The sequence below is a fragment of the Clostridium algidicarnis genome, assembly GCF_000703125.1.
GTDB lineage: Bacteria > Bacillota > Clostridia > Clostridiales > Clostridiaceae > Clostridium_L > Clostridium_L algidicarnis.
Genome location: NZ_JNLN01000001.1, coordinates 2185012 through 2242682, shown reverse-complemented (window position 1 = coordinate 2242682; position 57671 = coordinate 2185012). Strand labels below are relative to the sequence as shown.

Annotated in this window: 45 protein-coding genes and 1 tRNA gene (2 of these 46 only partly in view); 10 read left to right on the top strand and 36 right to left on the bottom strand. The window is 28.4% G+C overall.

All coding sequences use genetic code 11. The features are described 5' to 3' along the window. On the bottom strand, positions 1-2415 hold the 5' portion of the coding sequence (locus tag BV55_RS0110615; protein ID WP_029452801.1) for a 5'-nucleotidase C-terminal domain-containing protein. Its footprint begins 1095 nt before the window's first position; only the first 2415 of its 3510 coding nucleotides appear in the window; its start codon is at positions 2413-2415; the stop codon falls past the left edge of the window. A 222-nt stretch (positions 2416-2637) separates the two neighbouring features. Between BV55_RS0110615 and BV55_RS0110610 the strand changes: the two genes are divergently transcribed. After that, positions 2638-2889: a GIY-YIG nuclease family protein gene (locus BV55_RS0110610; RefSeq protein ID WP_029452800.1), complete on the top strand. Its 252-nt coding sequence runs from the start codon at positions 2638-2640 to the stop codon at positions 2887-2889. A 191-nt stretch (positions 2890-3080) separates the two neighbouring features. Next, positions 3081-3896, top strand: coding sequence for a tetratricopeptide repeat protein (locus BV55_RS0110605; RefSeq protein ID WP_051652489.1), 816 nt, complete (start codon positions 3081-3083; stop codon positions 3894-3896). A 46-nt stretch (positions 3897-3942) separates the two neighbouring features. On the opposite strand, the gene BV55_RS0110600 is transcribed toward BV55_RS0110605, so the two are convergent. Then, on the bottom strand, positions 3943-6330 hold the full coding sequence (locus BV55_RS0110600; RefSeq protein ID WP_029452798.1) for a VIT and vWA domain-containing protein: 2388 nt from the start codon (positions 6328-6330) through the stop codon (positions 3943-3945). Positions 6331-6557: 227 nt separating this feature from the next. Between BV55_RS0110600 and BV55_RS0110595 the strand changes: the two genes are divergently transcribed. Further along, entirely contained in the window at positions 6558-6917 is a 360-nt protein-coding gene (locus tag BV55_RS0110595; RefSeq protein ID WP_029452797.1) for a CidA/LrgA family protein, read from the top strand. Between the two features lies 1 nt (position 6918). Further along, positions 6919-7626 (top strand): LrgB family protein, encoded by a 708-nt coding sequence (locus tag BV55_RS0110590; protein ID WP_029452796.1) that lies wholly within the window; start codon positions 6919-6921, stop codon positions 7624-7626. A gap of 112 nt (positions 7627-7738) precedes the next feature. Here BV55_RS0110590 and BV55_RS0110585 read toward each other — a convergent pair whose 3' ends face one another. From BV55_RS0110585 to BV55_RS0110575, 3 genes are all read right to left on the bottom strand, one after another. After that, complete coding sequence (locus BV55_RS0110585) at positions 7739-8890, bottom strand: amidohydrolase (protein ID WP_029452795.1); 1152 nt, start codon at positions 8888-8890, stop codon at positions 7739-7741. Positions 8891-9105: 215 nt separating this feature from the next. Beyond that, positions 9106-9606, bottom strand: a complete 501-nt coding sequence (locus BV55_RS0110580) for a TspO/MBR family protein (RefSeq protein ID WP_029452794.1) — start codon at positions 9604-9606, stop codon at positions 9106-9108. Between the two features lie 125 nt (positions 9607-9731). Further along, positions 9732-10670 (bottom strand): alpha/beta hydrolase, encoded by a 939-nt coding sequence (locus BV55_RS0110575; RefSeq protein ID WP_029452793.1) that lies wholly within the window; start codon positions 10668-10670, stop codon positions 9732-9734. Positions 10671-10805: 135 nt separating this feature from the next. Between BV55_RS0110575 and BV55_RS0110570 the strand changes: the two genes are divergently transcribed. Continuing rightward, positions 10806-11489, top strand: coding sequence for a response regulator transcription factor (locus BV55_RS0110570; RefSeq protein ID WP_029452792.1), 684 nt, complete (start codon positions 10806-10808; stop codon positions 11487-11489). Next, positions 11489-12952 (top strand): HAMP domain-containing sensor histidine kinase, encoded by a 1464-nt coding sequence (locus BV55_RS0110565; RefSeq protein ID WP_029452791.1) that lies wholly within the window; start codon positions 11489-11491, stop codon positions 12950-12952. Before BV55_RS0110570 ends, BV55_RS0110565 begins: the two co-directional genes overlap by 1 nt. Before the next feature lie 46 nt (positions 12953-12998). On the opposite strand, the gene BV55_RS0110560 is transcribed toward BV55_RS0110565, so the two are convergent. The 8 genes from BV55_RS0110560 to BV55_RS0110525 form a co-directional block, all read right to left on the bottom strand. Then, on the bottom strand, positions 12999-13790 hold the full coding sequence (locus BV55_RS0110560) for a rhomboid family intramembrane serine protease (RefSeq protein ID WP_029452790.1): 792 nt from the start codon (positions 13788-13790) through the stop codon (positions 12999-13001). A gap of 47 nt (positions 13791-13837) precedes the next feature. Continuing rightward, positions 13838-15640 (bottom strand): M3 family oligoendopeptidase, encoded by a 1803-nt coding sequence (locus BV55_RS0110555; protein ID WP_242850874.1) that lies wholly within the window; start codon positions 15638-15640, stop codon positions 13838-13840. Positions 15641-15797: 157 nt separating this feature from the next. After that, positions 15798-17252: an aminoacyl-histidine dipeptidase gene (locus tag BV55_RS0110550; protein ID WP_029452788.1), complete on the bottom strand. Its 1455-nt coding sequence runs from the start codon at positions 17250-17252 to the stop codon at positions 15798-15800. Positions 17253-17394: 142 nt separating this feature from the next. Further along, positions 17395-18252 carry a response regulator gene (locus BV55_RS0110545; protein WP_029452787.1) on the bottom strand — a complete coding sequence of 286 codons (858 nt, stop codon included), beginning with the start codon at positions 18250-18252 and terminating at the stop codon, positions 17395-17397. Positions 18253-18257: 5 nt separating this feature from the next. Next, positions 18258-18806, bottom strand: a complete 549-nt coding sequence (locus tag BV55_RS0110540; protein ID WP_029452786.1) for a tetratricopeptide repeat protein — start codon at positions 18804-18806, stop codon at positions 18258-18260. 155 nt (positions 18807-18961) lie between these two features. Next, on the bottom strand, positions 18962-20221 hold the full coding sequence (gene rpsA, locus BV55_RS0110535; RefSeq protein WP_084170542.1) for a 30S ribosomal protein S1: 1260 nt from the start codon (positions 20219-20221) through the stop codon (positions 18962-18964). Positions 20222-20340: 119 nt separating this feature from the next. Beyond that, positions 20341-21111 (bottom strand): peroxide stress protein YaaA, encoded by a 771-nt coding sequence (yaaA, locus tag BV55_RS0110530; protein ID WP_029452784.1) that lies wholly within the window; start codon positions 21109-21111, stop codon positions 20341-20343. Between the two features lie 78 nt (positions 21112-21189). After that, complete coding sequence (locus BV55_RS0110525) at positions 21190-21600, bottom strand: CBS domain-containing protein (protein ID WP_029452783.1); 411 nt, start codon at positions 21598-21600, stop codon at positions 21190-21192. Between the two features lie 391 nt (positions 21601-21991). On the opposite strand from BV55_RS0110525, the gene BV55_RS0110520 reads away from it, so the two are divergent. Together BV55_RS0110520 and BV55_RS0110515 are read left to right on the top strand one after the other, a co-directional pair. Further along, positions 21992-22462: a YtxH domain-containing protein gene (locus tag BV55_RS0110520; RefSeq protein WP_029452782.1), complete on the top strand. Its 471-nt coding sequence runs from the start codon at positions 21992-21994 to the stop codon at positions 22460-22462. Between the two features lie 17 nt (positions 22463-22479). Further along, a complete protein-coding gene (locus tag BV55_RS0110515; RefSeq protein ID WP_029452781.1) occupies positions 22480-22815 on the top strand; it encodes a hypothetical protein in 336 nt (111 codons plus the stop codon). Between the two features lie 145 nt (positions 22816-22960). Here BV55_RS0110515 and BV55_RS0110505 read toward each other — a convergent pair whose 3' ends face one another. Both BV55_RS0110505 and BV55_RS15155 read right to left on the bottom strand, forming a co-directional pair. After that, a complete protein-coding gene (locus BV55_RS0110505; RefSeq protein ID WP_029452780.1) occupies positions 22961-23839 on the bottom strand; it encodes a GGDEF domain-containing protein in 879 nt (292 codons plus the stop codon). A 188-nt stretch (positions 23840-24027) separates the two neighbouring features. Further along, a complete protein-coding gene (locus tag BV55_RS15155) occupies positions 24028-25407 on the bottom strand; it encodes a HEAT repeat domain-containing protein (protein ID WP_051652488.1) in 1380 nt (459 codons plus the stop codon). A gap of 266 nt (positions 25408-25673) precedes the next feature. Between BV55_RS15155 and pssA the strand changes: the two genes are divergently transcribed. After that, positions 25674-26192, top strand: coding sequence for a CDP-diacylglycerol--serine O-phosphatidyltransferase (gene pssA / locus BV55_RS0110495; RefSeq protein WP_029452778.1), 519 nt, complete (start codon positions 25674-25676; stop codon positions 26190-26192). 118 nt (positions 26193-26310) lie between these two features. Here pssA and BV55_RS0110490 read toward each other — a convergent pair whose 3' ends face one another. Beyond that, positions 26311-28035, bottom strand: a complete 1725-nt coding sequence (locus BV55_RS0110490; RefSeq protein ID WP_051652487.1) for a methyl-accepting chemotaxis protein — start codon at positions 28033-28035, stop codon at positions 26311-26313. Positions 28036-28281: 246 nt separating this feature from the next. Between BV55_RS0110490 and BV55_RS15150 the strand changes: the two genes are divergently transcribed. Beyond that, positions 28282-29688, top strand: a complete 1407-nt coding sequence (locus tag BV55_RS15150; RefSeq protein ID WP_207640794.1) for a sensor domain-containing diguanylate cyclase — start codon at positions 28282-28284, stop codon at positions 29686-29688. 195 nt (positions 29689-29883) lie between these two features. On the opposite strand, the gene BV55_RS0110480 is transcribed toward BV55_RS15150, so the two are convergent. The 20 genes from BV55_RS0110480 to BV55_RS0110385 all read right to left on the bottom strand — a co-directional run. Beyond that, positions 29884-31536 (bottom strand): glutamine--tRNA ligase/YqeY domain fusion protein, encoded by a 1653-nt coding sequence (locus tag BV55_RS0110480; RefSeq protein ID WP_029452775.1) that lies wholly within the window; start codon positions 31534-31536, stop codon positions 29884-29886. A 172-nt stretch (positions 31537-31708) separates the two neighbouring features. After that, positions 31709-31785 (bottom strand) — tRNA-Ala (locus tag BV55_RS0110475). A 163-nt stretch (positions 31786-31948) separates the two neighbouring features. Then, the gene (locus BV55_RS0110470; RefSeq protein WP_029452774.1) at positions 31949-34771 is read right to left on the bottom strand and encodes a VWA domain-containing protein; all 2823 of its coding nucleotides are present in this window, start codon (positions 34769-34771) and stop codon (positions 31949-31951) included. A gap of 80 nt (positions 34772-34851) precedes the next feature. Next, entirely contained in the window at positions 34852-36651 is a 1800-nt protein-coding gene (locus tag BV55_RS0110465) for a vWA domain-containing protein (protein WP_029452773.1), read from the bottom strand. A gap of 10 nt (positions 36652-36661) precedes the next feature. Beyond that, the gene (locus BV55_RS0110460) at positions 36662-37543 is read right to left on the bottom strand and encodes a DUF58 domain-containing protein (RefSeq protein WP_029452772.1); all 882 of its coding nucleotides are present in this window, start codon (positions 37541-37543) and stop codon (positions 36662-36664) included. A 3-nt stretch (positions 37544-37546) separates the two neighbouring features. Continuing rightward, positions 37547-38530, bottom strand: a complete 984-nt coding sequence (locus tag BV55_RS0110455) for an AAA family ATPase (protein ID WP_029452771.1) — start codon at positions 38528-38530, stop codon at positions 37547-37549. Between the two features lie 14 nt (positions 38531-38544). After that, positions 38545-40122, bottom strand: a complete 1578-nt coding sequence (locus BV55_RS0110450; protein ID WP_029452770.1) for a hypothetical protein — start codon at positions 40120-40122, stop codon at positions 38545-38547. Beyond that, positions 40119-41000 carry an ABC transporter permease gene (locus BV55_RS0110445; protein ID WP_051652485.1) on the bottom strand — a complete coding sequence of 294 codons (882 nt, stop codon included), beginning with the start codon at positions 40998-41000 and terminating at the stop codon, positions 40119-40121. Before BV55_RS0110445 ends, BV55_RS0110450 begins: the two co-directional genes overlap by 4 nt. Positions 41001-41011: 11 nt before the next feature. Further along, positions 41012-41938 carry an ABC transporter ATP-binding protein gene (locus BV55_RS0110440; protein WP_029452768.1) on the bottom strand — a complete coding sequence of 309 codons (927 nt, stop codon included), beginning with the start codon at positions 41936-41938 and terminating at the stop codon, positions 41012-41014. Next, positions 41938-44367: a tripartite tricarboxylate transporter TctB family protein gene (locus tag BV55_RS0110435; RefSeq protein ID WP_029452767.1), complete on the bottom strand. Its 2430-nt coding sequence runs from the start codon at positions 44365-44367 to the stop codon at positions 41938-41940. The genes BV55_RS0110440 and BV55_RS0110435 overlap by 1 nt, the downstream gene beginning before the upstream one ends. Positions 44368-44495: 128 nt before the next feature. Further along, on the bottom strand, positions 44496-45041 hold the full coding sequence (locus tag BV55_RS0110430) for a CD3072 family TudS-related putative desulfidase (RefSeq protein WP_029452766.1): 546 nt from the start codon (positions 45039-45041) through the stop codon (positions 44496-44498). 62 nt (positions 45042-45103) lie between these two features. Next, positions 45104-46432 (bottom strand): ABC transporter substrate-binding protein, encoded by a 1329-nt coding sequence (locus BV55_RS0110425; protein ID WP_029452765.1) that lies wholly within the window; start codon positions 46430-46432, stop codon positions 45104-45106. 124 nt (positions 46433-46556) lie between these two features. Beyond that, positions 46557-47381 carry a carbohydrate ABC transporter permease gene (locus BV55_RS0110420; protein ID WP_423752112.1) on the bottom strand — a complete coding sequence of 275 codons (825 nt, stop codon included), beginning with the start codon at positions 47379-47381 and terminating at the stop codon, positions 46557-46559. A gap of 13 nt (positions 47382-47394) precedes the next feature. Beyond that, positions 47395-48264, bottom strand: a complete 870-nt coding sequence (locus tag BV55_RS0110415; RefSeq protein ID WP_029452763.1) for a carbohydrate ABC transporter permease — start codon at positions 48262-48264, stop codon at positions 47395-47397. Then, positions 48261-49280, bottom strand: a complete 1020-nt coding sequence (locus BV55_RS0110410; protein WP_029452762.1) for an ABC transporter ATP-binding protein — start codon at positions 49278-49280, stop codon at positions 48261-48263. Before BV55_RS0110410 ends, BV55_RS0110415 begins: the two co-directional genes overlap by 4 nt. 282 nt (positions 49281-49562) lie before the next feature. Further along, positions 49563-51617 carry a methyl-accepting chemotaxis protein gene (locus BV55_RS0110405; protein WP_029452761.1) on the bottom strand — a complete coding sequence of 685 codons (2055 nt, stop codon included), beginning with the start codon at positions 51615-51617 and terminating at the stop codon, positions 49563-49565. A 265-nt stretch (positions 51618-51882) separates the two neighbouring features. Beyond that, on the bottom strand, positions 51883-53058 hold the full coding sequence (locus tag BV55_RS0110400; RefSeq protein WP_029452760.1) for a MalY/PatB family protein: 1176 nt from the start codon (positions 53056-53058) through the stop codon (positions 51883-51885). 266 nt (positions 53059-53324) lie between these two features. Further along, positions 53325-54494 carry a cation:proton antiporter gene (locus BV55_RS0110395; RefSeq protein ID WP_029452759.1) on the bottom strand — a complete coding sequence of 390 codons (1170 nt, stop codon included), beginning with the start codon at positions 54492-54494 and terminating at the stop codon, positions 53325-53327. Continuing rightward, positions 54495-54848 (bottom strand): hypothetical protein, encoded by a 354-nt coding sequence (locus BV55_RS0110390; protein ID WP_029452758.1) that lies wholly within the window; start codon positions 54846-54848, stop codon positions 54495-54497. Between the two features lie 107 nt (positions 54849-54955). Beyond that, positions 54956-57671, bottom strand: the 3' portion of a protein-coding gene (locus BV55_RS0110385; RefSeq protein WP_029452757.1) for an ATP-binding protein. Its footprint extends 89 nt past the window's final position; the window shows 2716 of its 2805 coding nt (coding positions 90-2805); the start codon falls outside the window, past its right edge; its stop codon occupies positions 54956-54958.

Here is a 57671-nt window from a genome sequence, read left to right as displayed (position 1 = left end):
TTTTGTCTTAGAATCTTGTGAAGCTCCTAAGTGAGTAAGTGCTATAATCGCATCTACCTTTTCAGTTTCTCTTATTTTTTGAGCCCAAATATTCACACTTTCTACTGGATCTTTAAATTCAAGATTTTTAACATTTTCAGGTTTTGTCTTGTAAGCTGTTTCTGGAGTGGCAATTCCTATAAATGCTATTTTCTTTCCATCCTTTTCAATGATTTTATAAGGCTTAGCCCATTGTACTGGCTCTCCTGTGGACTTATCATAAATATTAGTTGCTAGAAAATCAAATTCTCCTGTTTTTGACCATACAGGTATTAAATTTTGTCCCCAATCAAATTCGTGGTTACCTACTGCTGAAACTTCAAGTCCTATTAATTTTAAGAATTTTGCTACTGGTTCCCCCTTCTTTAAATTAGACATTGGACTACCTTGGAATAAGTCACCTGCTGCTACCACTATTGTGTTAGGATTTTCAGCTTTCAATCTACTTATTTCTCCTGCAAGCTTTGCAGCTCCTATATTTTTACCTTCTGATTTTAATGCTCCATGAAAGTCATTAAAGGATAAAACATCTACGATATCATTATCTAGCATCAATAAATCTCTAGTAGTTATAGATCTTACGTTTGGAGTTCTTCCATCTGCTGATCTTGGTATGCTTAATTTGCCTTCATTAATTAATTTAATTGCTAAAGCTCTATCAGAAGCATCCCACTTATATCCTGTTAAAGCCCAGTTTTCATCTTTTTCTGGAGTTATAACGCCCTTCTTTTCCTCTACTATATATTTCTTTATTAAGTCTCTGATTCTTCCATCATCACCCATAGATTTAAAAGAGTCATAAATAACTTCTACATTTTCACCTTTAAATAGCCCTGTTTGGTCATTTAGTAATGTGGTGTTAGCTCTATAGTCATTTACTGCAAGCTTTATTATCTCATCATCTTTAATAGGTGTTCCATCCATATGAGTTAAGTCTACTATTCTACTTCCTGCTTCTTTTGATATGTCTATATTATACTTAACTCCTCTGAACATATCATAATTGTAATTTCTTACATTTTGATTAAAAGATACGGTTAAATCTCCTGGCTTAAATGTATTATAATAGCTAGCAGACCATTCCATATATTTTTTTAGTTGTTTTCCGTTAACTTTTAATACCCTTAAAGTATTATCAAACTTATATATTGAAGTAGTACCTGATTTAGTTATTGGCCCTTCTTTCATATTGGCATCATCTCTAAATAAAGCTGCAGATGACACATCAGCATTTCCATAAAACATTTGAACTTTATTTATAAGATCCATCATAGCTGTAGGCTCAAGTTGAGCTTGTGGTATATCTTTTATTTCTGATTTTGGTGCTAAATCTCCACCCTTTAATTCCCCTATAACTGTTTTTGCATCAGCTATAGCTCTATCATGTTGAGGTTTTAGTTTAGCTGCTAAATCTTGATCTACTAAGGCTGGTTTACCACCTTTAGGTGAAACTGAAACAACCTTTGATTTTACATCATCTTTTCTGTTTTCTATAACCTTTTTGCCATCTTTTTCAGTAACTTTAATATCTATAACTGAAAGTGCATTAGCTTGTCTATATGGTTCTGTTATAATAACGTCCCCTTCTCTTTCCCCTTGTATAGTTGAATGAGCATGTCCTGCTACTATAGCTGCAAGATCTGGAACTGCTTTAGCAAGCTCTCTCGCAGAGTCTCCATTTCCATATTCCTCATCAATTCCTGCATGAATTAATCCTATCATAATATCAACTTGACCTCTTAATTCATCTGCTACCTTTTTTGCTTCTTCTGCAGGGTTTGTTGCAGTGTATCCTTTTAAATTTTCTGAATCCCATTTCATTATATGTGGAGTTACCATTCCAATTATCCCTATCTTTACTCCACCTTTTTCTACTATTGTATAAGACTTTTCTATTGGCTTTTTAGCGGAATCAAATACGTTACCACATAAAACTTCTCCATTAAATTTAGAACTTACAGTTTTTAGTGTGTTCATACCATAATTAAATTCATGATTTCCAAGATTCCAAACATCATAACCCATTTCATTCATAGCTAGAACCATTGGATGAATCTCATCTTTTAAAAATAATGATGATGAGTTATCTTGTATTGTATCTCCGTTATCAACTAACAGAACATTTTCATTTTTAATTCTTAACTCTTTCACCATTGTTGATATTTGAGCCATGCTTCCATTTAAGTCTTCTGAACCTGTGGCATAATCATAAGGCATAAACCTACCATGCATGTCAGAGGTAGCAACAATTTGGATATTTGTCACATCTTTTTCACTTGCAAAAACCTTTAAGTCCATTGGCGTAATAAAACTTAAAATCATTATTAAAGATACAAAAGAAGCTATGTACCTTTTCGACCTTAACTTTTTGAACAAAGACCTCTCCCCCTTATAATATTATATTTTTCCTCAATGTAAAACCGTTTACATGTTTTTCATTAAAGATTCGTAATTACATTATAGATTCATTATAATATTTTGTAAATACCATTTCCTAAAATGCCATATTTTATTTCATTATCTAAATATAAAGTGTTTTTAAATGATCTATAGTGCATAAAAACACTTTATGCACTATAATATTTATTGGTGATAAATATGTGTTATGTATATATACTTAAATGCTCCGACAACACTTTATATACTGGTTGGACAGTAAACATTGAAAAAAGGTTAGCTACTCATTCTAGTGGTAAAGGTGCCAAGTATACGCGATGTAGACTTCCTGTAAGGCTTGTATACTTTGAAAAACACCCTGATAAGATTTCTGCTCAAAAAAGAGAATATGCAATAAAACAACTATCAAGAACTGAAAAGTTAAAGCTTATAAAAAACTCCTTTTGCATATAATGATTTCAATCTCTTATTACCACATAAATAAGTTCTTCTAGAATATCTTGAAAATAGTATCTTTCTAATTTTAAATTCTATTTTCAAGATAAATAGTTAAATTAAAATAACGCTACATTAACTTTCACTATATCTGAAATCATAGTATAATTGATATATTGTCTAAATTTATTTTATTTGGAGGAGTTTCGATGGGTAAAATCACTTTAAAGTTAGTACTAGAATTATTGTTTATATTTATAGGTTCTTCAGTTGCTTTTAATTACAGTAAAGTCATGGGTAATATATTTATTATAGGATATTTTGCTTCTAAATTGTTTGTAAAAAGATATCTTATATATACTATGATTGCAAATAAGTATTTCAAAAAAGACAATTTAAATAAGACTATATCATATTACGACAAAGCTATAAAAATAAAATCTTGTAAAGCAAGAGTTATAATTAATTATGCCTATATACTTCTTCGCGATAGTAATGTTGATAAGGCAAATAAAGTAATTAGTCTTATAGATGAAAGAAAGCTTCCACTAGAATTAAATGATGAAATGAATTATAAGATGGTAACTTCGCTAATAGAATGGAAAAACGGCAACTTAGATAAGTGTATTAATATTTTAAAAAGCACATATGAAAAATATAAAAATACTACGCTTTATGAAAGCCTTGGTTACTTACTTGTTGTAAGTGGGGATTATGAAGATGCTTTAAACTTTAATCTAGAAGCTATAAAATATGATGAAAATAATAGCGTTATAATGGACAATCTCGGTGAAACATATTATTACTTAGGTGAATATGATAAGGCTTTAGATATATATACAAGATTATGTGTTAAAGACGTTACCTTCCCTGAAGCTTATTATTATTACGGCCTAGTACTAAAAAATACAGGTGATTCAGAAAAAGCATTAGAAATGTTCAAAAAGTCATTAACTTTAAAAGAATCTTTCCTAAGTAATTTTAAAAAGGAATCTATAGAAAAAGAAATAGAGCTTTTAAAATAAAGCTCTATTTTTTTAGTTATATAAAGTTATATAAGTCTATGCTGTGTTATAAAGTCTTTTGTATAGCAAGCTTTGCAATATCTAAAATCTTTTGTGTACCTTTAGAAGTTATTAAAGATTCTTCGTTGATTTTTTCTTCTTTATTTAAAGATATCATAGATGATGTAGCATTTTTAAGTTCTGAATTTTTGCCCATTGTTAGAATATCTTCTATATGCATATATTTATTTTCTTTAATCTTATCTTTTAATATTTCTATATAATCTTCAATCATTGTTCTACTAGGTTGCCTTACTAATCTTTTTTCTATAGATGACTTAAGCGCTAATACAACAATATATATTAACCTTTCATCTAATGAATTTTCATTTTCTTTTGTAGTCTTTATAACATATCTTAATGCTTTATTTATTTGATTCATATAAATCTTTACATCTTCTTTTCCAAGTGTAAATGCCAATACACTTACAGCTGTACTCTCAATTTTTTGTTGAAGATTTCCTTCTTTTTTATTGCAAAAAGCTCCATCTGCTAATTGGTTTTTTGCAATTATTCTTAATAGATTTTCTCTATCGTAAACTATTGCTTTTTTAGCCTTTTCTTTATCCAAACCTTCTTCTATCATTTTTTCTCTTATATCTACCTTATAAAAAAAGCTTGGTGAATCAAGGAAATAGCCTTCAGCTATATTTTCCATAGCTTCTTCTGATATTTGTATTGGTATAATATTGTTCATAGACATACCAAGAACTGGATCTTCCATTTGTTCTAGCATAACAAAAGAGGTTTCCTTACTTATTATACCGTATTCTTTAGATAATTCTATTATAGTTTCTCTCATAGAATCTTTCAGAGGGCCTCTTTCTCCACGGATCTTTTCTGTAAGAGATTCTATCCTTTTTCTACTCCATACTTTTTCTATGAGATCTGCATTTACATCTAAATCTAACTTATCTAGATCAATAGTCTTTATATATTCTTCTTCTCCTACTTTTCCTTTTATAGTAACCTTACCTCCTATTTCGCCACTAACTTTTGCGAATATAGAAATAGGCTCTCTATCATAGAGGTAATCTATAGTTGTAGGATATGTTCTTTGAACCTTCATTGCACCCCAGTCAATAGATAACACATCCACCTGTGGATTAGTTATTCTATTAAACTGCCTTAATACCATATCATCAATTCTTTCTCCTGCATATATAAACTCAGGTCTTCCATAACCTATTTCAGCCATTTTGTTTATAAAATAACTATTGACTACAGTATCTACTCCAAAGGTAAATATTCTATTATCGCCTATATTCTCTTTTACATAATCAATTATTTCATCTTCGTCTTCTACCATATCATCTGTAAATAATAATATTGTACTATTACCATCTATATTTTTCTCTTGAAGAGCATATTTTAAGCTTTCAAAAACATCTGCACCTGGTTCTACCTTTATTTCATCTATCCATTCTGAAGCCTTTTGTAAATTTTCATCATTATAAGGTACCTTACCATTTTTAGAAAATACCTTCAGATCTTTACTAAAGGCTATTATATTAAAATCATCACCTTCATCAAGATTTCTAAGACAAAGATGAAGTGCATTTTTTGTTTCTTCAAGTTTTTCCCCTTCCATAGAGTCAGAGATATCCATTAAAAAATCATAATTTTGTCCTTCATGAGACTCTTCATAATCAAGTTTTGGATAAAGTCTAAGGTATAATATACCCTCTTCTTCATCTATACCATCATAATTGTATAGCATACCACTATACTCTTCATTTTCAACTTCTTTCATCATTAAAACAAAGTCCTTATGAAGCATTTGGCCCTCTTTAAATGTTACTTTGCATAGGGTGTCATCTTCTCTATGAATATGAATTCCATGTGTAGGTGAATATATATCTAGCTTATTAAAGGATTCTACTAATAAGTTCATATTTAACTTATATTGAGGCTTTTCTTTATTTAATTCTTCATCCTCCATAGGTTGAGGTGCTATTATACTCGGAATCATTAACTTAAAACTATTATCTTCATATAAAAGCTGATCCATATAAGTTATATTAATCTTAACAGTTTCATTAGGTAAAATATTTCCTATGGATATAGTAAATACATTATCTTCATCTTGGTCTATGCTTATGATATTTATTCCACTTTCTAATGCACTTTCATATATTTTATATGAGTCTTCTTTGTCTTCTACTATAGCGGTTAAAGTTTTTCCTCCTAAAATTGCCTCAAAGCCACTTAGTACTGCAGTATCTGGTAGTGGAAATATATATACAGCATCTATATTACTGTCTGTGTTATTCTCATATACCTGAGACATAGAAAATTCAACGAATTCTCCGCATATATTTCCGCTTATACTTACCTTTTTTAATTCTACCTCATCTTCTGAAAATCTTTTGTCTCTTAAACCATACTTACTCAAGGTTTTCTCTCCTTCCTAAATATCCTAATAATATTATAGGATATGATATGTCTTTATTATACTACGAATTACCTGATATTTGCCTTAGTATTTAAAACAAATTTTATCATAATTATTGACTTGCTTCAATAATCTAATTGTTTTATATATTTTTTCTTTTCAGTCAAAGGTTTATTTCTTTGAAAAAGATGATAAAGTGTATATGAAACAAAAAGTGAGGTGTATAAATGAAAATTCTGAAAGAACTTATGATTATTTTGTCTTTTTATCTTTTAGGTGAACTTATCCATAATATATTTAAGGTACCTGTACCAGGAAATATTATTGCTATGATTATATTATTGCTTTCTTTAATGTTTAATATTATAAAATTAGAACAAATAAATAATGTAAGCAAGTTTTTCTTAGATAATTTAGCCTTTTTCTTTATCCCAGCTGGCGTAGGTCTTATAACTTCAATAAGTTTACTTAAAAATAATTTCCACAAAATATTATTTGTATGTTTTATAAGTACAATCATTGTAATGTTAGTTTCGGCTAAGACCACAAGTTTTCTTATAAATCGTAAAAGAAAGAGAGGTATCTAAATTGGCTGAAATAATTAATTCTCCTTTATTTGGAGTCCTAATATCTTTAGTATGTTTTGAAATAAGTATTGCTTTATATAATAAATTTAAAGCTCCTTTATTAAACCCTTTGCTCATAAGTACTATCTTAATAATTTCTACATTACTTATGTTTAACATAAGCTTTGAACAATACAATTCTGGAGGTAAATTTATTTCATTTTTTCTAGGACCTGCAACCGTTGTTCTTGCAGTACCATTATATAATAAGCTAGAACTATTAAAGAAAAATCTTATACCACTTTTATCAGGAATATTAGTAGGTAGCATTGCTGGAATAGTATCAATAATATTTTTATCTTATGTTTTAAACTTAGATTTAAGCATAATAAAATCCTTGATACCTAAATCTACTACAGTTCCTATAGGTATAGAAATATCTAAAGGTTTAGGTGGCATACCTTCCCTTACCGTGTTTGCAATAATTGTTTCTGGAATAATAGGTTCCATAATTGGGCCTTTATTATTTAAAGTATTTAAAATTGACAATAGCTTATCAAAGGGTATTGCTTTTGGTACTGCTTCTCATGCATTAGGCACTGCTAAGGCCTTTGAAATTGGTGAAACCGAAGGTGCTATAAGTAGTATTTGTATAGCTGTAGCAGGAATAATAACAGTATTCATTGCTCCATTAATATATAATATCTGTACAAGCATCTTGGGTATTTAATTAAAATAAAATAATTTCAAGATACATATCTTTATCATTAAACAAAAAAATAAGATGAACTTTATTAGTCCATCTTATTTTTTGCTTAATTTATATTTATTACATACATCTTCTATCTTTTATAGACGATTTTCCCGTCTATTATGGTATACAAACAATTAGTCATAGATTCTAATGGATTACCATCAAATATTGCTATATCTGCGTCTTTACCTATTTCAAGACTCCCTAATCTATTGTCAATGCCAATAATTTCTGCTGCATTAATAGTTATAGCTTTAAGTGCGTCTTCAAAGCTTAACCCTTCCTTAGTAGCAAGGCCAGCACATACTGGAAGATATTGTTGTTCTATAACTGGATGGTCCGTCATTATTGCAACTTTAACTCCTAAATCTACTAAAACCTTAGGAGTTGAAAATGATTTATTTGATAGTTCTATCTTAGAATTAAAACTCATAGTAGGCCCCACTATAGCAGGATATCCTGACTCTTTTATATATTCTGCTATAATATGTCCTTCTGTACAATGATCTAGAGTCAAAAGCACATCAAACTCTTTTGCTATCCTTATAGCTGTTAATATGTCATCAGCTCTATGTGCATGTGCTTTTAATGGTATTTTCTTTTCTATAACTGGAAGTAAGGCTTCCATCTTAAAATTGGTTTCAAAAAACTCATCTTTTTCTTTAGCATTTTCCTTTTTTACTTTATAATTTTTTGCATCAAATAAGGTTTTTCTAAGCAATGCAGCTGTAGCCATTCTAGTGGATGGCATCTTATTTTTACCGTTATATACTCTCTTTGGATTTTCTCCAAAGGCTATTTTCATTGCTGCTGGCTCCTTAATTACCATATCATCAATAGATATTCCAAAGGTTTTAATAGCAACAAAAGTTCCACCTATAACATTAGCACTACCAGGTCCTGTCATAACAGAAGTTATACCTCCACATATTGCCTTTTTAAAAGCTTCATCTCTAGGATTTATAGCATCTAAAGCCCTAAGTTCTGGAGTTATTGGATCACTCATCTCATTTATATCTGAACCTTCAAATCCCATGTTAGCTTCTTGGCCTCCAATATGACAATGAGCATCTATTATCCCAGGCATTACTAATGCTCCTTTAACATCAACAATCTCTTCCTCTTTTGATACCTTAATATCTTCACCTATCTTTGTAATCTTACCATCTTCGATTAAAATACATCCATTTTCATAATTATTTTTGGCCATAGTATATATTTTAGCATTTTTTATTAACATTTTATCACCCATTCTATAAAAAATTCTGTGTAATATATACTTCTATAACAATCAATTTTCACCTTTAAAATAAAGTCTAAATTTAAGAATTCTGTATTGCAATTATTAATTATTGTATAGATTTGTATGAATTAGTCAACTTAAAAGATAAAGTGATTTGCTTATGAAAAGTTTGCCATTTTCCCTTAAGCCTTAATATAAAATATGTTTTTAATCTACATTTCATTTAGTTTCCATACAAAAAAGTTTAACACCCCTGCAAATGCTACCCAAATTATATAGGGAATCATAAGATATGCAGAAACCTTATCAATTCTATAAAATTTAACTGTAGTAATTACAATGGCTAACCATAATAAACAAAGTTCTAAAAATGCCAATCCATACAAATTGAACTTAAAGAATATAAAGGACCATAGAAAATTTAAAATAAGCTGTATGGTATATGAAAAAAGTGCTGATTTGATGTTAACTCCACTTTTACCATAAAGATAAATTCTGTAAGCTGCAATTGCCATTAATGCATACATAATCGTCCAGACTATTGGAAATACATATCCTTGAGGTGCAAAACTTGGTTTTATTAATTTTGAATAAATATCAGTGCTATTAGATATAAACATACCAACAACAAAACCTATGCCTTCAGTTATAATTAAACTTATTATAAGAGCTCCTACGTCATATTTACCTTTAACTTTAAAAACATTTTTCATATAACCCTCCTATTATGACTACCTTTACTACTATTATGCATTAATAACAATAACTATACTCATTAAAATTATAATTATTCCTATATAACAAATTTAATATGGATAAGACTTGTATATTTCAAAATCTAAATAAACTTTTGTTTTCTTATCCAACATATAATATCATCCATAACCTCTTCTTTATTAATTTCATTTAAGAGTTCATGTCTTGCACCTTCATAAATTTTAGAGTCTAAATTAGTTACCCCTAAATCCCTATATAAATTAACAAGGTTCTTTATACCCTCACCATAATCACCTACAGGATCTTCCCCACCTGAAATTATAAAAATAGGAGTATTTTTAGGTATGTTTTTAAGATTCTCTTCTTTATGAATATCCTTTAATCCCTTTAAAAAATAGTAATAATAAGAAGTTGTAAATATAGCTCCACAATAAGGGTCCTTTATATATTTATCTACCTCATTTTCATCCCTGCTTAACCAATCAAAATCTGTTCTTGTTGGTTCAAAATGCTTATTAAAACTGCCAAATGAAAGTTTATTCATAAGGTCACTTTTTGCCCTTTCACCTTTGCTCCTTATTTCCATTTTAGCTAAACCCTTACCAATAGCGACTATAGGCTTTGGCTTTCCATTACTCCCACAAAGTATTAGCCCACTTAATTCCTCTGGATACATTTGAATGTATCTTTGAGATAAAAAAGACCCCATACTATGTCCAAATAAAATAACCTTTTTATCTTGATTTTCTTTTTTTATTATTTTAGTTAGTTCATTCATATCATAAATCATATCGTAAAATCCATCATCTTCTGATATATATCCTAAGTTTTCTACTTTACCTGCGGTCTTTCCATGTCCTCTATGGTCATTTGCATACACAATATAACCGTTTTCTGTAAGTTTTTCTGCTAACCTTTCATATCTTAATGCAGTTTCTGCCATTCCATGAGCAATTTGAATGACTAAACCTTTATCTTCTAATAAGTTATCAGGTTCCCATTTATAAGTATTAATATCTTTACCCTTTTTATCTGTAAATATAAAACTACTGCTTTTCATAATACACCTCCACCTTTCATATTATATAAATTAATCATACCACTGTATATATTAAAATCAATATTGCATTTTATGTTGTATTTTATGTTATTCTTCCATTATAATAGTAGCTATAACATTAAAGGCGGTGAACTTTTGAATATACTAGTTGCTGAAGATGAACAAGATATACGTGACTTAATTGAATTGCATCTAACTATGGAAGACTATAAAGTCTTTAAGGCAGAAGATGGTCTAGAGGCTCTACACATATTAAAAGATATGCCTATAGACCTTGCTATATTAGATATTATGATGCCAAAGCTTGATGGTTTCTCACTTTTAAAGGAGATTCGGGAAATAAGTGAAATTCCTGTGATATTTCTAACTGCTAGAGATGAAGACACAGATAAAATACGAGGTCTTGGCCTTGGCGCTGACGATTATATGACAAAACCCTTTAGTCATTTAGAACTTATTGCAAGAATCCAGGCTCAGCTTAGACGATATTATAAATATTCTGATAAAAAGTCAAGAATAAATTTTACTGTAGGAGACTTACTTTTAGACAAAGAAAGCTGTTGTATTTCTAAAGGAAATATCACTTTAGATTTTAATGCTAAAGAATATAAAATATTAGAACTTCTTATGGAGAACCCTGGGAGAGTCTATACTAAAAAACAATTGTACGAACTAGTTTGGAAGGATACCTACTATGATGATGATAATACTATAATGGTTCATATAAGTCATATAAGAGATAAAATTGAAGATAACCCTAGGTCTCCTAAATATTTGAAAACCATAAGAGGTATAGGCTATAAATTGGAGAATATATAATGTTTATGCGAAAAAAGAAACTTAATTATAAAGAAAATAAAAAGAAACTTGCAAATCTTTTATTGAAAAATTATATACTATTATATTTCATAATGACAGGTATCTTATTTTTATCTTTAATAATTGCCACACTTATAGGTACGGCCCTTTATTTTAACCTCCAAGATTCAATTTTAGATGATCCAAGTAGCATAATGCGAGATGATTATACTAACATCAATTCTGAAAAGATTGAAAACCTTGGAGGATACTTAGAAATCATTGACAATACTGGGAAGGTTATATTTAGAAAGGGCAATCCCGCTATGAAAATCGATAAATATGATTTAAAATCATTTAATGAAATTATTAATAATTCTTTAGAGCTCCCCTACTCATCTTATGATTCTGAAAATTCTTCTTATAATTATATTTATAGAACTGTATATAATGAAGAAAAAGACTTTTTACTTATTATTGCAATACCTAGAGATTCCGCTGAAAGTTTTAGGATGAATCATAGAAAGTTATCTCCTAAATATTTTATTATGTTAGCAGTTTTTATAGCACTTTTTATTTTGCTATTAGGTTTTATTGTATATTCTAGAATATCCTCTAAAAATTTTGTTAGGCCCTTAAAATTACTTATAGAAGGATCTAATAAAATATCAAATGGAGACTATTCAGCTAGAATTTACTTAAAATCCAAAACAGAGTTTGGAGAATTAAGAGATGTTTTCAATGGTATGGCGGAAAAGTTGGAAAATGAAAAAATGTTAAAAGAGAAATCTGAGGAACTTAGAAGACGACTAATACTAGATATTTCTCATGACCTAAAAAACCCTCTTTCTATCGTTCTTGGTTATTCAGATTATTTAATCAAAAATGAATCTATTAGTGAAAGTGAATCTAAAAGATATTTAAATGTAATAAATCAAAATGCACTTAGGGCAAATAACTTGCTTACTGAACTTTTCGAGTTTTCCAAACTTCAAAGTGTTGATTTTAAATTAAAAACTGAGCACTTAGATATTTGTGAATTTTTAAGAGAGCTTATTGCTTCATATATACCTAAGATGGAAGAAAAGAACTTTCAATACGATTTTGATATTCCCGAAAAAACTATAATAGCTGCCTTTGATAAAAATCATTTAGATAGAGCCCTTAGCAATATAATAATGAACTCTATAAAATACAATCCTAATTATACCCACTTCATTATGACTTTGTTTACTATTAATAAAGACATTATTATTACAATAGAAGATAATGGTATAGGTATACCTACCCATCTTCAAAAAGATATCTTTAATCCTTTTGTAAGAGTTGATGCATCAAGAAATCATAAAAGTGGTGGGACAGGACTTGGTCTTGCTATATCCAAAAGCCTTATAGAGATGCATAATGGAAGTATAAATTTAGAAAGTGACTTAAACAAAGGAACTAAATTCACAATTCTTTTAAATAATTCTTTAATATCGTAAAAGTAGGCTTTGAGTTTATAAATTCAAAGCCTACTTTTAAAATTCACTATTTATGTTCATGATCTTTTATATGATCCGTACAATATTCATAGTATCCATTACATTTAGAGCAATATCTAAATTCAATATTAGGATTATCTTTTTCGGTTATACCACAAGTAGTACATTTATGGATATAACTTTTATAAGGTATTTCAGATTTAAACTTTTCTCTTCTTTTATGAACTTTTCGTACCTGGACTTTATTTGTAACTATATCCTTACCAAAAAACACGAAATAGTTAATTACCGCAACTATTGCTGCTAATTTCATAGCCCAACCTTTTTGAGTTATAATAGATCCTATTATGATAACCCAGTTAATATAAGCGAAATATTTAATCTTTATAGGTATTACAAAAAATAAAAGCAATTCATAGTCCGGATATAACCTTGCAAATGCTAAAAACAAAGAAAGGTTTAAATACGTAGCAGTTGCAGATCCTTTAGTTATAAAAGAAGCTATAATAGTACCTAAAATACCAAATAAATAATAAACATTAAGTTTGAAACTACCCCACTCTTGCTCTAGCCCTCTTCCTGCAATATAGTAAAAATATAATGCAAATATTATAAAAAAGGCTGAAGTGTTAGGTGGAATAAATATAAAGGTTATAAGTCTCCAAACCTCACCTTTTAATATTAGCTCAGGTTTTAGCATTAGTTTAGACACAATATTATTATTTGGGTCAACCATAATTAGTAAATAAACCAAAAAATTTAATGAAGCTATGTATAACATTAAGTTTTTAATTGAATATTTACCGAATTTTCTTTCTAACTTATTAAGCCAATTCACTTTAACGCCTCCTAATAAACCCCAAAGGCTTTTTAAAAACCAAACTTTTAAAGAACATCTTTATCTTTGCTTAATTCTACAAATCTTTGTATATTATCTTTTATACCATTTAAAGATTCTCTCCAAAACTCAATTTTAGTTATATCAATACCAATAGAATTCCCAATATCTTTTAAACTAGCTTTGCCAGTTATAGATAACAGTTTATCATATTCTTTCGTAAATTTAAAGCCTACCTTTTTGTATCTAGCAAAAAGTCCTTTTGCAAATAACAATCCAAATGTATACGGAAAGTTATAAAAATTTCTTTCAGCATAATAGTAGTGAGGTTTATTTATCCAAGCATAAGGACTTAATGTAGAATCTATTATTGATGTACCAAAAGCCTTCTTTTGTGATTCAATCATCAAACCTTTTATTTCTTCTAAAGATAAAGCGCTATTTTTTCTCTTTTCAAATAAAGCTTTTTCGAATATAAACCTTGCGTATATATCTACTACAACTTGACTTGAGTTATTTATCTCACCTTCTAAAATAGTAAATGCCATCTTTTTATCTGAATTATTTATGGCAGCATCTCTTACTAATGTTTCGCAAAATAATGAAGCTGTTTCTGCTATTGGCATAGGATACTTACTATTTAAATAACTTTCTTTACTTAAAATATGGCCATGGTATCCATGCCCCAGTTCGTGAGCTAATGTAGTTACATTCTTAAAGCTGCCATTAAACGTGCTTAGTATTCTACTTTCTTTTATAGGATGAATATTACTACAAAATGCTCCCCCTCTTTTACCACTCCTAGGCTCTGCATCTATCCACCTTTTTTCAAAAGCATTTTGTGCAAATTCCCCAAGATCATTTGAAAAGGAACTAAAATTAGATACTATAAAATCTCTTGCTTCTTCATAGCTATAAGTTTTATTAATGGATCCCACTGGTGCAAATATATCATAATATGGCATTCCACCATTGTAACCCAGTATTTCACCTTTTCTTTCATAATATCTTCTGAATTCAGGAAGGCTTTCTTCCACAGCGGCCATCATAACGTTTAAGATTTCTTCATCCATTCTACTATTAACCAGAGTATAGTGAAGAGGACTTTTATATCCTCTCATATTTGATATAGTAATTACTTCTCCCTTTATTCCATTTAAAGCAGCTGCAATAGGTTTTTCAATTTTTTCATAACTTTTAAGTTCTGCTTCATAAGAATTTCTTCTCATATCTTTATCATCACTAAATGCAAAGTTTTTTAAAACCGTCAAAGGAACACTTTCCATTTTACCTTCGATTTCTATATCTACTTTATGTGTAGATGTTAAAAGCTTTTGTAAATTACCAAAGGCTACTGAACCAGTTTGCTTCATTTTAGAAATTATTGATTCCTCTCTGTCAGATAGTGCATATGTTTTTTTATCTATAATTTCTCTTAAATAAAATTCATGCTCTTTTATTAAACTTCTACTATTTATTAATTCATCTATGTTATCTAAAGATATTAGCCATTTATTAAATAAGGCACTAACTTCTACCATTGATAGAAATGTGTTTTCAACTTTTTCTAAATACCTTTGTGCTGTAGAATTTAAAGCATCTGCTGAAAGTGTAAGACTACAAAAACTAACAAGTCTTGTATATAAGGAGCATATTTTATTTTGATTTTCTATATACTTTTCTATGTTATCTTCCACCTTATCATAACTTTTAGCCATATTAATAGTCCAAATATTTATTAACCTTATATCTTCTTTTAAACATTCTATATCGGTAATAAATTCCTCACTATCAAATGAAGGATAAAGCTCTTTAAGGCTCCAACTCATATTTAGTTTTCCTTCTTCCATAAACCTTCCTCCTAATAAATTTAATTGAAATATAAATTAAGAGCGCTTAATCTAATACAGATGCAGCGCTCTTAATGTTTATATGATTTAATTTTTATCTTCACTAATTTGTTTGTACATACGCCAAAATGGCTTTAAACTGCAACTATTGTATTTTTTATTTCATTGCTTTTAATACAGCAAGTAGATAATCCCAAACATTGCTAACAGACGATATACTAGCATGCTCTTGTGGAGTGTGAACATCATATAAATTAGGACCAAAGGATATCATATCCAATTTTCCAAATCTCTCTTCAAATAATCCACATTCTACTCCAGCGTGAATAGCAACTATTTCTACATCCTTGCCATACTCGTCTTTATATACCTTTTCACATATTCTTCTTACCTTAGAATCAGGATCATACTCCCATTCTGGATAGGAAGATGTAGTATATAGAGTAGCGCCTAAAAGTTTTGCTACCATTTCTGATTGAAGTAATATATCTTCTCTTAAAGAAGCAATGGAACTTCTAACAGCACTATCAAATACCACAGAATCTTTTGTTGTAGTTACAACTCCTAGATTTGTAGATGATTGAACTAATCCTTTTATATCCATACTCATAGATTGTATCCCTGTTGGTATCATATATAAAAGTCTTATAGCTTTTTCAGTACAATCTTTTGAAAATACTTTTTTATCTTCATTGATCTTTTCTAAAGACACTTTAACATCAGGATCCACAGTCTTATATTCATTTTTGAAGATCTTATTATATTGTTCAATAGTTTCATTTAACTTTTTATAATCATTAGGGTTTATAGCTATATCAGCATCCATCTCTCTTGGTATAGCATTATTTTTAGATCCACCATTTAATGAAATTAATCTAAAATCTATATTTTCTAAAAGATTTACTAATATCCTACTCATGAGTCTATTTGAGTTAGCTCTTCCTTTATCTATTTCCATACCTGAGTGTCCACCCTTAAGGCCTCTTATTTTGATAGTATATAAACCTTTATATTCCTTACTATCTTCAAATAAAACTGGTAATGTTATTTTGTTTCTAAGTCCTCCAGCACAACTTACAAGAAGTTTTCCTTCTTCTTCTGAATCTACGTTTATTAATATTCTTCCTTCAACGTTTTTAGGATCCAAATTTGAAGCTCCTGTCATTCCTGTTTCTTCATCGGTAGTTATAAGAACTTCTAGTGGTGGATGAGGTATATCCTTAGAGTCAAGTAGTGCCATTGCATAAGCTACAGCTACTCCATTATCAGCTCCAAGTGTAGTATCTGTTGCATATATAAAATCATCTTTTATTCTTAGTTTTAAAGGATCTTTTTCGAAATCATGGTCAGTACCTATATTTTTCTCGCAAACCATATCCATATGTCCTTGTATTATAACTCTTGGTGAATTTTCATATCCTTTTGTACCATCTTTTTTTATTATTATATTTAGTACGTCATCTTGAATTACTTCAAGTCCGCGTGTTTTTGCAAAATCAACAAGGAAATCACTTATTCCTCTTTCATTCCCTGATCCACGAGGGATTTGCGATATATCCTCAAAATATTTAAAAACAGGTTTAGGTTCTAGATTTTTTAATACATAATCCATATTATCCTTCCTCTCTTATAAATCAAAAATATTCTTAATATATATACATACTATCACAAATGAGTATAGTTTTCATTATAAAAACAAAATAACTATTTATGTTATAAATCAACTTATAATCATAATCAATTTGTAAATATAATCAATTTATAGTTTGCTTTTGCTTTGCTTTTATTTTTTCTTCCATTTTATTTGTTAACCTATCTATTATTTGTTTTTTATCTATACCTTCTGATGGAAATGTTATTTCAACATTATCAAAATAATATTCTTTTAATATACTATCCATATCTTTTAACTTTTTAATTTTATCAAGCATATTTCTTGATGATGCATTTATACCTTTCTCATCAGTATTGGGGTAAATCCCTATAAAAGTTCTAAAACCGTACTTTTCAAAATATTGCACTTCTGGCAATATACTTTTTAATTTTCCATAAACATAATCTTCAATTAGCATGTTATCATTATTTATATCCATAGTTAAATCCCTTAATGATTTAAAAAATACCGTCATTATAATTGATAATGAATGTTTTTTAGACCTGGCTTTTTCAATCTCATATTCAATATAATCATCAATATGTAAATTCTTTTTATTTCCATCCTCTATTCTAATAGGGTTTATTCCAAAGTCTCCATTAACATGTCTATTTACCCTTTCATTAAACTTAATTTCATCAAAAGGCTTTACAAAATAATCTACTGCACCTTCTTTTATAGCTCTTGAAAATGCATCCATAGTGTTAAGATTTGTAAGTACCATAAATGGAATATCAATCTTTTTCTTTTTAATCTTTTGTATTACTTCTATTCCATCCTCTTCTTTTAAATTAATTTCAATAATTATAAGGTCTACAGAATTTTTTAATTCTCCAAGTCTAGTTAAAAGCTGGGAATAGTTAGAGGCTTCATATACTTCCATGTCTTCTTTTCCTATTAATTCTTTTACTCTATATCTTATGTAATGCTTACTATCTAAAATTACAACTCTTTTCAACACATTCACCTACTTAAATTGTTTATTTTTTCTTTTAAATAAGAGCTTTTTGGAAATATCTCATGCAATTGCACATACATATCCTTTGCCTTTTCATGCTCTTCTATTTTTTCATAGCTTTCTCCTAATTTTAATTGTAAATCCAAATCATTTTTTAAAATCTTATAGGGAACTTTATTTATACAAATTATATACTTTTCATATTCTCCTAGTTTAAAATGATTTAAAGCCTTAATTATATTAAACTTAGAATTATTGGGTCTTTCTTCTATGGCCTTATTTATATGTATTAAACTTTCTTTATAACTTCCTCTTTTATATAGGCTTATAGCATTTGAAACCTCTACACTTTCTTTAGATTTATACACTCTTATCTTGTATATTATATAAAAAAGATAAATTACAACTCCTATTATTAGCAAAGGGTTTATTAATGAGAAAAGTATTAACATGATTAATCCTGAAATACATTTTCTTTTATTTAGTTTTGGTTCTTCAAAATAAAATGCATTTCCATAGGGCATAAATTCTTTTGTTTTATTTTCAACGCTCATAGTAATCCACCTCTTACAATATTTCTTAAAATAAGATATAATATATTGTATTTTAACATAATTTTTCAACTTATTATAGTTATTATTAAAATCTATATTAAAATTAAAATAAGAGAAGATCACTTTCGTAATCTTCTCTTATTTTAATTGTTATGTTACTTTATTTTAAAGTTTTTTAATTTATCTCCTAATATATCAGCAAGAGTTATATTGTCTCCCTTTTCATTAAAGGATGAATAATCTATTCCATCATCAATGGCCTCTTTTATACTTAATGTTATTCTATGAGCATCAACATCCATATTTAATATCTTAACTTTAACCTTTTGACCCTTTTCTAAGATATCAGATGCATTTATTACTCTTTCTTCTTGTATTTCGCCTAAAGGTACAAGGCCCTCTACTCCTGGCTCTATTTCAACAAATGCTCCAAATTTTGCAATGTTACTTATATTTGCTTCAACAATATCATTTACTTTATATTTAGTATTTACTGTGTTCCAAGGATCCTCTTCTAAATCTTTAAGTCCAAGTGATACCCTATTTTTTTCTTTATCAAAATCCAATATATATACTTGAACTTCATCCCCTACAGATACTACTTCTTGTGGATCTGATATCCTCTTCCATGAAAGATCAGATATATGAACCAACCCTTGTATACCACCAATATCAACAAAAGCTCCAAATCTTGCTAACCTAACTACCTCACCATTTCTTTTTTCGCCAATTTTAAGTTCTTTCCAAAGTTCTTCACTTTTTTTGTTTTGCTCATCTAATTCTACTACTTTTCTAGAAATTACTACATTTCCCTTTGCTCTATCTAATTCAATCACTCTAACATCTAAAGATTTTCCTATAAAATCTTTTAGGTTATCTATATGTCTTATTGAAACATGAGATGCTGGTAAAAATAATCTAACACCTTTTATATATGCTATTAGCCCACCTTTAACTTCCTCTTTTATCATTACTTGTAACAAAGTAGAGTCTTTTAAAGATTCTTCAAAGTCATCCCAAACCTTAATAGCTTCGGCTTTGTTCTTAGATAAAAGTACATTTCCCTCGCCATCATTTATTTCCATTACTAACACATTTACTTTGTCACCTTCTTTAAATAAAGTATCTAATTCTTCTTCAACATTCTCTATAGCTTCAGATTTTGGTATTATACCATCTGCCATATAGTTTATATTTACAAATACTTCTTCTTTATTTACCTTAATTACAGTTCCAGTTATAATGTCATCTTTTTGAATCTTTTTAAAATCATAAGAATCCTTAGTAATTTCTTCTTCCTTTGTATCTACTATATCTACCTTTTCTGGTGATTCTATTTCATGGTTTTCCTTAGTTACCTCATCTTTTACAATGTCCTCTACTTTTAATTCTTCATTTTTTATATTATTTTCCATAAAATCCACTCCTAATCATAAAATTATATATCTACATTAAAATTATATCATAAAAACAGCTCCTGCGTACTTTTCCTTCACTTTCAAATGTCTTTATATGGAAAAATTACTTCAAATAGTTACCCTCTAGTAAAAACTATGGTCTCTTTAGTGCTCATATCTTCCCTAAACGCGTATCCTTCTAAATTAAATTCTTTTATTTCTTCTAGTTTATTTATTTTATTTTTAATTATATACTGAGCCATTAACCCTCTTGCCTTTTTTGCATATATAGCTACTATTTTATAATTATTATTTTTATACTCCTTAAATACAGGAGATACTATTTTTATATCTTTATCCATATACCCTCTATTGAGAACTTTAGAATACTCTTTTGATGCTAAGTTTAGTAGTATCTTTTCTTTATCTTCTTTTAAATCATTATTAATATAATTAGTTAATCTATACTCCCAATATTTATATAAATTATTTCCTTTATCATTTTCTAATTTAATACCCATTTCTAATCTATAAGGCTTTATTAAATCTAAAGGTCTAAGAACACCATAAAGTCCCGATAATATTCTAAGATTGTTTTGAGCAAAATCTATTTCTGATTTATTAAACTCATAGGAATTTAAACCTTTATAAACATCTCCATCAAAAGCATATATAGCTTGCCTAGTACCTTCATGTAAATTTTTATTCCAACTTTTATAACGATAAAAATTAATTTCTGATAGCTTATAGCTAATATTCATGAGATTTCCTATCTCTTCTTTTGATAATTCTTTTAATTCTTCTATTAAATATTCAGCACAATTTAAAAACTCTGGTTTAGAATAAGTTTCATAAGGTATATGTTTCTTAAATTCTAAAGATTTTGCTGGTGAAACTATCATTTTCATAAGTATATTTTCCTTTCAAAATTTTTTCTATAAATAATTAAAACTACTTCTAAAAAGAAGTAGTTTTCTTTAATATTATTAACTTAAGCTTTCCATATTTTGATAACAATAGTTTATTATATCACTTCTCTTGATTATTCCTATAAATATTCCATTATCATCTACCACCGGAACAAAGTTTTGACTAATAGAAAGTGATATTAAACTTTCAATATTAGCATTTATAGATACAGATTTATGTTTTGTTCTTCTTGGCACATCTTCGATACTTACCTTTGATGTATTTTTAAAAGTAAGTTCTGGAGTGTTTTTTAACTTCCATAATAAATCTCCCTCTGTCAATGTCCCCACATATTTACCTTCCGAGTTTATAAGTGGTATAGCTGTATAACCGTGATACTCCATCCTTTCTAATACTTGTCTCATTGTAGCATCTAAAGTTTCATGGACAACATCATTTTTAGGTGTAATAAAAAATGCAATATTCATTTTAAATCCTTTCCTCTTGAAAAATTTCTTTTTATTCTCTAAGTATATTTTATCATAAAATTTCATTAATAATAAACAAATTTAAAAACTTTACAAATACTTTAATAATACACAGTATCATATTATGTATATCTCATATATAAGTGACTAAAATCAATAAACTTTATTGGTACATTGATAAAATCATTATTATCAATGTACCAATAACTCTAAATAATTAATCAATTCCCCTAAAACTAATTTAATATGTTGAATTAAGCAAAAAAAGTAGATATAATGGTACATAATATCTATTAAAAAGTAATTTTCATTAGTTGTTAATAATTTCTGTCTTACTCTTTATAATCCACGATATTTATTTTATTTGAAAGAAACTAAGGGGGTATATTCAATGTTAAAATCAATGTTAGAAAAGAAGAAAAAAGAAATTAAAAGAAAAGAAAGAACGCGTGCTCTAACAAATGCACTAATCGGAACAACTGCAGGTGCGCTTGCAGGAGTATTACTTGCTCCAAAGTCTGGCAAGGGCACTAGAGAGGACATTAAAAACGCTGCTCAAAACTTAAATGATACTGTTAAAGATAAAACTCAAGGTTTAGGCGAAAATATTAAAGTTAAGGCTGAGGATTTTAAATGTAAAAGTGCTGAAGCGAAGGCTAAAATAAAAAGTAAATTAAACGAATCAAAAGAAGTTGTAGAAGATGCTGCAGATATCGTTGAAGAAACTGCATCAGAAGTACAAAACGTTGTAAATGAAACTAAGGAAGATGCTAAAGAAAATTATAAAGAAGCTAAATCAAAGATAAAAGATTATGTAGAAGAAAAAAATGATGACTCTAACGCTAATAATTCTGAAAAGTAAAGGAGGTAGATTTTAAGATGTATGTAACATTTTCAGGTTTAGGCTATACAATCTTAGGTATACTAGCTGCTGCTGCATTAATATATTTAATAATGGCCTTAAACAAATTAAGTAAAGTTTTAGCTAGAGTAGACAAAATTCTAGGTGAAAATGAATTAAATATAAATAAAGTCACAAATTACCTTCCTAAAGCTTCCCAAAACATAGCAGAGATTACAGATAATATTAAGGATATAAGCGAAGTTCTAACTACTACAACCGCAGATGCTATAGACATAAAGGACGATGTAGAAGGTTATCTTATTACTTTAAAAGAGATAATATCAATAGTTAAAAATGTATTTTTTAAATAGGCTCTAAAGAGCCTATTCCCTTTTAGCCTTTTTATCATTATTTATTATAGAAACTAATGCTGTTAAAGCTAATAGAGTTATGGTAAACTTCGATTTATTTTTCATTGTTACTCCCCCTTATATCTATAATGTATTATTTTTAGAATTACATTTCTATACGATTCTTCCCCTTATGTTTAGCATTATAAAGTCTGTTGTCAGCATTTCTAAAAACTTCATTTATTTCTTCAGATCCTTTAATCTCATATATCCCCCCACTAATAGTGACCTTAAGACACCTTTTTTCATAATTAAAACATAGGTTTTCTATTCCCAATCTTATTTTTTCAATAAAAGTTAGACTATGCTCTTTATCCATGTTAGGAAGTGAAATAAAAAACTCTTCTCCTCCATAACGACCTATCCATCCATTTACACTATTAACCTCGTTATTTATAAACTGGCTAAAATCTTTTAATACATTATCTCCTATAATATGACCATTTTCATCATTTATTATTTTAAAATCATCTATATCAATCATTACAACTGTACAAGGTATTTTAGATAATTTAACAGAAAGTATATCTACAGGTAATTTATCATTTATATATCTTCGATTATATATACCAGTTAAATCATCTCTTATAATTTTGTTATTCATATCTTTAATGTAGCTTAATATATATTCTTCTGACTTATTTTCTATATCAGCTATAATCCCTATATTGGTTATATCTTTAAATGTTTCAAGTATATATCTATTATCGCTATAGAGTATCTTAGTTGCCATAATTAAAAGAACCTTATTCCCAGTATACTCAATCTTTACACAATTATCTTTTTCTACTAAAGCTCTTGAAGATATGCAGTTCTCACAATGGCTTTTTTTCCTCCAAAAGTCATAGCAATTTTTATCAACAGGAACATTATTAATTCCTTTATGATAAACTACCTTCTTTTTTATAGGATCTACTATTCTTAAATCATCATAAAGGTTTTCTAATAATTTAACATTCTTAATTATATCTTCTAAACTATTCATGATAAACTCACCTTTCAACTACAATATAACATTTATTATATAGTATATCATACCTATATTCTTTTAATAAAGCCTTACTTATAAAATTAAACAATGCTTTAAATATTCACTGCTTATGTTTTGTTTTAAATATTACTTATGTATAAATTTAATTAATACAGTTCCATTATAAGCTACTAAATAAACTACTAAGATTTAAATATCCATATACCCAGGCCTTTTTCTTTGCATAAATTTTCAAAAGCTAAGTCCCGATTTTTATTTACTTTGGTTAAATCTTTTTCATTAATAGGTGTAAGAACTACAACCGATCTTCCATCCTTCAAAACAAAAAAAATATCATTAATATAATACTCTCCATCACTATGCCCTTTTAATCTGAAGTTAAACGTGCTATAAAAAATTACTTCTTCTAGTAACTCTAAATTTTTCAATAAATCTTTTTGATATAAAGACTTATAATATATATTCATATTCAGCTTTTCACTTTTAATAAATTTACCTTTTTTCTCTAAATCCTTTTTTAAATAGTCAATAGTATTTATGATCTTAAATTGTTCTATGCCTAGTATCTTTATATTTTCTGGCCAAAAAACATTTTTATATAATATCTTTCTAAAATCATCTTTTAGTTTGCTTTTATGTAAATTATCTAGAAACTTTTCATAAGATGAGATTACAGATTCTTGTTTCCATTCTTTTGGATTATTATAAATAATCATCATTATTACTTTAACCATAAGTTTTAAATGACTTTTAGGAAATCCCCAATATAAAAATAAAACTAATCTCTCTATAAATGTCCTTTTTTCCTCCATTTTAAGAATATGTGTAATACTATTATATAAGTTTATAAATTTATCTCCACGATCTTCCTTTTGCAATTCTTCGCTTATGGACTCTGCAATCTTATTGATACAATTTTCCATAGAATCTTCAATATAGTTTCTAGGTAGATTATATTCTTTGCTTAAAGATTGAAGCGTATAATATTTATTTACACAATATCTCTTTTTAAAAATTCCTAAAAGTGTTTTATCATTTATTATTAACTGTGCTGATTCATAAAGATTATTTATAAATACTTGTGATTTATTTTTATAATCTTCTTTTAACTTTAAAGGAATCTCCTTTGTACCATTAAAATACTCCATTATAGACAAATTAGATAAATTATTAGCACAAATAGTTTCTTTTATAATATCATTTTTACCATATTGATACTTGCTGAAAATTTCATCATATATGATAGTATTATACTGTTTATCCTCTTTCTTTATGTGTTTTTTTAAAATAAATAAATGTTCCTCACTTAAATCTAATTCTTTTAATGCTTTTAGAGAGTATTGTCTAAGCTGTGGCGCTGTAGTATTTAAATTTTGTATAAGATAGTCTATAGCCTTATTGCAATCTTCTTTATAATAAACAGACATTTTCCTAAGAGCAGATGCGGCTAACCTTTTTTCATTAATGCTTCCATCTTTTATATATTCTATAATATGTACTATATTTTCTACATTTCCGCTCTCCCCTAATTCATAGGGTGTCATATTCAAATCATTAATCATACATATCACCTTTTACGTTTTTATTTTTATGTTAACATATATTGTATTAAAAATAAAATATTATTGATTACACTTAATTTATCTTTTTATGGTTTAAGGTTCTTTTAAGGTTGAGGTAATGTTATTTCTACTTAATGATGCTATAATATATATTAGTATAGTTTTATTATTCTTAAAAATTATACTAATTAATTTAGCAGTCTCCAATAAATAGTTCTGATATTGTTAAATTATAAACATTTATTAATGAAAGGAGTTTAGATAATATGTATAAAATTAAAAATGCTATCCCTAATGTCCTTACATTAAGCAATTTAGGTTGTGGAGTTATGTCTTTGCTTATGACCTTAGATGGAAATTATATTTTAGCAAGCTTATTCATAATAATGGCAGGCTTAGCTGATAGGTATGATGGTAGGGTAGCAAGAGCATTAAATGTATCTAGTGAAATAGGCAAAGAGCTTGATTCTCTTAGTGATTTAATATCATTTGGTGTAGCACCTGCACTTTTAATATTTAATTTATATAGTTTTAAATCAATGGGACTTCTAGGTTACATTGTGTTATTAGCCTTTCCTATAGCTGGTGCTTATAGACTTGCAAGATATAACATCTCTGACTTTGATGGTGTATTTAAAGGCATACCAATAACCTTTGCAGGTATACTAATAGCTTTATTTGTACTTGTTACAAAAGCTAGATTTATGAATCCATCTATAATTGTAATATTAGCAGCAATCTTATCTTATCTTATGGTAAGTAATATAAAATTCCAAAAAAGATAATTATTTGTTTACTTATATTTGCTCAAAATAATATAAGTAACAAATAAAAAACTATCTGTAAAGTTTACAGATAGTTTTTTATTTGTTACTTTGTAAAAGCTTTTCATATCTTTATTTATTAAACTTTGAATTTTGAAACTGATTCTAAAAGCTTGTCTGAATTTTTGCTAACTCCTTCTGCACTTTCAACTATTGCCTCAGAGTTTTCTCTTACCATTAGAGCCTTTTCAGATATGCTAGATGTATTTTCTGCTCCTTCATAGGAGGTGTGAGTTATATCTTCGATGACCTGTAAAAGACTATTTTGGGATTCTTCAATTAATTTTAGCATAGAATTAAAATCCTGCATTGTAGTAGATACATAATCTGCATCCTTACTGTATCCTTGTCCAATACTTACTAGATTCTCATAATCTTTTATAACCTTATTATTTATAAATTCTAATATATCTGAAGAAGACTTCGTAAGTTCTTTTACCCCATCTACAACCTCAAAGGTAACGGCTTTAATCTTGGATACTGTTTCATTTGATTGTTCTGCAAGATTTCTAATTTCTTCAGCAACAACTGAAAAGCCTCTACCAGCCTCCCCGGCCCTGGCAGCTTCTATAGCTGCATTTAAAGCTAAAAGGTTGGTTTTTGATGATATTTCTAATATAGTTTCTGAAAAAATATTTATTTGTTCTACAACCTTAGATTTCTCCATAGCATTTTCTAAAGTTTCTTTGCTCTTTTCATATATTTCATAAGATTCTTTAGATGAAATTTCTGCATGATTTCTTATATTTTCTGCTCTTTCCCTTATTTCATCTGATTGTTTAACTCCTATCTCAGTCTTCTTAGATGAATCTTCTATTATCTTAGCTATTTCATCTGCTGATGAATTCATTTCTTCTGTAGCTGCAGCTGTTTCTTCCATACTAGCTGAGAGCTCTTCAGTACTAGCACTCACATCTAATATCTCATTATTTAATGACATCATGGATTCTGTTATATTTCCCACATTGTTTTTCACAGATAATGCGTTTTCATTAACTTGTAAGATTATACATCTAATTTCTTGAATAAACCTATTTAAACTAGAGGCAAGATCCCCTATTTCATCTTTTGAGGTTATGTCTATTGTTTTAGTAAGGTCTCCACCACTACTAGCTAGTCCATCTAATTCTTTTTGAAGGAGATTAATAGGTCCTGTTACAGATCTAACCACTATGTATATGGCAATAAAACCTATTATGAATGCTATAAGTGTACCTAAAATCATTACAGTTTTAGCTTTTACTTGCCAACTATTCATATCATTTATTTTAACATCTAATTTATCTTTTTCTACTTGTACAAGTTCCTTTGAAATACTCCTTATATCATCCATACTTTTTTTACCTTGTTTTGTACTCATAAAGTATGCAACTCTATCTGGAGGGAGTTCATTTGAATTAACCTTATTTCTTATTCCCATTAAAGCTTCACCTTCTCTTACAATCCAGCTATTCACAGAAATATTAAGACTTGCAAGTCTTGTTTGTTGCTCTTCGTCTCCTTCAGTTAATTCAATTAATCTATCCAAATGTTCCTTTACTTCTAATTTTCCATTGTTAAATGGCTCTAGGTATTCTTTATCACCAGTTATACCGTATCCTCTAATACCCGTTTCCATATCTACAATACTTGTGGTAAGTAAATCTGCTTCTCTTATAATTTCATAAGTATACATGTTCTGGTTTATTTGTTTATTTGTTTTAACGTTGCCATCATAGGCTATAATAATAACAAATGACATAATTAGCATAACAGTTATAAGACCTATTGTAATTTTGCTTTTGATTTTAATATTTTTCATCATAATAGTTTAATCTCCTTCTGTTATATTTTGCTTTTAACACTATGTTAACAATTTTGGATATACTTTTCAATACTTTTATTTTATATCAGTACAGATTATATGTATTTCTTTTGAATTGTTTATATATATATTAACCCATGTTATACTTAACTTATATTTAATTACTTATATATTGAGGTGTAGTATATGTTAGACAGTTTTTTTATTAATATGGTAACTTTTATTTCCTTCCTCTTTTTTAATGGTATGATAATCCCCAAGCTATCCTTTAAAAACAAAAATTTAGATAGCGTAATTTCAGGGGTAACCTTCGGAATGCTTGGCCTAGTATTAATGCATTTTAGCATTTCACTCAAAAATAATACCATAGTAGATTTAAGACATCTTGCTATTATTATGTCCTTTATTTATTCAAATCCCATATCTGGTTTTATAACTACAGTTATAATTATACTTGGAAGATTGTTTATAGGATTTAATTCTACTAGCATTATAGCATCAATAATCACACTAATATTGTCTTTAGTTTGTTATTTAATATCTACTAAAAAGATAACTAGCCTAAAAAAAATTCGATATGCCAATATATCATCTTTAATTTTAATATTACTATCGCTTATACTTAATTTAAAAGATAATAATGAAGTACTGAAATTATTTCCTTTTCACGTTTTATTTTCTACACTATCTTTGTTTTTAGCATACTTAATAGCTGAATACATAAATAATTATAATTCCACTTATAACAAACTTAAATATACCTCATCTCAGCTAGACTCCTTATTATCAAATCTTAATTCAGGAATATTAGCTCAAAATGATCATGGTAAAATAACTTATTCAAATTTAGCACTTATTGATTTATTCGGATTAGATTTGTCACCTAAATATTTAGTGGAAAAAAATGAAAACTATTTCATGGATATTATTAAGTATGAGTTTTCGAATCCTACTTATTTTATTAGTACTATGAGCAAAGTCAAATATAATAAAACTCTTTTTATTAACAATGAGTTTTATCTAAAAGATGGTAGAACCTTAGAAATAGATTACATTCCTATAAATATGGATAACCAATACAAGGGTCACTTTTGGAATTTTAAAGATGTGACCATAAGGAAGAACATAGAACTAAAATTAAAAACCTTGTCTGAAATAGATGGACTTACAGGTATATCGAATAGAAGAGTTTTTGATGAAAATCTATCTCTTTTCTTTAAGCAGTGTAAAGATAGCAAGACCTATTTATCTTTAATAATGATGGATATAGATTATTTCAAGCTTTACAATGATAATTATGGTCATCTTGAAGGAGACCAATGTTTAAAAAAAGTTGCAATGCTGATAAACGAATTGACAAAAAACACACCTTTTTTAGCTGCCCGCTACGGTGGAGAAGAATTTGTAATATTAATGCCCCACAGTAATGATGATGCAGCATTAATTATTTCTAATAGTATTAAAAGTTCTCTAGAATATCTAAGTATTCCTCATTTATATTCTAAAGTCACTCCTATTATCAGTTTAAGCATTGGGATATCCTCAATACTACCAAATGATAATATAACTGAAGATTCTTTAATAAAAATGGCTGATGAAGCTCTTTATCTTGCTAAAAGAAATGGTAGAAATCAAATTCATATATTTAAATAATTCTTCATATAGTTGATATCAATAACTCATATTTATAAAACCTAATCCAGAAATACTATTACATTGAACCTTTTCAATGTAATTTGTGATTACTTTATGATCTTTTATTCTACCCTACAAAAAACACTCTATAAAGTAGAACTTTTCAAAATTCTACTTTATAGAGTGCATTTTAAACCTATATTAATTTTTTAATTATAATTTAAATGAGCTTTTTAAAGAAACTATTCTATTTAAAACCAATTTATCTTCATTACTCTTTTCGTCTACATTAAAGTAACCATGTCTAACTAATTGAAATTTATCTTGAGCTTTTGCATCTTCCATAAATGGTTCAACAAATCCATCTAATATTTCCATAGAATTTGGATTTATTTGTTCTAAGAAATGCTTTCCTTCAGCTCCTTCTTCATCGTCTAATATTAAAGGCTCATATAGTCTAAATTCTGCCTTCTTAGCCATCTTAGCATCTACCCAGTGTATAGTTCCTTTTACCTTTCTCCCTGTGAATCCACTACCACTCTTAGTTTCTACATCATAGGTACAATGTATCTCAGTTACATTTCCCTCTTCATCTTTTATAACATCATTACACTTAACAAAATAAGCACCCTTTAGTCTTACCTCATTACCTAAGTATAATCTATGATACTTTTTTGGAGGGTTTTCCATGAAATCATCTTGATCTATATAAATTTCGCTTGAAAAAGGCACCTTCCTTATTCCTGCTTCAGGGTTATCTCCATTATTTTCTATATCCAGCATTTCTACTTGGTCTTTAGGATAATTTGTTATTATAAGCTTTAAAGGTTTTAGTACTGCCATAGTTCTTGGAACCTTAGGCATTAAATCTTCTCTTATAAAATGGTCTAACATTTGAGAGTCTACAAGACTACTAGCTTTAGCAACTCCAATGGCTCTACAAAAGTTTCTAATAGATTCAGGCGTATATCCTTTTCTTCTAAGCCCCGCTATGGTAGGCATTCTTGGGTCATCCCATCCATCTACAATCTTTTCATCAACTAATAATTTTAGTTTTCTTTTACTCATTACAGTGTTTGTAATATTAAGCCTTGCAAATTCTATTTGTCTTGGCACACTTTTCATTTCACATTCTTTTACTACCCAGTCATAAAGAGGTCTGTGATCCTCAAATTCTAGGGTGCAAATTGAATGAGTTATTCCTTCTATAGCATCTTCTAATGGATGCGCAAAATCATACATAGGGTATATACACCATTTATTCAAAGTATTATGATGACTAGTGTGAGATATTCTATATATTATAGGATCCCTCATATTCATATTTGGAGAGTCCATATCTATTTTAGCTCTTAATACCTTTTCTCCATCCTTAAAATCTCCATCTTTCATCTTCTCAAAAAGATTTAAGTTTTCTTCTACTGATCTATTTCTATAAGGGCTTTCTTTTCCAGGTTCAGTTAAGGTTCCTCTGTATTCTTTCATCTCTTCTGGTGTTAAATCACAAACATAAGCTTTACCTTTTTTAATAAGCAATTTAGCTTTATCATACATCTCTTCAAAATAATCCGATGCAAAATATAGTTCATCCCATTTAAATCCAAGCCATTTCACATCATCTTTTATTGATTCTACATATTCTGTATCCTCTTTAATAGGGTTTGTATCGTCGAACCTCAAATTTGTTTTTCCTTTAAACTCGTCTGCAAGTTCAAAATTTAAAACTATTGATTTTGCATGACCTATATGTAAGTATCCATTAGGTTCTGGTGGAAAACGAGTTACTATTTCTTTATGCTTTCCTGAATCTATATCTTCTTTTACTATGTTCTTTATAAAATTTGAAGTATTATTATTAATCTCCACTTGTGACCATTCCCTTCTTAGTATTCTATTACCTTTTTAATTTAATTCAGCAATTAAAATAAGATCATCTATCTATATACTATATCATAAAAATTAAACTCATCTCATATTTCACTTCTATTTTAAATATTCTTATATAATATAGGCTTAATCTTATTTAGACTAATTCAATTGGTGGAGATAGGGGGGATCGAACCCCCGACCTTTTGAATGCCATTCAAACACTCTCCCAAACTGAGCTATACCCCCATACTTTTACCTTATCTCTAATTATAACATTTTAACATGTCACGAATTAAAATAATTTAACTATACCTATTATATAGTTATTAGGAATAAAAATCTAGTCTATATTGAATTGTGGCTACTTATCTAGAAACTAGGCAATTACATATAATTACCTAGTTGACCTTTAATATTTATTTCTTTCCTCTTTTTTTCTTAGTAAAGAAGAAGTATCTAAGGTTTTAGATTTTTCACTTAAATTTTGTTTTTTATTATCTTTATTAGTATCAATATCTTTTTTATTATTTTCAGTTTCATCTAATGTATTAAAATTTGATTTAACAAAGTCTTTATTAGATACCTTTTCTAACTTACCCTTAATAGTATCTTTATCTTCATTATTAATGTTTTTCTTAAAACTCTTTTTTGATTTTTTATATTGTTTACCTGTTTTTCCCTTCACTTTAAATAGCTTGGTATTTAAATTTAATCTTCTATACGCTATATCTATGATAAATAAAACAAGTGCCATAGATAAAAGTATATTGCTTAAATCTATTCTACTCCATACAGATTCTAAGCTGGAATTAAATATTTCATCAGAAGATTTTACAAAGGTACCTTTAGTCTCCTCTACTAGCTTATCTAATGCTCCTTTATCTTTAAAAAACTTATATTCAGGAGAATATTGCATAGCAATAGTGGTATTTTGACTATTAATTACTTTTTCGTCTTCTATCTCTCTTATATTTAAACTATAAAAGCCTGTTTCCTTAAGATCTAAAACCCCAGAATACTTCCCAGGTTTTGTAACTTCTAAATACAAATCCGATTTTTCGCCTTTTTCACTAGTTACTAAAGCATTCACTTTTTGGCTTTCCCCTTTATTTTTTGTTTCGTATTCTATAAATGCCTGCTTTCCAGTAATATTAACGCTTATAATTCCTTCTCCATCACCATAGCTTTCTATAGACCAGTTAAGTATATTCTGCCATAACTTAGTGGTCTTATTCCAGCTAGATAAATTTTTACTCCATCTTCCAGCCATATCAGAATTCCATGCAACAGATCTTCCAAGTCCATACTGCCAGGCTGTAAGTATAGGATCATCTTCATCTGAAGATAGTATTATACTAGAAGTTTCTTTTGCTGAAGATCCTACATACCCAAGTAGAGTTGGAAACCCATCCTTTGCAACTCCATTTAATATATTATGAGGGCTAGTTAATTTTGGCGTAAACTCCCTATTGTTTAAGTATGACTTCGATGATAAAAAGATCTCTTTTGCAAATATACGTGGGATATCTGTGTATATGTCCGTATGATAGCTTCTTCCTCCACCAAGGCTTGCTAGGTTCTGTAGTAAAGTTTTATCTGCATCTGATCCTACTGACACTGTAGATAAGGTTATCTTTTCATCATTACCAGTACTAAGTACATCTTCGTATTGATTAAACCCATCCTGTCCGTCTGTAAGGAGTATAATATGCTTTATCTTTGCATCGTTATTTTTTAATCCATCATAAGCTTCCTTTAGTGCTGGATAAATACTTGTTCCACCATTAACATCTATACCTCTTATTTTACTTTTTATATCCTCTTTATCCTTACTGTTTTTAATAGGTACTACCCAGTTAAATGAATCATCAAAGGCTAAAACTCCTATATCATCTATAGGTCTTAATGTTTCTACAGCTTTTTCTGCGGCCTCTTTAGCTAATGCAAGTTTTGTTATATTCTCTCCGCCACCCATACTTCCAGAATGATCTATTACAAGAGCTAATGCCATTTTAGGTATTTCCTTTTTACCACGCATATCCATGTAAACCGGAAGTACCTTTTCAAAAGGTGTATTTAAATAGCCTCCTAAAGCAAAAGAATCTTCTCCCCCTGTAGCTATAAAAGATCCGGCATATTCCTTAACATAATCCTCTAAATTATCTACAAACCCCTTATTAATATCATCTATATGTACATTAGCAGTAATTATAGATTTAAACTCTAGCATTTCCTTAAGGTTTCTTGGTGCTTCTTTTGAATTTATCTTACTGTAATTCACAGAAAGCGTAGAAAATATATTTTCTAATTCTTTTCCTTCTCCATCTTTACTTTCAATTAATAAGATTTTTGGTTTTTCTTCTGCGTTAGTAAATGTAAGATATTCATTATTCTTTACTTCACTGTCTAAAGTGGGCTCAATTACTACCTTATAACTTTTAAAGCCTCCCGAGTCTTGAATATCTTTAAAAACAAAGTTATTTTTTCCTTTTTCAACATCTACACTTTGCTCTGCCTTTTTAGTTCTATCTGAATATAGCGAAACCTTAGCAGAAGTTTTTACATTGCTTTCTATTGTTATAACTACTGAAAATTCATCACCTATATTTATACGTTCTGGTATACTTACCTTATCTACGTATACTTCAGGCTTTTCACTTTTATTTACTTTATAAACCTTAACCTCTACATTTTGAGTCTCTAATGATGAAGCTGTTTTAAGTAAACTTCCTTTATTTTCTTCACCATCTGTTATAATTACTAGTCTTTTAGCACTTTCTTCTGGAAAAGTTAATAAAGCTTTTGTAATAGCATCCTCTATATTTGTAGAAGTTGATGTAGAAAGTGGTATGTCTGAAATACCGTTAAATGCATTTCCCTTTGAAAAAAACTTTTCTAAAATTGTTCCATCTCCAAAAACCATAACCCCTGCCTTATTCTTTTTAGGCATACTTTCAATAGATTCCTTTATAAATTTTTCGCCTTCCTCTTTAAATTCTTTATTTGATTCTGAAACGTCAAATAAAAACAACGTTGAAGTATCTTTTATATTTAATTTAATAGTTATGCCAGAAAGAGCTAAGCATAATAATGTAAATATTATTATCCTAGAAATGGCTGCTAATGTATTCCTTTTTCTAAATGTTTTTAAATCTTTAAATGTGTATATAACAATTGCTACAAAAACAGGTATGAGGAGTAAAAATATAGGTCTTATTATCTCTAAGTTCACTAATTTCTATTGGTTAAGAAAGCATTAAAACTTAACCATACTCTCCCTTCTATCTTTTTAGATCTAATCTTTGCTTTTTCCTAATATCCCTTTAAATATAAAATCCACTCAATAAAAATAATTATTAAAGATAGTATTATTAAATATACCCTAAGGTTTAATCCACCTTTTATAGATTTGTTTTCTTTTAAATTATCTATTGATTTGTTTTCTTCTTCAATGTTTGACTCACTATCTGTTGGAAAGTTTACTGTAAATGATGTTTTTATACTTTCCTCATTTATGTTTTGAACTACCTCATAAATTCCTATAATATCTGTTCCTCTATATGGCTTTAAAGGAAACCTTAAATCTATAATCTCCTCTTCACCTTTAGGATTTGTGATCTTAACTGCTTCACCATCTACTCTAGCATTTATCTTAACCTCTTCTCCTGATTTAAAGCTATATTTATCTAACATTCCATTATCTAAAAGTCTTCCTACTACATTATGAATTAATATAGGAAATTCAGCTTTAAGTGTCAAATCTGAGTTATGAAGATCAAAGCCTAAAACCCCTACAACCTTTCCATTATAATTCCCTATGAATCCTAGGCTGTCTTCTTCTACCCTTAAAAATTCCTCAGCCCAATTTGGTTTTTCTATTTCCTTATAACTTTTAATAGCAAATTTCAACCCTTCAGTATACTTACTAAGGCTACTTTTAGTTACTACTCCATCCCCTCCTTGAAGCTCTTCTTTAACATTAAATATAGAATTACTTTCAGGATTTATAAGAAGTAGATTTCCGCCCTTTGGAATGTTTGTTGGTGTTATATTATCGAATATATAAAGATCATATTTATCTTCTTTATTTATATTTGATTCTTCATTTGTCTTATAAATATCTATACTAGGTATAGTTTGCAAAGCTCTTTCTAGAAATATATTTTTTTCTGTAACAAGAAGAACCTTTTTCTTATCTTCATTCAATACCTTTTCAAATATAAAATTATCTTCTTTTATGCTATCTTCTTCTGTAAGTTCTGCTTTAAGTATATCTCCTTTAAAGTATATTTTATCAAAGAGAACATTTTTACTTTCTTTTGGATTTAAAGTTATAGATTTTATATCTAAAAGTTTCTCATCCCCATATAAAGCTACATCAGAAGTGTATTCATAGCTTCCCCTATTAGTTACCTTAACTAGTACCTTAAGTTCTTCTTTATTTTCACTATAAGAAAGAAAATCTAATGATGCATTACTTGACTTTTGTGTTAAATCAACTACTTTACCATTTATGTCTTCTATATCTAAAGCTTTATCAGTGAAAAATATAGCTTCATAGCTTTCGCTTTCCTTGGTTAATGCTCTTATAATAGCTAAACTGTCCTCTATATTTCCACTTACAGACTTTATCTTTATAGATTTCACCCTATCTTTTGCTAAACTTTTATCTTTAGAACTAGAAAGCTCTATAGAAGGCTTTTCTGCTACATTTATTATTGTAACTTCTGCATCTGTATTTATAGAATCTATGTACTCTTCAGCACGTCTTTTAGACTCTTCAATTCTTGTAACATCCCCATAGGTTGCAGTCATACTACCAGTGCTATCCATTACTATTATTATATTTTTATAATCACTACCCATCATAGATAAAAATGGGTCTGTTAATGCAAAAGTTAAAAATAGTATAGTTAAAAGTTGTAGTAAAAGCATTATATTATATCTTAATTTTTCAAAAGGAGTAGATACTTCAACATTCTTATATACTTCTTTCCATAAAAACGTACTTGGTATAATATGATCTTGTGACTTTTGTTTCAAAAGATATAAAAATATAAGTAAAGGGATAAAAGTCAAAAATATAAGTGGCCATGAATTTACAAATTTCATACTCTCACCCCTATCTTTTATTTATTAGTCCTTGAACTGTTAAATCTTTAAATACTATCTTCTCAATAGAATCTTCAGAACTTATAGGTACATAAGTTGCGCCATACTTAGTTGCTATGCTATTAATATCTTCTTTAAAGGTTAATAGCTTCCTTTCATAGATATTTAATATTGAAGGATTTAAGTTTACTCTAACACTTTCATCACTTTCAGAATCTAATAAATTTAGATTTCCATTTAACGTAGGGTAAAGCTCTTCTTTTGATAATACATGAATTAAAATTACCTTTTGCTTTTTATACACCAAATACCTTATAGATTCCTCTAAAGATTCTTTATGAAAGAAGTCAGATATCAAAATAGATACCCCTTTTCTTTTTGGTCTAAAATCTTTTATAGCTGAATATATACTATTTGTGCCTTTAAATTCTATTTTTGAAAGCTCCCTTAATAAGTCTTGTAATAAAGGCTTACCTGCTCCAGATTTTATATTGCTTAACCCTTCACTACTTATTAAATTTACACAAACCCTATCAAGATTATTTAGTATTATATATGAAAGTGCTCCTATTATCTTAAGGGCTTCATTAGACTTTTTATACTCACCAAAATCCATAGACTTACTACTATCTATAAAAAAGTTAAATTCAGCTTCCCTCTCTTCCATAAATAACTTTATAAATAATTTTTCAGATCTAGCATAGGCATTCCAATCTATACGCCTTATGTCATCTCCTGGTGTGTACTCTCTAAAATCCGAGAACTCTAGGGATGTACCTTTTGAATTTGATTTTCTTCCTCCCTTATTACCAAGGCTTAATCTCATATTTAGATTTATATTTATATTTTGTAATCTTTTAAAAAAATCTTTATCAAATAAATCATAGTCCATATTCTATACTACCTTTATTTCTTCTAGGATACTTTTTATAATATCATCTGGATTAATCCCTTCAGAAAGTCCTTCAAAGTTAAGAAATATTCTATGCCTTAAGGATGGATATGCCACTATCTTTATATCTTCAAAGGATACATTAAATCTACCTTCCATCATAGCCCTAACTTTAGCAGCTTTAAATATAGCTTGAGCTCCTCTAGGGCTTGATCCTATGCTAATATACTTTTTAGTAACCTCTGGAGAATTCTTTAATTCTGGGTGCGTTGCTAAAATTAGTTTTAAGGCATATTCAGAAACTGCATCAGATATAGGTATTTCTTTTGTAATCTCTCTTATACTAAGTATATCTTCTGCATTTAATATGGCATTAATTTTCACCTTTTTATTTGTAACAGTTATATCCATTATTCTTTTTAATTCTTCTAAAGAAGGAAACTCCACAAATACCTTAAACAAAAACCTATCTAGTTGTGCTTCTGGAAGAGGATAGGTGCCTTCCATTTCAATAGGATTTTGAGTTGCTAAAACCATAAATGGTTCTGATAACTTATAAGTATTTTTACCTACAGTTACAGTCTTTTCTTGCATAGCTTCTAATAATGCTGACTGAGTTTTAGGTGTTGCCCTATTTATTTCATCTGCTAAAACTAAGTTCGCAAATATTGGTCCCTTTTCAAATCTAAATTCATTTGTATCATTTTCTTTAACTATCATGTTAGTTCCTACCACATCAGAGGGCATTAGATCTGGAGTAAATTGTATTCTTGAAAAGGAAAGATCTAATACCTTAGATAAGACCTTCACAAGTTCAGTTTTACCAAGCCCTGGAACACCCTCAAGTAGTATATTCCCCTCACTTAAAATACCTACTATAACTTGCCTTATTATATCCTTTTGTCCAATTATGCCTTTGGATATTTCATCTTCACAAGACTTTATCTTATCTATAACCTTATCTATATACTCTTTATTCAATTCCATTATTTCACCCCATATTATTGTAATCCTTCAAAATAGCTTTTTATTATATCTTTTAATGCTTCCGGTATTGTTAGATTATTGACACTATCATAGGCCTCTTTAGTATAATCTCCTATTACTTTATCATAATTTATAGATTCTCCTCTTTTTTCTATACCTTTATCTGAATCTACTGTTTGTGATGAAGAATTGTTATTTTTGTTTCCTGTAAGATTTTCGTCATTTCCTTCATTTCTATTTGGAATAAATACCTCTTCTTTATTTAAAGGAGTGCTAGTATCAGTTTTATTTATACCGTTCTTGCTTCCTTTATTAAACCCTTCACCTTTTCCCTTTTCACTACCTTGACCTTCCCCATTACTCTTACCTTCTCCTTGGCCTTCACCAACGTCTTCGCCTTGACCTTTTTCCTTGCCTTCACCACTTTGTTCCTTCTTTTCACCCTTATTATCACCCTTTGAAGCTGTTCCTTCTGTTTCATCCACCAAAGATTTTAAGGCTTCACTAGTTTTCTTTTCGTTTTCATCACTTATATTTCCCTCTTTAACATCCTTTGATATATCTCTTAAAGCTTCCTTTAAATCTTCATCATCAATATTCAAAGAAGCCTCTTTAAGAGACCTAGATATTTGACTTTTTTCTAAATCGCCTAAAGATGATACACTGCTTTTAATATCTTTTAACGCCTTATCTATGCCTTCTTTATTCTTATCAGCTAACTGCTTTGAAAGGTCCTCCATAAATTTATCTTCTGAAAACTTATCCGCTAATTTATTTAAATCTTTATTAGCCTTCTCTTTTCTTTCCTCTTCCCCCTTGGGGCTTATATCCTTTTGGACATTTCTAAGTATCTCCTGCTTTTCCTTACTAAGACTAGGATCTTTAGCTTCTTTTTCAAGCTTTTTATCTAATCTTTCTAAAGATTTTTCTATATCTTTTTCTGTTTTTGCAGTTGTTATTTCTTTTTCTGTCTTTTCTAAGACTTCTATTATCTTTTTCTTTTCATCTTCACTAAGTTTATCTATTTTTTGTATAACCTTTTTTTGTTCTTCTATTTTATTTAAAGTTTCTTTCTCAAACTTTTTAGTTATTTCTATTTCTTTTGCTAATGTTTTAGCCTCAGTTTTTATAAACATTCCAAGAGAAGATATCACTACTAAAGATATTACCATTATAACTTTTTTCTTTTCTATTATTATAGGAATCTTCTCTTTTATATTGAAAGACTCTATAAACCTTGCAGTATCTTCTTTTTGAAGACTATAAACTCTTTTTTCTTTACCTATACTTTCTAAGGCGGTAGATAATCTTTCATCCAAGCCTTTGCTATCTATTATAAGTGCCTGTTTTTCCTTGTTTGGGAGCCTTATCATTGAATATATAAAGCTTATACATACACCTATTAACAAAATGGATATATAAATAACTTTAATTTTATATATTGGAACAACTAAAGACATTAGTGATGGTATACTAGACACTATTAATGTTATTATAAGGCCTATAACAAAGTCATTTAAAAATAAATTTAACTTAAGCCTTTTTGAGGCCTTCTTAAAAAAGTTTATTATCTTTAAATCTAAGCTACTCATATCTTACTCATTCTTTTCTTATTATATCTTTTTATAGGATTTAATTTCCATGCAGATAAAAAAATCAATATTACAGACATTATAACCTCAACTATGCAGTTTATTATCCAGGTATTTGCATATTGACTAACTGTCCTTATTCCAGGGATTCCTCCCCCACTACCTATTTGATTAGACACAAGTGAAATATATCCCCATAAAGGATTAAGATATAAATAAAATGGTGCCGAAAAGTTTTGTAATGTTGATTGTCCTATAGATACATATTTTAAATTTATATATTGAAAATATATAAATGTTATAAATAATGTACCTAATGTTAAGAAAAGTCCCACAGCGTAAACCACAACATTCGATACCCTAGAACTTTTAAAAAAGGTCGATATGAAAATTGAAATACCCCCTACATACAATGCAGTTACTAAATAAAATATTGTAATCTGAAATATATGCATAACACTTACTCCACCAAATAAAAACACCAAGGAAAATACTGGTATAGTTGAGATGATAAGTAGTACGACTTTACTTAAAGATGCCACAAGCTTTCCTGTTACTATAGACAATGGAGACATCTTTGTTGAGAGAAGTATGTCTAAAGTCTGCCTTTCTCTTTCACCTGAAATTGCTGATGCGGATAAAGAAGGTACAATAAATAATATTAAAACTAATTGTAAACTTTCAATAGCCATATACAAAGTTGGCAATTCTTCATACCTTGCTCCACCATAAGCCATGTTTTTTAAAAATGTTCCAAAAGTAATTACCGCAACGGAGGATAATACGCCTACATAAATAGCAATTAGCACTCCTATTCGCCATGTTCTTACAGTAGTTTTTGCTTCTTTTCTAAGAACTGGATTTATATTTATTTTCATAATAGCACCTCCTATTTATGTTGTTTTTCTGTAATCTTCATAAATATATCTTCAAGATTCCCACTTTCTTTAGCAAAGGACACCACAGGGATATCATTGTTTATCAAAACTTTAAGAACCTCCACCATTTCTTCCTCTTTTCCTCCAAAACCAACTGTTATATTGTTATTATCCACAATTAAATTATTTAGGTAGGGTAGTTCTTTTAAGAGTTTAACTCCACCTTCTACTTTGTCTAGTAATTTTATCTTTATTGGATGGGCATAATTCATTTTCATCATTATCTCATCAACAGTAGATGTAACCACCATTTTACCATCCTCTATTATACCTATATTAGTACAAAGTTCAGCAAGCTCTGGTAATATATGTGAACTTATTAGTATGGTCTTACCCATCTCCCTTAGGTTTTTTAAAATTGATTTCATCTCATATCTTGCTCTAGGATCCATTCCTGATGCAGGCTCATCTAATATTAAAAGTTCTGGATTATGCACAAGGCTTCTTGCAAGACAAAGTCTTTGTTTCATTCCTCTTGATAAACCATCTACATAAAAATCTGCCTTGTCCTTTAGATTAACTATTTCTAATAGATCCATAGATAACTTTTTTGCCTCTTTACCTACTACTCCATATATAGAAGCATAAAACTCTAAATATTCTATAGTTTTTAAGTTCTCGTAAACTCCAAAAAAATCTGGCATATATCCTATCTTTTCTTTAAGCTTTTTGTTTTCCCGCATACCATCTATACCATCTACATAAACCTCACCAAAATCTGCTTCTAAAAGTCCTGCTACGATTTTCATAGTTGTAGTTTTACCTGCACCATTAGGACCTACAAACCCGAATATTTCACCTTTTCCAATATTTAAGCTTACCCCATCTAGGGCTATAAATTTACCATAGGACTTTTTAAGGTCTTTAATCTCTAACATTATTTTACCCCTCCTTTTATACTCATTAATGGTACCGAGGAAGGTCTACCATCATTATTTTTATTTTCACTGTTTTCTAATCTTACTTTAATTTGTCCATTTTTTACATACCTAGATGGATTCTCTATATTAATATCAGCTCCACTAATATCCATCTTCTCATATTTATCTTCATCTATATTTAATATATAAAAGTTACCATTGAAACTACTGCTATAATCCAAAGACTCTGTATTTTTAAATCTTATAATATCAATATTTATATCTTCCTTGATTTTATAAGTTAGATTAAGACTCATATTTCCATAAATTGCACCTCGCCCTTCATCATAGTCACCCTGACCTAACTTATTATCTAAAGAAGGTTTTAAAAGTCCATAAGGGTATTCTACAATTCCATCTTCTATAAAGCTTATATTTGACTTAAAAGCTATGATATTGTTTTGATATGTCACAACCTCATTACCATTAACTTTTATTTTATCTTTTATCATATCTTTTGAAGATCCAATTATATATGTATTTTGATCATTTTCATTTTGCCCATATATATTCATCCTTTCAAAAAGTATTTCTAATTGTGATATCTTGTTTCTATCATTATTTGTAGCATTAGGATTCATGTGAAAAGATCTTGTTAAATCATCTATATTTTTATATTCTTTTATTACATTTTTTACATCTAGAGTATCACCTTTTTTTAAATCACCTAATTCATAAATACTAAAAGGGCTTATTATATATAAACTCTCTAAATCCGTATCTAAAGTGTTTACTATTTCCCCCTGAAGTTTACCCTCTTTAAACTTTAAGTTTGACTTTAATTCATTCAAAGCTACATCTTTTTTATTAAAATTAAAAGAATTAAGTTTAAAAGGCTTCATATCTTGAAATTCAAAATAGGTTTTATTCCCATCATAAATTACCTTCAAGTTTAGTTTTTTGTTTTCTTCCTTTAATCCAGTATTTCTATTATATTCATTAGGATCATTTATGAATTCTAAATCTACACCTTCGGGTTCCTCTACATATAAATTATTTTTGCTAGGACTTATAATTGAACTATATACCTTTGTATCTATATCATCTTTATCTTCCATTATAGTAATAGAAAATAAATTAGAGAAGGGTTCATTTATCCTTGTAGTGGATCCTATTACATATATAAACAAGCTAAAAGCTAAGGCCATTACTGGAACTGTAACCCATATATAATCTCTCTTATTAAATTTTTTTAATACAAAATAACCTAGTGGCCCTATAATCATTATATAAACTACAAAAAGTATAGATACATTTCTTATATTAGGCAGCTTTTCTTTAGGTACAGTATTTAATATATTGTTTAGATTATAATTATTTTGTCTTCCTTCACTTCCCACTTCCTTTAATACATTTGGCATATTTGAAGATATTAATTTAGATATTAATACGTCCCTTGAACTCCAACCTATAAAAGGTTCAATACCTAAATCAATGCCAGAAAGTATTATAACTCCATCTTTTTTATTTAACTTAGACACTATAGGTGTATTGCCTTCTTTCAAAAGAACTTCACTATCTTTAATATTTATATTTAAAATTTCTCCATTTAAGGTTCCTGTTGAATCATCATCTATATATTCATTTAAAGAGTTTAATCTTTTAGTTTCTGTACCCACTATCTCTGCATTTATAAAGCCATCTTTAAACAAAGATAGGGTTTTTGAATAATTTGATCCTGTACCTACAACAAGTACCTTTCCAGACTCTACCCACTCTTTAATAGCTTCATATTGATTTTTAGAAAGTACTGATGTATCAAAATTATCTATTACTAATATATCTAAAGCATCTAAAGCTTTATAGTTTTCTCCAATATTATCTTTAGTTAATTTAACAGCAACTGTATCTAATTCTATAATATTTGAGTTGCTTACACCCTTGTTTGAATCATTACCTTCTATTTTAATATTATTAAAATAGCTAAGGCTACTAAAATCCTCTGAAAGTACACCTACAAGCTTTTGATTTTGTAATAGTCTTCCGTTCTCGATTCTAACTTTTATACTCCCTAATGTCTTATTGTTTTGTTCTATTAGAACTTCAATTTCATTAGAAATATCCATAAAAGGTATCGCTATAATAAAGTTTTTCTTAGATTCTTTTGGAAGATTAATTGCTTGACTATATATATTATACTGATTTTGAGTAGTAGGGAATTTTATTTGTAGTTCTCCTTCAATATCCTTATTTCCATTTTTCACTTCAATAAAAATGGGGATGTTATTACCTGTTTTATACCTTCCATCAAACCCATATTCTACTGTGATTTCTATATCTCCATCTATAGGTTCTGCACTAACAACTTTCCCATTACCTCCACATATTAGTAAAAATATAAAAGCACATATAAACAATATTACCTTTTTATTTCCTCTATACTTCATTATATATTATTCCTCCCTTTTACTAGTTATAAAAATATCTTACCATATGCAAACTTTTAAAAGTTAATTTTAGTTAACAAAAATACATCATCAAAAAAAGATGCACCACATTAGTGCATCCCTAACCTTTATAATATTTTATCAAAATCGTATTTATCTATATCTTTTTCATTAATTCCAATAAAATTAATTTCAATACCATCTTCTTTTAATAACTGCATAAACTCTTGCATGTATATTCCTGGTTTATTATCATAGGTTATATCTTTTTTTAAATCCTCTAGATTTTCTATCTGCGATATTTCGCCTTTCCAGCTATTAGACCCACAGCTTACATCTATTCCACAACTTGGGCTTCCGTTTACTCCTATTATATGCTTTATTTCATAATCATTTGCTTCATACTCTTTTATTTGCAAAATTATTGGTTCTAATATTTTTCTACAATGTTTTCTAAAATACGGATTATCAAATTGGTTTCTCACATGCCCCCACCTTCTCATTCCGTAAAATGTAAGTTCAGGACAAGGAAGTTGTATAATCCCATAGTCTCTTTCAATTAGGGCATAAACTAAAGTCTTTAATATAGCTTTATATCTGCAAGGTCCCTCTACCTTTGAATTTGCGTTTAAAAAACAATGAGGAACTATGCATATCTTTCTACTTCTTTCCATAACATTACTCCCTCCGCTTATAAGATAATAGCAGATAAATAAAATTTACCTACTATTATCATTTAGTTACTTCTAGCTTCCTTCATAGCTTTTTCGCCTTTTTCTTGAGCATCTTTAAGCGCTTCATCTATAGTTTTCTTTTCATTAAATACTTGCTCTAGTTCTTCTCCTAATACATCTAAAGCTGGTATGGAACCAATAGATCTACTTCCTGTCCACCCTTTATCTAAAGTTTGCATTGGAACTGCTTTTACTGGATTCTCTTTTAAGAACTTTTGATATTCTTCACTTTTTATAGCTGATGTTCTAACTGGCATATACCCAGTTTTCATGGAAAAATATGCAGTGTTTTCAGTATTAATTAAATGCTTTAGGTAAAGCCATCCAGCAAGTTTTTGTTCTTTAGTTGCTGTATTAAACATTGCTACATTCGTCCCATAATAAAGTTGAGCATCTTCTTTATTTACTGGTAGTGGTGCCGAAAACCATTTTCCTTTAAATCCTTTTTGAATATAAGGAATCGCCGAAGTTGAAGCTACACACATTGCTGCCCTTCCTTTAATAAAAGTATTATTAGAGTTTTTGTCTTCACCTGCTAGTGTAGCAACTTTATCTTTCATCATTCCTCCTATAAATTCTACAGCTTCTTTTGTTTCTTTAGTGTTAAAGTTAATTTTATCATCTTTTTCGCTAATTATTTCTCCGCCACATTGTCTTACCCAAATTCCTATATCTGTTGAAATATTATTTTCAAATGCTACTCCATAAACTTCTGGATTCCCATCATTATTGGAGTCTACAGTAAGTTTTTTTGCTGCATCTTTAAATTCATCCCAAGTTTTAGGTACAGAAACATTTTTTTCTTTTAACATGTCCTCATTATAATAAAGCACCATTTGGCTTTTATTAAAAGGTAATGTATACTGTTTATCACCAAATGTTCCATCTTCATAAAATATTTTAGGCATATCTTCTACTTCTTCTTTTTTCATTCCTACTTTATCATTTGATATATAAGTATTTAAATCTTCAACTAAATCTTTATCTATGTACCACGTAAGTCTATTATTATATATTTGAGTCATAGTAGGAAGTGTATTGCTTTTTGCACCTCCCATTAACTTTTCAAATAACTCTCTATACCCTCCTTGATTTACAAGGTTAACTTTAATTTTAGGGTTCTTTTCTTCAAAATCTTTAGTTATTTTTGTTAAAGCCTCCTCATTTTCACCTTTCATAGAATGCCAAAAGTCTATTTCAACATTTTCTTTAATTTCCGTCTCTATACTAGCTACCTTTTTATCTTCTTTAGTTTCTGATTTTGTTGAGCAACCTATCATTGATAAAGACATTACTCCTGCTAATATAATTGATATACTTCTTTTTTTCATTATGTAAAACCCCCTCTTAAATTTTAATATTATATTAATATTTAAATCAAATAAACACACTTTTGGTTTTAGGTATATTTTAAAATCACAGTTAAAATTTAAAAACTAACATTAAATATAGTATTTATCCTTTAATTCCACCCTTACTAACTCCATTAATTATGTACTTTGATAAAAATATAAATATTATAATCATTGGTGTTATAATTATAGTTGAAGCTGCCATTAACATATGGTAATCCATCCCTACTTCCGAAGAAAACTTTGCTAAGATAATTGGTAAGGTCCTCATCTTCTCTGAATTAGTCATAATTAAAGGCCACATAAAAGAATTCCAACTATTAATTATTTTAAGTATTGCTATAGTAAATATAGCTGGTCTTGCAATAGGTATAACAATTTTAATTAAATATTTAAAGTCACTACAATTATCTACCTTTGCTGCATAATAAAGTTGTTTTGGTATATTTAAAAAATATTGTCTTAGAAAGAAAATTGAAGTTACACTTGTACACCAAGGTATAATTAATGCCTTGTAAGTGTTTATCCATTTTATCTTACTCAAAGTTACAAAGTTGGGTATAAGAAGCACTTCTCCTGGTACCATCATAGTTCCAATTAATAAAGTAAATATTATATCCTTACCCTTAAAGTCCAAATTGGAAAAAGCAAAGGCTGCAAGTATAGTTGTTATAAGTTCTCCTGCAGTAATAGCTATAGTAATAACCACACTATTCAAAAAATATCTGCTGAAATTTTTTAATTTAAATACTTCAATGAAGTTTTGCCATTGAAGCTTACTTGGTATAATAACAGGTGGATTTGCAAATACTTCTTCTGGAGATTTAAGTGCAGTTAATAAAATCCATATAAATGGGGTTAGTATAAATATTGCTGTTATAATAAGGACTATGTAAATCAAAACCTTTTCTAGTGTTACCTTTTTCAACATAATCTCCCCCCTAATAATGAACTTTCTTTTTTGCAATTTTAAATTGAACTAAAGTAAATATAAGTATTATTATAAAAAGTATGAAGGCCGCTGATGAAGCTACTGCAAACTGCCAGTTCATATAAAACTTATTAAAAATATAATATACTATGGTCATACCACTTTTTAATGGTCCTGGTGATTTGTCATACAGCACAAAAATTTCATCAAATAATTTAAATCCTCTTATAATAGAAGTTATAGAAAGAAAAAGTATAATTGGGGATAAAAGAGGTAGTGTTATCTCTCTAAATATATTCCACTTACTTGCACCATCCACCTTAGCTGCATAATAGTACCTATCATCTATATTTTGGAGTCCTGCTAATATTATAACTACATTGTACCCAAGACTTTTCCAAATATTTAATAGTATAAGAAGTGGCATAGTATATTCAGGACTTTTTAAAAATTGTTTTGATACAAAACCTAATGTATTCAATACCAAATTTACAAGACCTTGATCACTGTTAAATATCCATCTCCATCCTACTGAAATTGCCACGGTACTGGTTACAAATGGTAAAAAATAAGCACTTCTAAAAAAGTTTTTTAGCTTTAAATTTTGATTTAATAGTGTAGCGATAAATATAGCTAAACCTATTGATAAAGGTACAGTAATAGCTACATAGGTAAAAGTATTTCTTAAGGCAATATAAAAATCTCCATCTGTAAGAACGTATATATAATTATCAAAACCTCTTTCATAAACTATGTCTTTTATATAATCAAACTTTGTGTAAAAACTCATAATCAATACCTTGATAACAGGATATATTTGAAAAACAATTAATATCAATAAACTTGGTAATATATATAGAAATCCTTTTGACTTTTTCATACTGAATCCCTAAACTTATGTATCTTTTTAAACTTTATAAAAACATCTTGTCCTATTTTATAATTACATTCTCCTGTTATTATAGACTTTAACTCTATACCTTTACATATTAGCGTAATATGAGTATCTCTTCCTAAAGATATTATGTTTTTTATATGTGCAATAGTTAATTCACTATATCTTTCTTCCTTTGGATAAATTATTATATCTTCTGCTCTTATTCCAAAGGTCTTTATTCTTTCATCCAGAATCTTTTCTAAATTACCAATACTTTTAATAAAATCTTCTTTTTTTATTAGATTTATCTTAGGATTTCCTATAAAGGTAGCTACATAAATAGAGCTTGGACTATGATAAAGCTCTTCTCCAGTGGAAAACTGTACTACTTTTCCCTTGTTCATTAACAATATTTTATTTGATATTGATAAGGCTTCTTCTTGATCGTGTGTTACAAATAATGTGGTTATATTAAAGTCTTTTTGAAGATTTTTCACCTCTTCTCTCATTTCTATCCTTAGCGCTGCATCCAAATTAGAAAAAGGCTCGTCCATAAGAAGAAGTCCTGGTTTTTTTATCAAAGCCCTTCCTATAGCTACCCTTTGTTGCTGTCCTCCTGAGAGTTCCTTAGGTTTTCTTTTGAGCAATTCTTCAATTTTAAGTAAATTACTTATAGCTTTTGCTTCCTCTATCGCTTTATTTTTACTAACCTTATTCATTTTTAGTGGAAACATGAGATTTTCAAGTACTGTCATATGTGGATATAACGAATAATTTTGAAATACTAATCCTATGTTTCTTTTTTCTATAGGAATGTTATTAATTAATTTTTCATCAAAATATATATTTCCTCCCGTAGGTTCTACTATTCCTGCTAACATATAAAGTAAAGTACTTTTCCCACATCCACTAGGACCTAATATAGAAACTAACTCTCCATCTTTAATGGTTACATTTAAATCATCTACAGCCATAATTTTTTCATATTGCTTTCTAAGATTTTCAATATTTACTTTCATTTAATCACCTTATATTCTTTATTAATACCATTCTTTATAATATCATCTAATGTAAGATATTTCTAATAGCTAATACAAATAGTATATTGATAACCTATAGTATCTTCTTATAGGTCAAAGGGATTAAACTAGACTCATCTAATTTAATCCCTTAAGTTTCATTAACCTTATTCAATTTTAATTATTCTATATCATACTTAATTAGAATAGTTTACTCCATTGACACTATTTCTAATATTCTCTATTCTATAAAAGACTTCTATAATAAATTATTATACTATATTATACTTGAAATTTACTCATTATTTCTTCAAGATATAGTGACATCTGTGCTAACTTTTGAGCTGCTGAAGCAATTTCTTTCATTAATGCAGTTTGTTCTTCTGCTGACGCAGCTACATTTTGAGTGCTACCTGATGTTTCTTCAAACATTCTTGCCATGTTTTCTATGGATTCAACAGTATTTTGTGATCCTGCTGAAATCTCTTCAATAACTGCAGAGGCATCTTGCATTTTCGATGAAATACTATCTACTGAAACTAGGATTTCACTAAAGGACTGTCCTGCATTCTCCACTGTAGAAATTCCACTATCTACAGCCTTGCTACTTTCATCCATAGCCTTAGTAGCTTCTAAGATACTTCCTTGTATTTCATTAATAAGATTTGTTATCTGACTTGTTGAGCTGGCGGACTGTTCTGCAAGCTTTCTTACTTCTTCAGCTACTACTGCAAATCCCCTACCTTGTTCACCAGCTCTTGCAGCTTCTATTGCGGCATTTAATGCTAATAAGTTTGTTCTTTCTGCTATTTCACTTATTACCAATACTATATTCCCAATTTCAGAAGACTTCTTACCTAATGTATTTATATTTCCGGATAAAAGTCCTACTTTATTATTTATATTACCCATTTGATCTATAGCTTTATATACAACGTCATTTCCATCTTTAGCCTTCTTATATGTGCTAAGTGATTCTTCTGCCATATTTTGAACATTTGAACTTATATGCTCTATTCCCTCAGATATTTCTCCTACCATTTTACTACTATCTTTCATAAGCTCTTCTTGCTTTTCAGAATTAGAAGCTATATCTTGAATAGACATTGCAATTTGATCTGTAGCTGATTCTGTTTGTTCAGAACTTGCTGAAAGCTCTTCTGATGCTACAGCTAATTGTTCTATATTCTTCCTTATGTTAAATACCACTTCTTTCAAGTTGACTGCCATATTATTAAGATGCATAGTCATCCGCCCAATCTCATCATCACCACTTAACTTAATAGTTTTAGTTAGATCATTTTCTGATATTGCTATAGCAAGATTGTTCACATCCTTCAATCCCTTTGTAATATTAGTAGCTACAAAAAGAATAGTTAATGTAATTAATATAGATGATATGACTATTATTATACTAAGTAAATTAAAAAGTTTCTTAGAGCTTGCTAGTAACTCTGATTCTGGTATAGTTAATACTAATATCCAATTTGTTTCTGGAACCTCTTCATAATATGCTATTATTTTTTCCCCTTCTAATTTATAATCCGAAACTCCTGTTTTTGATGATAATATAGTTGCCCCTAAAGATTTTAAGGATGAATCTTCCTCTTCAGTAATTTTAGTTTTTAATATCTTATCTGCTTCCACACCAGCTATATATTGGCCTTCTTTATCTACTAAGAATGCTTTACCTTTTTCTCCTACTTTTATGTCTGTTATATTTTCCTGTAACGTAGTTAAATTAATATCTGCAGTAGCAACACCTAAATGTTCCTTATTAGAATCATAAAAGGGGGCTGTAGCTGTTACCATAACAGTTTTTGATACATCATCGTAATAAGCCTTAGACCATTTTGTAATGCCTTCCTTTTCCTTTATCCCATTTTGATACCATTCTAGATTGTGGTAATCATATTCTTCATTGCTATAATCATCTATAAAAAAAGTTTTATCGCCCACTTTATGAGCATAAGGTCCAAAATACTTTGATTTTTCTTCATACCTATAAGGTTCAAACCAAATTCCTGCTCCATAAGTTTCTTTATTGGTAAGTATCGTCTCTCTTAACATTTCACCATACTGTTCCTTTGACAAGGAATCCATTGCTAATTGAGCTACTTTTGATAATGATTCAGCAATTTGTCCATTTTCTACTAAGCTTTTTTCAATTAAATTTTTATTCCCTTCAAGTTGATTTTTCATGCTTATTTCTGTCTTTTCATTTATAATATTCTTTGACTTTTCATAACTTATATAATTCATAACAAACATAGATACTAAAATTATAGGTAAAATTGTTACTATTATTTTCATCCTTATGGTTTTAATCTTTTTCATTCCAGTCACTCCTAAAATATTTTTTAGTTGAAGTTATATAACATTATTATTTAAGTCTATTAAAAATAAGTGCATTAAGATATTCTTTTCTCAATCTTTTAATACACTTATCTTTTTAATTTTATTAACTTCTTAATTAAATTAAATCTTTTAAATAACATACATTATATTATCGTCAAATTGTTTTATTACTTTACAATTTTCTAAATAAAAATGCCCTATTTATAATTTACGTTATTATAAATAGGGCATAATCTTTGATTAATTACTTAATTTTCAAATTATTAACAGCATTTTTTAATCTGTCTAAAGCTTCTTTTATATAAGTTCTAGGACACCCTATATTCATCCTCATAAACCCTTCTCCTACTTTTCCAAAAGAATATCCATCATTAAATCTTACTTTTACCTTTTCTCTTATAAAATCATCTAATTGAGTCTTGTTCATCCCAAGTTTCCTCATATCTAGCCACAATAAATATGTACCTTCTGGTTTATGCATTTTTATATTTGGTAATTGTTCTTTTAAATACTTTTCAACGAATTTTATATTCACCTCTAAATACTCTAATAATTCTTCTTTATATCTTTCTCCATATTTATAACAAACCTCAAAAGAAGTTATTCCAAATATATTGCCCCAGCTATACCCTTCCCTTCCAGTTGTAAATGTATTTCTTAAATCTTTGTTTGGTATTATAGCAAAGGCCTGACCTAGACCCGCCACATTAAAAGTTTTACTAGGGGCCATCAAAGTTATAGAATTTTGTTCAAATTCTTTACATATAGATGCAACAGGAATATGCTTAAATCCCTTATAAACTATATCAGAATGAATTTCGTCTGATATAATGATAACTGTATTTTTCACACATATTTCTCCTAAAGCTTTTAACTCTTCTTTGGTCCAAACTCTCCCTATTGGATTGTGAGGATTACAAAGAATCATCAACTTTGGTTTTTCTGTTTCTACTGTGCTTTGTAAATTTTGTAAGTCCATTTTATAACCTTCATCTGTAAGTTTAAGATTATTTAAGAGAAGGTTTCTTCCCATTGCATTAGCGACGGAATAAAATCGTGGATAAACAGGCGGTTGTATGACTACGCTATCAAATTTTTCTGTAAAAACATTTAATGATGTAGCAATACCATCTACTACACCCGGAAGAAACACTATCCACTCTTTTTTTATATCCCATCCATGATTTTCTTTAAGGCTACTTACTACAACATCATATACCTCATCTTTAATATATGTGTATCCAAATATTGATTGTTCACTTCTCTTCTTAATAGCTTCTTGTACTTCAATCGGTGCTGGGAAATCCATATCTGCTACCCACATAGGTATGGTACTTTCTCCAAAATCCATTATACTTTTATCCCACTTTACGCAAGTAGTTCCTCTTCTATTAACTATTTCATCAAAATTATATTGCATTCTCCTCACTCCTTAGCTTAAATTCATAAATCTTTCTCTTTCTAAAAATACTCCTTTTTTTATATTCTTTATCTTTCACTTTTAATATTTATATGAAAATTTGTTATAATTTAAGTATAAGGTTAAATATATATAATTATCAATAACTTGTTATAACTTTATTTAAAATTACTTACTATTAAAAAGAAGGCACGATTTAAAGGTGCCTTCTAAAAAATATTTATTACTTAAAGATGTAAATAAATAATTATCCTTTATTGTTATCTTTACTTGATATCTCCTGCTTTTATCAAAGCATATTTAGATGCAAGGGGTCCTATAAGTTCATATATAACAGTTCCTGCTAATACTATTGTCCGTATAGGCTGCCCATATTCAGGTGGTAGTGACTTTTCTGCAAGCAATGATAATCCTATAGCTACACCTGCTTGAGGAATCAAAGCGAGGCCTAAATATTTCCTTACATTTTCTTCTGCTTTTGTTATACTAGCAGCTACATATACTCCAAGCATTTTACCAATAACTCTAAATACCATGTATCCAAGTCCTATAACACCCACACTTTTTATTACTGAAATATTTAATTCTAAACCTGCTATAGTAAAGAATGCTATAAATAAAGGTGGTGTGAACCTATCTGCAATACTTAAAAATCTACTGCTATTACTACTTAAGTTTGTTATAGTTGCTCCTAGCATCATACAAGTAAGAAGAGTAGATACATTGAATTTTAGAGAAATTCCTATAGCAAAAAATATAAATGCTAGAGTTAAAGATAATAATTCATTTTCACCTCTTACTCTTTTACCTATATATGAAAATATAGCTCCTAGTATAATTCCTATAACTATAGAAAGCAATATTTCAATTATTGGCTTAATTATAGACATAGCTAGAGAAGTAGTTGATCCACCTATTAATGATTGAGCTACTGCAAGTGAAATTCCAAAAGCAATTATACCCACAGCATCATCCATAGCTACCACCTGTAAAAGCGTAGTTGTGAAATCTCCCTTGGCTTTATATTGTCTTATAACTAATATAGTTGCTGCTGGTGCTGTTGCTGCTGCTATTGCACCTAGAGTAAGACTAAATGGCAGTGGTTGCTTAAATATAAATATCATAGCTAAATCCACCAAAAGTACTGCTCCTAACGCTTCAAAAACTGTTATCATTATAACAGTTTTTCCTGTTTTCTTTATACTTTTTATTAAAAATTCGCTACCTATTCCATAAGCAATAAACCCTAAGGCAGCATCCGATAATATGCCTAAAGATTTTACTGCGTCTAAAGGCACAATGTTAAGTACATAAGGTCCTATTATTACACCTGCAATTAAATATCCAGTTACGTTTGGAAGTTTTATTTTAGAAAGTAATTTTGCACAAAGCATACCCGAGAAAATGACAATAGATATATAATATAAACTACTCATCTATTCTGGTTTTCTCCCAACGTTTATTCCCTCTACGTAACCTACAGGAACAGTAAATATTATTCCTACATCTGGCTTAGATAATTCTCCTGTTTCTTTTTTTATACAAGATACTGCTGTATCTAATTGATGATCCTCAATCACTACAAAAATAGTTTTATTAAAAGGATACTTTTCATTCATAATCATCCGTATAGATCCAAATATCGGTACATCATTTCCTACATCATTCAATATTCTAGCCATACCTGTACTTTCAATTACTGTAGCTCCCTTAATGCCCTCGCGAGCAAAGTTTTCAAGTATGCCCTCTAAACAATCTATTTTATTAAGAACTAAAAACAAAACTTGCAAAATACCATCTCCTTAAATTTTAAATTCCACCTATATAGTATAACATACCTTGTGTTTATTTTAAAATTACAAAAATATCTTTATATTGAAAATTAGTCAGTAATTAATTAAATATATATTATATTAGAATCTTTTTTTAATATATCTACCTCTCTTTTTTGACAGGTAAATATTATAATTTGCCTATTTTTATCTACAGTTTTAATGTATTCTAATGCCTTTGAAAGTCTTTCATCGTCATATTGCATAAAGGCTTCATCTAAGAAAACAGGAACTATTTCTTCTCCATCAAATATTAGATCTATAAATGCCATTCTTAAAGAAAAATAGATCTGATCTAGAGTACCATTACTTAAATACTCCGCCTCTATAATATCATTTCTACCTTTGTCTCTAACCTTTAACCCATAGTCTTCCGATACCTTAACTTCTTCATAATTATCTATTACTATTGAAGAAAATACCTTACTTACCTTTTCATTAAGTATTGGTCCAAAATCTCTTTGAAGTTCTTTAAAACATTCTATTAATGTGTCATAAGCAATATTTATATATTGAAGTCTATACTGAAGTAACTCTATTTCAATTCTTATAGCATCTATTTCTTCTTCTATTTCTATAATTGTTCTTTTACCTATAAATTTATTGTCTATGGAATTTTTTACGTCTCTTAACCTTTTTTCTGTGTATAAAAGTTCTTTATTTCTTTCTCTAATTGCATCATCTAAATCCTCTTCATTTTTAAAGTTTTCTTCTATATCTTCATTTATTATATCTCCTATTTCTTCCTTCATCTTTTCTAAATCTCTATCTTTTAGTAAAAGTTCATAATTACTTTCAATACTTTTTAATCTACCCTCTATTTCTTGTTTTTCTTTTAACTTTTTTTCAAGTTTTTCTATTTCGTTTGGAATAAATTCTATATTAATATGTGATTTGTTTATTTTATCCATAGTGTTTTTTATATTCTTTTCTTTTATATTTATTTCTTCGCTAATATGTTCTAATGATAAAGCCTCTACCCTTACCTCAGATTTTAAAATATCTATGTTTTTATTTATTTCTTTAAAAATTTTATATCTATCTAAAAAATCTTCTATGTCATGACTATTTGTATCTTCTAGTATAAAATCTATATATCTACATATATTTTCATACTCTTCTTCTAGTACCTCTAAGCTATAATTTGATCTACTTAATAGTTTTTCTTCTATTTTTATTGTTATCTTATCTATCTTTTCTTTATTATCATTATAATCTTTTATCTTAATTAAAAAATCTTCATGATCCTTCGATCCAGATAATTTGTAGTATCTTTTTAAATCTTCTTCTATAGTTATTATTGAATTTTTAAGATTAGAAATGTCTCCATATAATAATTCCTCTTTTTCTATATTATGCAAAGTTTTACTCTGGTCTTTATACCTTTTAACTGAAATTATAAGTGCTATAAATAATATAATTATAGGTACATATATTAAGTTTACTTTATAAATCCCAAAACCCTTAATAAATGAAAGTAATAAGATTATTATAAAAAAAGAAATACTTAATATAAAATTTAATGTCTTCTTGTTTTTATAAACTTGTTTCTTATCTAAAATTTCAAAATCTATGTTATCTTTACTTATTTTATACTTTAATTCTTTTAATTTGTTTTCATAATCATAAAAAACGCCTTGGATTTTACTGTTAATATCACTCATATAGGATATCTTTTCATGTTTATCCTTTAACTTTTCTAAGTCTTTATTAAGGTCTTCAATCTCACAATCTATAATCTCTATCTTCTTTATTTTTTCTTCTAAATTTTTCTTTTCTAGGCATAGAGAAATAACCTTTCTTTCTATATCTTCATCTAAATTATTAAACTTTTCATATTCACAAAACTCATCTTCCTTAACTTTTAAAGAATTGCTTATTACGTCCTTGTTTTCTAACCTTTCCATTTCTATATCTTTTAGTTGCTTATATGCCCTATACTCTTCTTTTAATGAAGAAATAAATTGATTATCTATACTTCCTTCATCACTTACTAAACCTTCTTCCACTTCTTCTATTTTTTCATTTAATTCATTACTTTTTTTTAAGTATTCTAATATTTCTCCATATTCTTTATATAATTTTATTCTTTTTATATGTTTTTTATACAGTTCTAACTTTTCAATATTAGCTCTTAAATAAGTTCTCTTATCTTTTAGATTATTTAACTCAATTTGTTCTTCGATATTTTCATCACTAAGTCTAAGACTTTCTTTATATTCAGTATTTAAACTTATAAGTTTTAGCCTTAGCTCATCTAATTTACCACTTTTCCTTGGAGTCGTAATAACCTTTTTAGCTTCTCCTAAAGTTTTAATAGCCTTTTCATAAGATCTATCCTCATCTCCACTTTCAGCAAGATTAGTAAGCTTTTCTAGTATCTCGTCTTCTTTCCCTCTGTTTATTTCAAGGCCTAATTGCTCTATGAATAATGTCTTATTAAAGCCCTCTTCATTTAATCCTAGAATTTCCTTTCCAGGTTCTATTACATTTATGGCTCTTAACTTTTCCCCACTTATAAAGTGAATTATTTCTCCTTGATCTTCTTTTTTTGTGTTTCCAAAACTTCTTCTTATTATATATCCATTTCCACCATCATTCTCATAAATAAGTTCACCTTGTGCCCTCTCCCCACTCCATGGCATATATCTTTTTCTTCCGTTTTCTCTAATAGACTTCTTTTGAGAATTCATACCATAAAGCATTGCTTTTATAAAGCTTTGTATTGTACTTTTACCCGCTTCATTTCTACCATATATTATATTTATACCATCTTTTAAT

Excerpts from the sequence above, each read along its gene's own strand:
- BV55_RS0110460 (WP_029452772.1), bottom strand. The coding sequence starts at position 37,543 with ATGGACTATGATTTATTTGATAAAGATTTTTTTAAAAGATTACAAAAT.
- BV55_RS0110595 (WP_029452797.1), top strand. The coding sequence starts at position 6,558 with ATGAAAATTCTGAAAGAACTTATGATTATTTTGTCTTTTTATCTTTTA.
- BV55_RS0110395 (WP_029452759.1), bottom strand. The coding sequence starts at position 54,494 with ATGAGTAGTTTATATTATATATCTATTGTCATTTTCTCGGGTATGCTT.
- BV55_RS0110605 (WP_051652489.1), top strand. The coding sequence starts at position 3,081 with ATGGGTAAAATCACTTTAAAGTTAGTACTAGAATTATTGTTTATATTT.
- BV55_RS0110540 (WP_029452786.1), bottom strand. The coding sequence starts at position 18,806 with ATGAGCGTTGAAAATAAAACAAAAGAATTTATGCCCTATGGAAATGCA.
- BV55_RS0110515 (WP_029452781.1), top strand. The coding sequence starts at position 22,480 with ATGTATGTAACATTTTCAGGTTTAGGCTATACAATCTTAGGTATACTA.
- BV55_RS0110400 (WP_029452760.1), bottom strand. The coding sequence starts at position 53,058 with ATGCAATATAATTTTGATGAAATAGTTAATAGAAGAGGAACTACTTGC.
- BV55_RS0110440 (WP_029452768.1), bottom strand. The coding sequence starts at position 41,938 with ATGTTAGAGATTAAAGACCTTAAAAAGTCCTATGGTAAATTTATAGCC.
- BV55_RS0110565 (WP_029452791.1), top strand. The coding sequence starts at position 11,489 with ATGTTTATGCGAAAAAAGAAACTTAATTATAAAGAAAATAAAAAGAAA.
- BV55_RS15150 (WP_207640794.1), top strand. The coding sequence starts at position 28,282 with ATGATAATCCCCAAGCTATCCTTTAAAAACAAAAATTTAGATAGCGTA.
- BV55_RS0110435 (WP_029452767.1), bottom strand. The coding sequence starts at position 44,367 with ATGAAGTATAGAGGAAATAAAAAGGTAATATTGTTTATATGTGCTTTT.
- BV55_RS0110525 (WP_029452783.1), bottom strand. The coding sequence starts at position 21,600 with ATGAATATTGCATTTTTTATTACACCTAAAAATGATGTTGTCCATGAA.
- yaaA (WP_029452784.1), bottom strand. The coding sequence starts at position 21,111 with ATGAAAATGATAGTTTCACCAGCAAAATCTTTAGAATTTAAGAAACAT.
- BV55_RS15155 (WP_051652488.1), bottom strand. The coding sequence starts at position 25,407 with ATGATTAATGATTTGAATATGACACCCTATGAATTAGGGGAGAGCGGA.
- BV55_RS0110430 (WP_029452766.1), bottom strand. The coding sequence starts at position 45,041 with ATGGAAAGAAGTAGAAAGATATGCATAGTTCCTCATTGTTTTTTAAAC.
- BV55_RS0110520 (WP_029452782.1), top strand. The coding sequence starts at position 21,992 with ATGTTAAAATCAATGTTAGAAAAGAAGAAAAAAGAAATTAAAAGAAAA.
- BV55_RS0110550 (WP_029452788.1), bottom strand. The coding sequence starts at position 17,252 with ATGGATTATGTATTAAAAAATCTAGAACCTAAACCTGTTTTTAAATAT.
- BV55_RS0110575 (WP_029452793.1), bottom strand. The coding sequence starts at position 10,670 with ATGAAAAGCAGTAGTTTTATATTTACAGATAAAAAGGGTAAAGATATT.
- BV55_RS0110405 (WP_029452761.1), bottom strand. The coding sequence starts at position 51,617 with ATGAAAAAGATTAAAACCATAAGGATGAAAATAATAGTAACAATTTTA.
- BV55_RS0110610 (WP_029452800.1), top strand. The coding sequence starts at position 2,638 with ATGTGTTATGTATATATACTTAAATGCTCCGACAACACTTTATATACT.
- BV55_RS0110505 (WP_029452780.1), bottom strand. The coding sequence starts at position 23,839 with ATGAATAGTTTAGAAGATATAATTAAGAATGTTAAATTATTAGAAAAC.
- BV55_RS0110580 (WP_029452794.1), bottom strand. The coding sequence starts at position 9,606 with ATGAAAAATGTTTTTAAAGTTAAAGGTAAATATGACGTAGGAGCTCTT.
- BV55_RS0110415 (WP_029452763.1), bottom strand. The coding sequence starts at position 48,264 with ATGAAAAAGTCAAAAGGATTTCTATATATATTACCAAGTTTATTGATA.
- BV55_RS0110585 (WP_029452795.1), bottom strand. The coding sequence starts at position 8,890 with ATGTTAATAAAAAATGCTAAAATATATACTATGGCCAAAAATAATTAT.
- rpsA (WP_084170542.1), bottom strand. The coding sequence starts at position 20,221 with ATGGAAAATAATATAAAAAATGAAGAATTAAAAGTAGAGGACATTGTA.
- BV55_RS0110465 (WP_029452773.1), bottom strand. The coding sequence starts at position 36,651 with ATGAAATTTGTAAATTCATGGCCACTTATATTTTTGACTTTTATCCCT.
- BV55_RS0110490 (WP_051652487.1), bottom strand. The coding sequence starts at position 28,035 with ATGATGAAAAATATTAAAATCAAAAGCAAAATTACAATAGGTCTTATA.
- pssA (WP_029452778.1), top strand. The coding sequence starts at position 25,674 with ATGTATAAAATTAAAAATGCTATCCCTAATGTCCTTACATTAAGCAAT.
- BV55_RS0110455 (WP_029452771.1), bottom strand. The coding sequence starts at position 38,530 with ATGGAATTGAATAAAGAGTATATAGATAAGGTTATAGATAAGATAAAG.
- BV55_RS0110445 (WP_051652485.1), bottom strand. The coding sequence starts at position 41,000 with ATGAAAATAAATATAAATCCAGTTCTTAGAAAAGAAGCAAAAACTACT.
- BV55_RS0110555 (WP_242850874.1), bottom strand. The coding sequence starts at position 15,640 with ATGGAAGAAGGAAAACTAAATATGAGTTGGAGCCTTAAAGAGCTTTAT.
- BV55_RS0110425 (WP_029452765.1), bottom strand. The coding sequence starts at position 46,432 with ATGAAAAAAAGAAGTATATCAATTATATTAGCAGGAGTAATGTCTTTA.
- BV55_RS0110450 (WP_029452770.1), bottom strand. The coding sequence starts at position 40,122 with ATGAGTAGCTTAGATTTAAAGATAATAAACTTTTTTAAGAAGGCCTCA.
- BV55_RS0110410 (WP_029452762.1), bottom strand. The coding sequence starts at position 49,280 with ATGAAAGTAAATATTGAAAATCTTAGAAAGCAATATGAAAAAATTATG.